This window comes from Treponema porcinum (genome assembly GCF_900167145.1).
In the GTDB taxonomy this organism is placed as follows: Bacteria; Spirochaetota; Spirochaetia; order Treponematales; family Treponemataceae; genus Treponema_D; species Treponema_D porcinum.
The window spans coordinates 179,697-223,347 of record NZ_FUWG01000003.1; the positions used below are offsets into that span (position 1 = coordinate 179,697).

General features: G+C 34.2%; 28 protein-coding genes and 1 tRNA gene (1 of these 29 running past the window's edge). 15 read left to right on the forward strand and 14 right to left on the reverse strand.

Translation table 11 applies throughout. The features are described from left to right. The 15 genes from B5D55_RS02510 to B5D55_RS02575 form a co-directional block, all read left to right on the forward strand. Positions 1-496, forward strand: partial view of a hypothetical protein gene (locus B5D55_RS02510; RefSeq protein WP_078932419.1) — the 3' portion only. Its footprint begins 200 nt before the window's first position; the window shows 496 of its 696 coding nt (coding positions 201-696); its start codon lies beyond the left edge, outside the window; its stop codon occupies positions 494-496. A 76-nt stretch (positions 497-572) separates the two neighbouring features. Continuing rightward, positions 573-5,438: a PBECR3 domain-containing polyvalent protein gene (locus B5D55_RS02515; RefSeq protein WP_078932420.1), complete on the forward strand. Its 4,866-nt coding sequence runs from the start codon at positions 573-575 to the stop codon at positions 5,436-5,438. Between the two features lie 21 nt (positions 5,439-5,459). Beyond that, positions 5,460-13,694, forward strand: coding sequence for a JAB domain-containing protein (locus B5D55_RS02520; protein WP_078932421.1), 8,235 nt, complete (start codon positions 5,460-5,462; stop codon positions 13,692-13,694). 13 nt (positions 13,695-13,707) lie between these two features. Continuing rightward, positions 13,708-14,340: a hypothetical protein gene (locus B5D55_RS02525; protein WP_078932422.1), complete on the forward strand. Its 633-nt coding sequence runs from the start codon at positions 13,708-13,710 to the stop codon at positions 14,338-14,340. Positions 14,341-14,354: 14 nt separating this feature from the next. After that, positions 14,355-19,880 (forward strand): LPD25 domain-containing protein, encoded by a 5,526-nt coding sequence (locus B5D55_RS02530; protein WP_078932423.1) that lies wholly within the window; start codon positions 14,355-14,357, stop codon positions 19,878-19,880. A 488-nt stretch (positions 19,881-20,368) separates the two neighbouring features. After that, positions 20,369-20,761 (forward strand): hypothetical protein, encoded by a 393-nt coding sequence (locus B5D55_RS11555; protein ID WP_159446135.1) that lies wholly within the window; start codon positions 20,369-20,371, stop codon positions 20,759-20,761. After that, positions 20,686-28,365 (forward strand): SNF2-related protein, encoded by a 7,680-nt coding sequence (locus B5D55_RS02535; protein WP_159446136.1) that lies wholly within the window; start codon positions 20,686-20,688, stop codon positions 28,363-28,365. The genes B5D55_RS11555 and B5D55_RS02535 overlap by 76 nt, the downstream gene beginning before the upstream one ends. A gap of 14 nt (positions 28,366-28,379) precedes the next feature. Then, positions 28,380-29,453, forward strand: a complete 1,074-nt coding sequence (locus B5D55_RS02540; protein ID WP_078932425.1) for a hypothetical protein — start codon at positions 28,380-28,382, stop codon at positions 29,451-29,453. 2 nt (positions 29,454-29,455) lie between these two features. After that, a complete protein-coding gene (locus B5D55_RS02545; RefSeq protein ID WP_078932426.1) occupies positions 29,456-30,274 on the forward strand; it encodes a hypothetical protein in 819 nt (272 codons plus the stop codon). Between the two features lies 1 nt (position 30,275). Further along, positions 30,276-31,346, forward strand: a complete 1,071-nt coding sequence (locus tag B5D55_RS02550; RefSeq protein ID WP_078932427.1) for a JAB domain-containing protein — start codon at positions 30,276-30,278, stop codon at positions 31,344-31,346. A gap of 11 nt (positions 31,347-31,357) precedes the next feature. Continuing rightward, positions 31,358-33,499, forward strand: coding sequence for a hypothetical protein (locus B5D55_RS02555; RefSeq protein ID WP_078932428.1), 2,142 nt, complete (start codon positions 31,358-31,360; stop codon positions 33,497-33,499). 177 nt (positions 33,500-33,676) lie between these two features. Then, complete coding sequence (locus B5D55_RS02560) at positions 33,677-34,069, forward strand: hypothetical protein (RefSeq protein WP_078932429.1); 393 nt, start codon at positions 33,677-33,679, stop codon at positions 34,067-34,069. 362 nt (positions 34,070-34,431) lie between these two features. Then, positions 34,432-34,770, forward strand: a complete 339-nt coding sequence (locus B5D55_RS02565; RefSeq protein WP_078932430.1) for a helix-turn-helix domain-containing protein — start codon at positions 34,432-34,434, stop codon at positions 34,768-34,770. 161 nt (positions 34,771-34,931) lie between these two features. Next, positions 34,932-35,126: a plasmid mobilization protein gene (locus B5D55_RS02570; RefSeq protein ID WP_078932431.1), complete on the forward strand. Its 195-nt coding sequence runs from the start codon at positions 34,932-34,934 to the stop codon at positions 35,124-35,126. Between the two features lie 59 nt (positions 35,127-35,185). Then, positions 35,186-35,752, forward strand: coding sequence for a hypothetical protein (locus B5D55_RS02575; RefSeq protein WP_078932432.1), 567 nt, complete (start codon positions 35,186-35,188; stop codon positions 35,750-35,752). Positions 35,753-35,906: 154 nt separating this feature from the next. Here B5D55_RS02575 and B5D55_RS02580 read toward each other — a convergent pair whose 3' ends face one another. The 14 genes from B5D55_RS02580 to B5D55_RS11560 form a co-directional block, all read right to left on the reverse strand. Further along, positions 35,907-36,224 (reverse strand): hypothetical protein, encoded by a 318-nt coding sequence (locus tag B5D55_RS02580; RefSeq protein WP_078932433.1) that lies wholly within the window; start codon positions 36,222-36,224, stop codon positions 35,907-35,909. Next, positions 36,224-36,604 carry a hypothetical protein gene (locus B5D55_RS02585; RefSeq protein ID WP_078932434.1) on the reverse strand — a complete coding sequence of 127 codons (381 nt, stop codon included), beginning with the start codon at positions 36,602-36,604 and terminating at the stop codon, positions 36,224-36,226. The genes B5D55_RS02580 and B5D55_RS02585 overlap by 1 nt, the downstream gene beginning before the upstream one ends. Before the next feature lie 74 nt (positions 36,605-36,678). Continuing rightward, the gene (locus B5D55_RS02590; protein WP_078932435.1) at positions 36,679-36,900 is read right to left on the reverse strand and encodes a hypothetical protein; all 222 of its coding nucleotides are present in this window, start codon (positions 36,898-36,900) and stop codon (positions 36,679-36,681) included. After that, positions 36,900-37,355 (reverse strand): single-stranded DNA-binding protein, encoded by a 456-nt coding sequence (locus tag B5D55_RS02595; RefSeq protein WP_078932436.1) that lies wholly within the window; start codon positions 37,353-37,355, stop codon positions 36,900-36,902. Before B5D55_RS02595 ends, B5D55_RS02590 begins: the two co-directional genes overlap by 1 nt. A gap of 40 nt (positions 37,356-37,395) precedes the next feature. Continuing rightward, entirely contained in the window at positions 37,396-38,532 is a 1,137-nt protein-coding gene (locus B5D55_RS02600; protein WP_078932437.1) for a helix-turn-helix domain-containing protein, read from the reverse strand. Positions 38,533-38,673: 141 nt separating this feature from the next. Then, positions 38,674-38,988 carry a hypothetical protein gene (locus B5D55_RS02605; RefSeq protein ID WP_078932438.1) on the reverse strand — a complete coding sequence of 105 codons (315 nt, stop codon included), beginning with the start codon at positions 38,986-38,988 and terminating at the stop codon, positions 38,674-38,676. Further along, positions 38,979-39,497 (reverse strand): hypothetical protein, encoded by a 519-nt coding sequence (locus B5D55_RS02610; RefSeq protein WP_078932439.1) that lies wholly within the window; start codon positions 39,495-39,497, stop codon positions 38,979-38,981. The genes B5D55_RS02605 and B5D55_RS02610 overlap by 10 nt, the downstream gene beginning before the upstream one ends. Positions 39,498-39,549: 52 nt before the next feature. Next, a complete protein-coding gene (locus B5D55_RS02615; RefSeq protein WP_078932440.1) occupies positions 39,550-39,741 on the reverse strand; it encodes a hypothetical protein in 192 nt (63 codons plus the stop codon). Between the two features lie 9 nt (positions 39,742-39,750). Next, positions 39,751-40,278 (reverse strand): hypothetical protein, encoded by a 528-nt coding sequence (locus B5D55_RS02620; RefSeq protein ID WP_143593154.1) that lies wholly within the window; start codon positions 40,276-40,278, stop codon positions 39,751-39,753. Next, positions 40,275-40,694 (reverse strand): hypothetical protein, encoded by a 420-nt coding sequence (locus B5D55_RS02625; RefSeq protein ID WP_078932442.1) that lies wholly within the window; start codon positions 40,692-40,694, stop codon positions 40,275-40,277. Before B5D55_RS02625 ends, B5D55_RS02620 begins: the two co-directional genes overlap by 4 nt. Positions 40,695-40,846: 152 nt before the next feature. Continuing rightward, complete coding sequence (locus B5D55_RS02630; RefSeq protein ID WP_078932443.1) at positions 40,847-41,266, reverse strand: hypothetical protein; 420 nt, start codon at positions 41,264-41,266, stop codon at positions 40,847-40,849. 9 nt (positions 41,267-41,275) lie between these two features. Then, entirely contained in the window at positions 41,276-42,226 is a 951-nt protein-coding gene (locus B5D55_RS02635; protein WP_078932444.1) for a ParB/RepB/Spo0J family partition protein, read from the reverse strand. A gap of 30 nt (positions 42,227-42,256) precedes the next feature. Next, positions 42,257-43,111 (reverse strand): ParA family protein, encoded by an 855-nt coding sequence (locus B5D55_RS02640; protein WP_078932445.1) that lies wholly within the window; start codon positions 43,109-43,111, stop codon positions 42,257-42,259. A gap of 50 nt (positions 43,112-43,161) precedes the next feature. After that, positions 43,162-43,261 (reverse strand) — tRNA-OTHER (locus tag B5D55_RS11560). Positions 43,262-43,651: the final 390 nt, after the last annotated feature.

Genomic DNA, 43,651 nt, shown 5'->3' on the forward strand with positions numbered 1-43,651 from the left:
TGCGGCAAATTCTGGAGGTCAGCTTTTTATGTCGGAGTATGACTTGGAGCAGACATTTACTAAATACGGCATTGATTTTTCTCACCACGACAAAGACAAGCTCTGGGGCGACTGTCTTTTTGAGTATATGAACAGAAAAGAACTTTTCCCTGAATTAGCACCAGAACGGCTTTCTGGCTATGAAGCAAATGTTGATGTATTTTTGAACAAAGACCAGTATCAACATGTAAATCTTGGTCTGATTGTTGATAAACAGAACAAGCGTTTTGCACTTGGAGTAGGAGACGCTTTTCCTTTAGTAACTGGTAAGAAAGTTTCTAAAGGTCAGATTATTCAGCTTGCTTCAATGCTTAAAGAAATGGGAATTAAGGAAGTTGAAATTGAAAGTGAATATGCTAGAACTTCTTTAGCACGTGTTACAGGTCAGGACAAAAAAAAGAAACCGTCTGTAAATCACAGGAAAAGCGTAGATGATGTAGATAGTCCATCTATGTAATTTTTAATCGTTGGGTTGTAATTAGATTTATATACCGTAAACAACAAATAATTGTATATTGCAGGAGAAAAATAAAATGGCTGATGAGAATAGAACAGAAGAAAGTGCTAAATATCTTGAAATTGTAATGCTTCGAAAAATGGGCATTGATGTAGTTCTTGATAGAGATGAATTCACCCGTGTCTTAAAAGCAAATGAAAAGTTGCAGAAAATGGAGCTTGAACTTAGTGAGCTTTCAAAATTAAAGAATGAACTTAATTCATTGAATGAAGAAAAAAAGACTGTTGATGAAAACAATCAGAGACTCAAAGAAGACAGCGTTGAACGAGGCAAAAGGAATTTCACAGAATTTATTGAAGCCGCAAAAGCCATGAAAGAGTTTATTCCTGCTACTAAAGAAATTCAGTCTTATCATACATCTTGGTACGATATAAACAAAATCAAAGTTCAAGTAGATAATTCTGCTTCGGACAATGCTTCTTTTTATGATATTACAGAGGGTAAATTCATATATGTATCAAAAAGAGATGATGACAGTATTGTATGTACAATTAAAAACAATACAAATGAAGCTATTGTTTATTATGATGAAAATAATAACTTTATCGACGAAAAAAAGAAGCCTTGGTACTTGTACGAAAATTTTGCAAACTCAAATCACATCAGCGAACTAAAAACCGCCATTAAAGAAGACCTTGAAAAGCGTATTGGAACAACAAAAAAGCAGCTCGATAAGGCACATAAGGAACTTCATGAGGCAGAAAAAGCTGTAAAGAATAAAAATCTTCTTTCTGAGAATCAGAGTACAGAACCTGCTGAACCTAAAAAATTTGATAACAGCGTAAGTATTTCAAGCGATGAGTTCCTTGAACTTTCAAGAAGTATTGACTCAAAAGATTTTGAAAAGTTTGCAGACAGAATACAGGCTGGAAGTGCCGAATACTGGACATACTTGGCTTGTGTTCAGATTGAGGAATACAACACTAATCAGCTTAGATGGATTTTGGAAAACAGGGAAGTCCGCTTTGATGAAATCAAAAGAAACGATGTGCTTACTGAGAAGGTAAGAGAAGAGACAAATCTTTCAATGAGTCTTCCACAGTGGGCGGCAGTTTCTGATGACCCCGCAATAATTGATGCAGTCTTTTCTAAGATGACGGAAAAAGATTTTGCATGGGCAAAAGAAAACGGTGTCTTTAATAAAGCGGAAGAATTTTATAATGAAAAGTTTGTTGAGAATCCAGAAGAAAGAAACAGCTCTGTTTCATTTGACTCTCTTAAAAACTGGGTAAAACAATACAGTCCGGAATCTTTCAGCGAGAATAAGCCGGTACACTATTATGCCCGACAAGTTCCGCCCGAAGAACAGTATTACGACATTGACGAAGAACTTTCAGAACTTGAAGTTTCTATAATTGAAACTTATACAGGAAGCAGATATTCAGAAATCATTAACAATGATATTCCTAACGGCAGTATGAGCCAGTTTGCAGACACAATGAATGAAATCTCAGACGATTTTGATACATTCTTCCAAAACGGCGGAAAACCAAGTGAACAGGACCTTGAAGACGGCATAGCGCAGTATGCAAGCCTTGAAGAAGCTGTAAATACAGAACTCCCTAAAAAAGACGGCTCAAAATACACAGAAGAAGAAATGAAAGAATGGCGTAATGTCTTTGAACGCTATTCAAAAGCTGGTGACATGGGAAGTCACTGGTCTAGTACAAATGCAACGCATGAAGTTCTTACACAGGTTATGGAATTGCAGACAGGAGAGCCTTTTGTTCTTGCAAGCCTTAAAGGTTCTTCTCAGGGCGAAGATGTTACTGCCGTTATTCCAGAAAAACTTTACACAAAAGAGTTTGTAGAAGACATTGAGGCTAAATACTGGAATGAGGGTGTTGAATATCTTGTTTTTGAAGATGATTCGGGAAAAGTTCGTAATCTTGAAGACCTTCAGGAACATGATGTTTTTGAAAACAATTCTGTAAGTTTTTATCTTCCTTCATACAAATCAGTAGAAAGATTAGCTGTTGCTTTAGGTGCAAAAAAGGGCGAACTTACAGTCTATGATTTTGAAGGATATAAAAAAACTCCAAAATACGAAAAAGTTCAATACATGAAAACTCTTACAAATCCGCTTGATGACCTGCGTACAGTTCTTAAAGCATACGACAAAGGATTTGACAGTGAATATAAACTTGATGATTACGATGAAAACAGAGTAACAAAAGGTAAGTGGAGCATTGCGACAGGCGGCTATGATCAGGCATGGGAACTTTATTATGAAAATACTCCTGTTGCCTCTTGTGATACTGATAATATACTCAATGGTTACGGACACGATTTTAATGATTTTACGGAAGCCGATGTGCTTCGTGTCGTAACTCAGGAATATAAAAATGTAAAATGCCCAGAAATTAAACTTCCGTCCCTTGATGATTATGAAGAATACCTCAATGATTATTTCCATGACGGTTCTTTTACACTTGAACCTGAAAATGCTTTTGATGAATATCCGTTTGAAAGATTATTAAATCAGAGTTACAACCGTCATTTTCATTATGAAAAAGATTCTGTCGGCGGAGTAGTGCTTTCTTATGATTATTCAAACCATACAGAATATTTACAGCCGGGTGATGATGCAAATGTATTCCTTGAAGAAGTCGAAAAAATCGAAAACGGTGTAATTCAGGTTAATGCAGAAGAGCAGCTGGATAATCTTATTAACAATTATTTTCCTGATTTCTTCCCTGATGATTTCCGTGATGAAGATACAAAAAACTTTATTACACAGCAGGAAATTATTGAGGCTGTAAACAACTATGAATGTGGTAAACTTTACAGAGAATATGATCCAGAAGGTTTTGAAAAAGACGCACAGGAATGGATTGAAGACCATTCTCCAGCATTTACAAATGTTTCTGAATTGCCACAATTTATGAAAGCAATTCCTTTTGCAAAATGTGAATTAAAGAAAATTGAAAATTGGCAGGTTGAAGAGGCTAAAGAATGTGGATTAAATCTTGAGGGATATAAACACGAAATTACTACTGATTTTATTGCTCATGTTGTAAAGAATCACGGTAACGTTATTACTGAAGCACAAAGGGGAAATGTTGCAGTAACGGAAAAAGACCTAGCTTCTTTAAACGATGTTATTACTTCTCCAGACCGTGTTGTATATGGTGTAACAAACAAAGTTTTTGTAGCAGGACAGATTATAGAACGACCTTCTATAATTTATGCAAAAAATATGCCTGATGGAACAAGTTTATACTTTGAAGAAGTTCTCGATGGTAATAAAAACAATTCTATGAGAGGAAAAACTTTCTGGAAAAAAGCAAACCGAATATCAGATGAATCTCTATTGAATATTATTGGAAGTAACAAGTCTGTAACAAATATCGACAATGCAAAAATTAAGGTTCACGAGGATGGAGACCAAATCCATCATTCATCGTCAACAGAAACTGTTGATGCAGAGGTCAATTCTGCCGCACGTGAACCTAATGAAAATATAACACAATTTGTAAAAAAATCAATAGCTGATTACACAGCTGCTAAAACAAATGCAGAAGGTCAAATCTCAAACGGTCAAGTTTTAGGTTTTGTAAAAGATAATAAAATCTTCATCAACATTGATTCTTTCAATGCAGAAACTCCAATTCATGAGTACACTCATCTTTGGGATAAAACTGTTCAGAAGAAAAATCCTGAACTCTGGAAACAGGGCGTAGAGCTTTTAAAGAAAACAGACACTTGGAAAGAGATTGAACGTAATCCAGCCTATGCAGATATTGCAGGTGATGAAGATTTGCTTGCATCAGAAGTTCATGCTCGCCTTGCCGGAAAAGAAGGTGCTGAATTATTCAGAAATATTTCAGAAGAAGTAAGAAAAAATGTCGGCACTGTACTTTATGACCTTAGAAAAGAACTTGCAGAAGAATTCTGTTCTGACAGAATAAATGATGTACAGCCGTTTAGAGATGATTTGAAAAGAATCCATGACACAAACTTTGCCGGTATCAATTTTGAAGTTTCTGCAAAAGAATGGACTCCTATCCGTATTCAGCAGCAATGTGAAGAAATCTGCAACAAGCTCGGTCTTGAATACATGGATGCCACAAGTAATTTCCCACGAGAAGACGGAACTGTGCTTTCAAATGATACATACTTTGTAAATCTTTCTGTCAGCGGATTCAGGAATCTTCCTTTACAGCATGTCATTACTTCTGATGAAATTAAACTTGCAGCTTACAAATGGAATGAAGATTCTTGGAATTATATCCGGGATAATTTTACAGAATGGAAAGAAGGAAACTTAAAATCTGTAAAAGAACTTTCTGTAAATGATTTTGTAAATATCACCATTAAAGACTTTGTAGACGGTAAAAATCCTGTTCCTCATATTACAGAAAATATTAGACAGGAAAATATACAGATGCAGTATGAGCGTAAAACTCACAATGAGTATACCCTAATATCAAATTATGGTTATGGCTGGGAAGAAGAGACTGCTTGGGATAACTACAAAGATGCAAAACAAGGCTTAAAAGAATATCGTGAAAATGGTGGTGGAAGCTATTATCTTAAACATCATACACGAGTACCAAATGGTTTTACTGTAGATGACGGACATTATGTACCTGAAGAAGATATTACTCCTAAGAACTTTAAGGATTACTTCAAATCTTCTCTAAAACTGAGGCAGATTGCCGGTAATCCGCAGAAAGCAGCAGCATATTGTTTTAAGCACGCAAATAGTCCGTCAGTAATACAAGAATGGCTTGAAAAACAGGGATGTACCAGCAAGGAAAAAACAGACAAACTCTTTGAGAGTTGGGTAAAAGAAACTGTAAAACCAGAACAGTCTAAAGCTAATGCAAAGGTGAAGAACAAATCAAAAGAAGATGAAAGCTGGTCCATTTCAGACTAATCAGGTGTGGTGAGGTAAAAAATGTCAGAAAATAATCTTTTAACAATTTTTGAAGGCTCAAAAATCCGCTTGAATTATGATGGTAAAAATATTCAGGGAAAAATCATGCTTTCAGATGGGGATTCTGTTGAAATTGAACCTTTTGAAATCTCTGAATCTGAGCTGAATGATTGCTGGTATGGATTTAAATATAAGGGCAAAGATTTCGATATGAATGTCTGCCTGAATGATGCAGAAAATGAAGGAACTCCTGTCTGTATTTATCCTGTAATCAACGGCACTACAGTAACAACATCAGATTTTGCTGCCATTAAAAAAGACTCTGTTTTTTTTGAAAAACAGAAAGAAATCATAAACAATAATCAAATGGAGAATAAACTTATGGAATTTGAAAAATTATCATGGGAAGAAAGTGTAAATGCACTTAAAGAATATTTTTTAAATAAAGAATATATCGTTTTATCGGACAAACTTGCTGATGAAATATACAGCAGGTATCTTGAAAATGGGCTTGAGCTAAAACTAAAAAAAGATAGTTCTGGTTTTTGTGCAGTTGATACAGAATCTGGGAAAGAAAGTCCTCTTCCACTGGAATCACAGGAAATGATTGAAAATATTATTAACTGGAATGACAAGGAACTTTCTCTCTGGTATGAACAGGCCGCAGATGATGATATTATTGAAAGTATAAAAGGAATTGTCTCTGAACTTGAAGAAATTCATTCACAACATTTTAAGGATATAAGGGTTAATCAGGCTTTCCCTGAAATCTATACAAAAGAAGCTCTTGAAAAAGATGGTATTCCTTATTCTTCAGAATTTCTTATTTATGAAGAACCACGATGGAATTTTAAAAATAATGAAGATATTTTGAATATCATTAAAGATTCAGAACCTGACCTTTATATTAAGATAAGGGATTATGTAAAGGAACAGGGCCTTTCTTCTGTAAACCAGCTTCATTTGGATTTGGGAAAATCCCTTCGTTATGATGATTTATATATCTGGAAAGGCGATTTTTCAAAAGAAACTCTTGAAGAAAAACTTGATGACAAATTTACTGTGCGCTATTCGTGGGATAATGATGAGGGAAATCTTGAAAACGGTGGCGATGAAATCATTATTAAGGACAAAGCTTTTGTTGAAAAACTTAATTCAATGATTAAGGATGCAGTAAAACTTCATATAGAAGAATATGAAAAATTCAAAAACTTCCGAAATGATTTCATGATTAAAAATTGGAATGAAAAGGGACAGGGAAACAATTCCAGTTTTAAAAAAGTTGGTTCTCTTGAATCTATCGACAGCAATAACAGAGAACAAATTATTGCAGTTGAAAAATCATTTGAGCATGAAACTGGCGGCACTCTTGGTGATGACAGGGCAGAACTTGTATTGAAAATGGCAAACTACGATGAAAGTTCATTTAAGTTTCTTTTCGATAGAGAAAACGGAAATTTTGTTGAATATAAAAACAATGAAATTGTTGATGTAGAAACACCTATGGGAATGCTTAATTATCTGCATGATGAAATACAGTTTCAGCTCGAATCACCTCTTGCTAAAAGGGCAGATTATTTTGATGAAGGTCTTTTTGAGTCTATGCAGGATTTGTACAATAAATCTAATTCATTTTATACATGGGATGATTTATATATACTTGCAGAAAAAGAAACCTATCTGCCTGCAAAAGATGCTGCAAGAGAACAGATTGGAAAAGCTGCAAAAAAGTTCGGCATTGATATTGAAGCTTCTGAGATTCCAGAAGATGCCATTGCTGATTTTCTTGAAAAACATCCAGAATTAAACCGTTTTAATGAATCCGGCCAGATGCTCGCTGAAATCGATTCAGAAAATGAAATTTTGAATAAACCGTTTATTCCTTCAGAATATGTTTTAAGCAAACTTCAGGAAAAAGGCATTGAAGTTGTAACTGACAAGAAAGAATTTGAGAGAATTCTTGAAAGCCAGGCTGTTTTACAGAAAATGGCGACAAGTCTTTCTGATTTGAAAAAACTCAGTGCTTCTGTAAAAAAACAGGAAGAAGCAATTTCAAATGAACAGAAAAAAAGTAAGGAGCTTGCAGAAAAAGAATCTGCGATAAATAACCATTCTTTCTCATCGTTTGTTCTTGAAATGCAAAAATATCAGGATATATTTCCTAATAATGAACCAGTAAAAATTACAGACCTTAATTATTCAGAAATTCCATATTATGATTTTGAATTATTTATTGAAAAAGATAAAAATGACCAATTAAGATTACTTTGCAATTATAAGAATAGAAACAATGTGGGTTCTGTTAATAATAATTCTTTTTACAATTTAACCAATGACTCTTTTGATATAATAGACCCTCTTTCTCAGTTCGGCTTTGATATGTTAAAAGAAGTTCTTGAAGTATCGAAAGCTGAATTATCCCGGAAAGATTATATTCCTGAAATTCAAGAAAAGCTTAAAGACATACTGGAATCTCATCAGATTAAAGAAAAAGCTATTCTTGCCAATTTAATAGAAAAAAACAATGAAAGAAAGAACTTTGTTGAAAGCAGAATTGACCAGATAAGTCGGGAAGAAAAAAGAAATGCAGAAAAGACTCTTGAATCCTGGCTCAATCTTGCTGATGAAATGGAAGATTCGCTATGGAACAAAGACCAGTTACAGGTTAAAAAAATATTTACGGAAAACGGAACTGAAGAAAGAAAACCGATAGCGGTCATTTCAGAAAGTGACATGCAAATATTTAAAGGCGTAAAAGACCGTAATCTTTATGCTGATAAATCCTATATTGCAGACCATTATATCAACAGACATCACAATGCAAGGACTTTTTTAAACATTCAGAATGTCCTGGATAATTATGACAATATCTATTTTGATAAAGACCAGAATTCAACCGGATTTACAAAAAGATACGGAAAAATGATTGACTGTGTTTTTATGCGTGTAAATGAAGGCAAGATTATTCTTTTTGGAACGACCTTTGAACAGCCGGAATATAAAATAGAAAACGGAATAAAAAGGGGACGCTTTGAAAAAATAACTCCTGCCAGAAAGCAGGAGCAAAATATGTCATTAGAGGGCAGCACTCCTCTGTCGCATAATTCCATTGACAACAATGAAAAAGCCGCAGTGGCTATCTCTGACGTAAATGACAATTCAAATATATCACAACCAGCAGAAAAATCAAGTAACACGCTTGAAGACGGCTCAATGTTTATAACTCAGATGAAAACTGAAGAAATAAAAGCAAACATTTCAGTACGTACTCCAAGTGATATTGTGCCTTATCTAAACGATTTTTCTAATTCTGAAGTAGAGAACTTTGGTGTCGTACTTCTTGATGCAAGCTATAAAGTAAAAGAAATAAGAGCCGTAACAGTCGGAACAATAAATCGTTCTATTGTTCATGCAAGGGAAGTATTTAAAGAAGCCGTAAGAAATTCTGCTGCTTCTGTTTTGATTTTTCATAATCATCCTTCCGGTAATTTTGAACCAAGTTATGAAGATATAAATACAACTCAAAAGCTAATGGAAGCATCTGACATAATCGGCATACCTGTTTTAGACCATATCATTGTTTCCAAAGAAGGTTATTTCTCATTTGAAGAACACGATATGCTTAATGCACGTACACAGAATTTTATTCATGACGGCACAACCTACGGCTTTGCACATAATGGTAAAATCTACCTTAATTCTGATGTGCTTTCGGCTGAAGCTGCTATGCACGAATATACTCATCTTTGGGATAACCTTACACGCAAAGAAAATCCAATGCTTTGGAATAAAGGCCTTGAGATTTTCAAAGGAACTTCAATCTGGAATGAAGTCATTAACGATGAACATTACCAGGACATAAAGGATGACGAAAACCTTGTTTTGTCGGAATGTCATGCACGAATTACTGGAAAAGTTACAGAAACAGTATTGAACCGCATCGCCGAACTTGACGGAAACGAAAAGCAGGCTGAAATGATTGAATGGGACAAAGAAACTGTTGAATTCATTTTTGAAAATTACCGAGATATTTTTGAAAAAAATTCTTTCAGTTCAGTTGCAGAATTTACAACAGCTACGATGAAAGATTTGTTCAGTCCTGTTGAACAGCAGAAACAAGATATTGCCATCGACTCTTCGGCTTTTGAGCGAATGGAAAAATTCTTTGAAGGAAAAACCTCGTCTTTAGGAAATGGTGATTATCAGAATTTCAAGGAACTTTATGATTGGGTGCAGGAAGAATTTCCTTCAAAAGATAGCGAACATGTGCTTCTTGAAACTGTATCTCGCATGATATATTCAAACATAAACTTCGGAGACCTTGAACCTGCAAGTTATGACGATGTCTATGGTTTTGGTGATGGAGCTGAACAGCGGTTTGATGTTTCTGATGACATCGCAAAAAGGCTCATAAACAATGAAATTACTCCTGACTGGATGACTATTCAGAATGAAGTTAATGATTTTGCCCGTCGAAAATTTATGGATTTAAAGGAAAACAACCCTGACATGCTTCTTACGGACAGCATCAACGAAGCGTTTGAAATTTCAAAAAAATACAATCCGCTTGCAGAAAAAAAAATAAATGATTACACAAAATCTGAAAAAACTCAAAATATTAAGAAAGCCCTTGAGAATATTGAAAAAACTTATACCGAAGATTCTCACGATATAAGAATAGACTATGGAACAGGAATTTTTGGTGCTGATTTGGAAGCTTTAATAAAGGGAAATGATGCCGCAATTTACGGAGAAAAATCTCTTTCTTTTGTCCGCCCAGACAGAGCATCTTTGGAACTTGGAATAGAAGACAAAATTCCTTTCAAAGACCTTATCCGTGGTTATGGTGATAATTTTGTTTCTAACAGTGAAGGTGTAAAAGTTCCTCGTCATATTGAACGCTGGGATTACATGGAAGTTTTTAATTCTGATTATGATGCAGCTCAGCAATGGAAACTTGAAACCGGAGGAAAGCTTCTTGAAAATGGAAAAGACATCTGGATTTCTGACGAAAACCTTGAATATTTTAATTTTCCAGATACACCTGAAAATCGTGAAGCACTCAAAGAATACATTTTGCCTCAGCCGCTTGAATTCAACTGGGATAATTTTACGGAAGAACAGTTCAATGCAGTAAAAGAAGAAATTACGAGCGGAAATATTAAGGAAGATTACAAAGGTCAAGTTTATGTCGGTTCAGTTTGTGTAGAATTCACAATTACAGATAAGGAAAGTTGCTGGGTGGACTACAACAATTACATTCTTGGTGAAAAAGGCGAGGGCGAAATAAGCGGAATCCCATATTCATATCATAATGGTGAACAGGTTGTAATGAACACATTTACAGAAAATACTTATGAAAATTTCAAAACTGTAATTGAAAAGGTTCTTATAGAAGACCTGGGAAAAGACAGCCATCTGAAACAGGAAGCAATGCGTAAAACAATAAACTGGGCAACCATCAACGAAAAGAATAAAGAATCAGCCCTGAAATTATGGAAGGAAAAAGAAGGTGGGAATATGGAAAATACTTTTGAAAACTTATCTAATGAAGAAACCATAAAATACCTGAAAGATTATTTCAATGAAAAAAATGTTTCTATCTCTGACGACCTAGCAGAAGAACTGTTTTATAAACATCTTGATAACGGTCTTGAACTGAAAAAAACAAAGAAAGACCTTTACTTTTATACTGTTGATGAAGAAACAGGAAAAACTGAATATGTTTCTACTCATAAAATTGTTGATAATGTTCTTAGTTGGAACGAAAAAGAACTTTCAGAACTTCATTCAGGAACTGCTGATGACAAAGATATAGAATCCCTAAAAGGTTTTATATCTCAGCTTGAAATAATTAAAACACATTTTCACAGAATTTTTGAAACATTTCCACCTGTAGATTTCAAAATTTCTGATTTTACAGGAAATGAAAAACAAATTTCTTTCATTGATGATGAAGAAAAAATGAAAGATTTTCCAAAACTTTCTAAAGAGGAGTTCCTGTCATCATATTCCTATTTATCAGAAGAAGAATACGATGCTACGGTAAAAGATTACAATGAATTGAATCAAAGTGCTGTACCAAGCCGTTTTTCTGATACTGTAAAAACTGTAGAAGATATAAACAAGGTATATGACAGGAATCTTGATTTTATCGAACAGAATATTTCATTCAAATACAGCAATCCTGAATTCAACGAAATTGATGAAATTGAAAAATGGAAAAACGGTGAACTTTTTATTCATCTTGAAGACCGTAATGGGAATTATACAACTGATATGGGGGCAAACACTCTTGAGGAATATAATTCCTATGCCAACAAAAACTTTAAAACTTATTCCGAAGTCATTAAATATCAGGCAGAACTAAAAGCAAAATTACTTGACAGTGCAATCGAAAACAGCATTACTGAATATCTTAGAAGAGAATATGCCGAAACATCTCCAAATAGTGCAAGGTTTGAAGTTACAGTTGAAAATCAGTCATATCCGATTGATAAGGAAGGGCTTGATTACATTGCAAACACAAATGAATGGGGAAGTGCAGATGACCGTCTTAACGAAGTAATTGACAGAAGGTTTGAAGAAGAAATTGAACAGAAAGAAATTGACATTGTTTCCGATGTACTTGAATACATATCGCAGGAAACAAACGGAAACATTGTATTAAAAAACAATGAAATTAGCAATGTTCTTTTCTCTGATGAACTTGTTCAAATCTATGCACCAAAAGAGGAATTCCTTGCAATCCAGCCGGAAGAAACAAAAGCAGCTTTAATTGAAGCAGGTATTGCAAAGGAAGACCTTTACAAAAATGTTGAAACAATGACTGTTTCCGAAAAAGCAAGAGATGAAATGCTTTCTGCAAGTTTTGCCGGACAGGGCGGACTTACTCAGAAAGCCTTTGCAGATAACGGAATTGAAATCGACCTTGAAACTGCAAATGCTCTTGAAAATTGTTTTTCACATATTGAAGCTATAACAAAATATACCGCTGACGGACATGACATTTTTAGTAAAGGCAACGGCATTGATACAATCAGCGAACATTCGATTGAATATTCTGAAGAAACAAAATCTTGGTTTATTCATGAAAAGAACTGGATAGCTCTTTCTGCAATTAAAGGAGATAAAGCTGGTCCTGATGACTACATGGAAAAAGCAGACAGAGTAGGTGACAGAAACTGGTCTATTGGTTGTGAATTACTTGTCAAATATGTTTATCAGGAAATTAAAGAAGACGGTGAAATGGAAAAAGAATTTCCTGACACATTCAAAAAACTGGAAAAACTTAAAGATTATACAGAGTCTTTAACCGAAGCAAAACAGCTTATTTCTGATTTCTGTTTTGATGAATATATGTCTACACCGACTTTTGATAACTTAAAAGATGTAGGACTTGCTTATACAACATTTGAAGACCCTTATACTCACGAAGAATATGAGGTTCAGACAAGTACAGACCTTGTAAACTGCAAGATTACTACAAAAGTCAATGACAAAATTGCAGATGTATCAGAATATGACAACTTGAAAGATATGGTTGTAAATAGCTTGAATAGCCTTGATTTTGATAGCCTGATTTACATACCAGCTTCAAAAGTTGATGAACTTCTCAAAGAAGAAAGGGAAGATGTTGAAAAAAATCTTCTTGAAAAAGCGAATCAGATTATTGCAGAAACTTTTGATGAACCTTCACTTGCAAAAAGAGCAAAACTTTACGTTCCGTCAAATTACGGATATGAAGAAGACAACAAGATTCATATTCTCGTAGAATTTGACAACGAAGCAGAGCGTGAAGACAACCTTTTCAATGCACTTGCAGAACGTCATCTGGTACTGGCAAACGGTATGGAAGTTGATTTTAATCCGATTAAACCTGAAAAGTCCGGAACGATTGAGCAGTATCTTGAATCTCTTGAAAGAATCAAAGAAAACCGTTATCAGCGCAGAAAAGAGGATAATCTTGCAAATATAATTGTAACTACAGATAACTTCCGTGAAGTTTTTAATAAAATTTCTAAACTTCCAAAGTTCAAAGATAAACCTCTGGAAGCAGCCGGATGGTGTATTGCAAGAGTACCTAAAGAAAAAAGGGAAGAAGTAGGTAAATGGCTTTCAAGTCTAAATGGTCCAAAAAAGAAAGATGTAAATAATCTTTTTGACAAATGGAACAAGGAAAACAATCCTAAACCTGCTGTTAATAAATCAAAAAATAAATCTAATGAAGTAGACGACTGGTCTATTTCTGACTAAAGGAAGGTATAGTATGGAGAATCAGAAGGCTTTTATTGCTACAACAAATTATATCAGAAAAGTAAAGCTGCCGTTTGGAGTAGGTGTAATTACTTCTTTTTCAGAAGAAGATGCAATGAACCTTACTATCCGAAGACGGCATCTTGAAACTCGAAACGAATGGTTTGATATTGAAATTCCTGACCGCAGCACTTTCTTAAACTTAGACAGTCTACTTGAAGAAAATCCGCAGGAATGCCTAGACTCACTTTTTTCTACAAAAGCCCTGTCTTTCTTATTTTATGATGAAGGACAAAAACTTTTTAAGCAGCTGCCACAGATTATTGAAAGTAAAACATCTGTAGAGGAAGAAAAAAATACTCTTGCACAGGAAGAATTGAAAAAGTTTTACGATTCAAAAGCTTATGAACTGAAAAAACTTATGAGTACTTACTCATTGATTCAGTTTATCACAGAAAAAGCCAAAAGAAACGATATGGCAATTACTTCAAGTTTTCTTTCTATGATTGGCATAAACGGCGTTATCTACAGCGAGGACAATAACGAAAGAGCCTTAATTTTTGACGCAAAGAATAAAATCCTTTTGAAAGGTGTTAATTCTCAAATACTGGAAAACTCAAAATTTACAGAGGAATCAATTAAATAGAGGAGAATAAAACAATGGAAGCTAACATAACAAAAGTTCAGATAACGGAAGATGAAGGGAAAAAATACAACTTCTTTGTAAAATCAACGGCTGAATTTGATGCCTTTGCTGATTTTGAACCGATTACAAATCTTACGGCAAAAGAAGCTGTGTCTAAATTTGAAGAATTAAGAAATAAAGGGCTAAATGCTGGAATTGGCATAAATATTCCAAATGACATTGTTTTTGATGACCCAGAAGGAAATGGCATTACAATCCTTGTAACTGATGAAAAGAAATTAGCCAATTTTAATATTTTTGGTGAGAATTTTATTTCTGATTTAAATATTAAATCAGAAAAAGACAGAAGTCTTTTAAAAAATCGTATAGCGGCTTATGAAGCGTTATATAATGAATTAGTAGAACAGAGTATTCCTGCGATAGAACCTGAATTTGTTTATAATAAAAAATTTTCTATGGAACTTTCCAATATAGAAAATGAACCTGTTTCTGAACAAAGGATAAACAGCAATGTTTCTATCGAGATAAAACCTGTTACACTTGAAGAAATTCTTGGTGTCATGGAAATGCGGACGGAAGTAACTCCAGAAGGTAAAATCAAAGTCTTTGACCTTCAGCGTCAGGAATACATTGACAACCGTTCCGATTTACCTGCTTTTGATGAAGACAACTGGACTTTCAATAATGCCGGCGAAGTTTTTGAAAGGCTGGATGTTTACATCAACGATTATTATGTCCACGACATGCAGGAACAGCTTGAAGATTCTGGAATTAAAATTACAGGAGACGAAACTTTTTCAGATTTATGCAGCCTTTATAAAACCGAACTTGAAAACGGAAATGACAAACTTTCCCTTGGTGAACTGAATCTTGCTATGGGAATTGTTAATCCAGATACGGTAATCGTGCCTGTAATTTCAAAAGAAAAATCTCTTGATGATGAGAAAATTGTAATGGAGCAGAAACAGACAATTGAAAAAAAAATCTCTGTTTCAGATGATAATGCTTTCTCAGTAAACTTTACGATTTTCAGGCTCAGTAATGAACAGTTTAATGAATTAAAAGAACACCTCAGCTTAAACGGCTATAAGGTTGAATGGGAACCTGTGGAAGATTCAAAGTTTACAAATTATGACATCGACCATGCAGTTTTCAAAGTTGATTATGACTCAGCCTCTTATGTAAGGACAATTCTTGAAGACCGAAATATTTATTATCATTCTAAAATGGGACTTACATCTTTAGGCTTTGACGGCAAATGGGTTGATAACCCTCTTAATGTTGAAATTGTTTCTGAAGAAGAGTTTAAACATATTCAGGAAGAAAAAGAAAAGAGATTTATTGAAAATAAGATTCCTTATATCAAAATTGGTGAACACAATGAAAGTTCTTACGACAATTATATTGAAGGCGGAACAGTTCTTTCTTTACAGGAAGCAGATGCTATTCTTCCAGAATTAAATGAAAAATGGGGTGGTGGTCATTATAAGACTGATTTTGAAATGTTCTTCCCTGAAGAAGATATTTCTTATGCTCCTTATCGTTATGAACTTGGTGATGAGAGACCTCTTGGTTCCCTTTCAGATAATCTTCACATGCTCTGCTCTCATCCTGAAGTTCTTGAAACTTTTGAATCAAACTGGAAGAAAGTTTATGCTCCTTCAGTAACAGAAGAGCAGGAAAAAGCTCTGAAAGAAATCATTAAACCTGTACAGGAACTTTTGGAAACTTCTTATAAACAAAGATTTACAGAACTTGAAAAAGCAATGGAAGAAAATAAAAAGCTTAATACTTCTTTTATTGTTGAACATGGTAAAGTTGTAAAGTCAGAAGAAGAAGTTAAATCTGTACAAACTCACATTAAGAATATTTTCAACTCCAGTATTGAAATGGCAGCTAAAAATACAACTGATTATATTGAAAAGCTTTATGACCAGCTTGAAGACAGTCAGTATGAAGATTTGAACCGTTATTCTTTTCATCTCATTGCAAATATGATAGAAGACGTTGAATATGGCGAATCTCGAATGGCTGGTGCTGATTATAAAAAAATGAATTCTTTTAATTGGGATGCCTGGAGAAAATCTCTTGAAGAACTTGATGATAATTCTGAGCTTATACATAAAGCAGAAGTAATTTCTGTAAAGTATCGAGAAGACCTTGAACTTGTAAGAAAAGCAGAATCTATGGAACAGTCTGCTGAAGAAAAGGTTGAACTTTCAGCTGAACAGTGGCGAGCTTGTGATGTACTTGCAGAAAAAGCAAAAATGGACTGGTGGTTTGAAGATTACGGTTATGACGGTGAGATTCACAGTCCTGTTTTAAAATCCGACCTTGATAACCTTTCAACTGCCTTTGATGGTGTTCTTCGTATTTCAAAAGACAATGAGGTGATTGTAAGAAAACTCTTCAATGATAATAACATTAAGTTTAATGAAATTCCTTTGCTTTCATCTCAGGAAGCTAATGCAAAGGCTGAAAATCTGTACGGTTTTTATTTTGAATATAATGATGATGAAAAATGTTCAGATATATACAGTTCAAAAGACGGAGATTTTGTCGGAAGTTATTCTGACGGCGGTTTTGGCTATGCAGATGGAATGGGAATAGATGTTCCGAAAATCCCTGATGAAGTTTTCCAGGATGTTATTGCACTTTCCAGACAGTTTTATATTGAATCAGAAAAAGAAATCGAAAACCTTCATTCTCTTTCAGAAGCAAAAAATCAAGAAGTTCTTGAAATACAAACTGGAGCAGCAAAAAAAGTTCAATCTGAAAGCCTTTCTGATTTACCGGTAGAAGAACTCAGGGAAGGTTTGAAATATGCCTTGAATGAAGTTGCTCAACCGCTTCCTGAAATTGACTTTACCCGCGAAAATTACAACAAGTTGTTTCCTCGTGACCGCTTAAAAACTCCGATTGAAACTGTAAAAATCGGTGCGCATCAGTTTGAAAAACTTGAAGTAAAGGACAGAAAAAATCTTTTGCAGGCAGTTCATGATGTCCTTTCAACTCCAGATGTGATTATCAATGAAGAAAAGGAATCAATTTTTGGTGATATGGAGAATTCTCATGTTTACGCAAAATCCTATGTGATAAACGAAAAGACAAAGGCAGTTCAGTCCGTTGTCGTAAATATCGAAGATGAATACATTTCAATCAGTACTCATAAGCGGGATATTTCAAATGTTGTGAATAAAATAAAAAAGCCTGACCAGCTTTTATTTGCAGCTGCAAAGGTCAGGCTTCTGGCTGAGCAGCATACGAAAGAAAAACTCTCGCAGTCGGTGGTCAGCCCGAACAGAGAGAATGAATACGTCATTCCTCCACAAACCAATATACCACAACCACAGGAAAAATCAAGTGATGAAATCTCACAAAATTCGTTTACAATTAAAGGTGAAAAATACTCATTCTCGGATGCGGAAGCGTTATTAAAAGAAGACATTGCAGCAATCTTTGAGGAACTTGATTCTTCTGAAATAGAACAAAACCTTACGCTTAACGGCGTGAAGATTTACGGAAACCCGGAAAAGGACGGAAAAATTAAGCTTCTTGTAGAGTTTGATTCAAAAAATCCTGAGAATAGGTGGGGTGAAGCTTCTCTTTTCAATGCCATTGGCGATGAAAACATTACTTTCAATGGCATGGAAGTTGATGTAAACCCGATTACTCCAGAAAAATCCGGAACTATCGAAGAATATCTTTCCCACCTTGAACGTCTTGATGCTGTAAGTGAAGCAGAAGTTATTGAAAAACAGGCAGAACTTATTGCTTCCAGAGAGGAAATCAAAGAGGATAATCAAATTGATGATGTTCTTGAACAGTGCAATAAAATACTTGATAAATACAGCAATACACATTTTACTGAACTGGAACAGCGGTATATAAATGAATGTGAAACAAAAAATGATGCCAGACATCAGGTCTTAATGTCGCTTTGTAATATGAAATATGTTCATGTTACAACAAAAGACAAGGAGGGGTATTGGGAAATTAAAAAAGGAAAGGAAATATCTGCAAATGAAGCTAGAAAACTTATGTCTTATGATGATTTTGCAAGCGGGTTAGACAGGGCAAGTTTTCATCTCACTGCTGGAAGAAATGCAAATGACGGAAGTTTCGTTTATTTTAATGACAGTGAAAGAAAACGTGATATTCAGCCTTATGAACTGACCAAAGAAGATTATTTACTTCTTTCCAAATATGAAAAAGCTGGAGGTTCGACAGAAATTATTCCAGAAGCTATTTTGCAGCAGCTTTTACAATATAATATAAATGCAAATATTGAAAACCCAAAAATTCTTTCTTGGCAGGAAATTGAAGATTATTTTTCTGCAAGAAATGTAAGGGAAACAAAAAATGAAGTTCTTGAAAGTTTTACTGAATCTCAGGAAAAACCTGCTGAAAAAGAATTAAAAGAAGAATGTGTTGCAAGGCTTTTGGAGAATCAGATTGATTTCTACGGATTTGATACAAACAAAACCGATGATAAACTTAATTCAGAAATATCGGTTGCAAAATGGGATGTGTTGGAAAAAATTGCAGAAAAGACTGTTTCAAAAGAACTGGATTTAAAACCTTATGCCATTATTCAGGAAGAAGCGGACAAGCTTTTGATGGAAAATCCTGTTTTTCAGGAGTGTATTAAAAACGGAATAATTTCTGAACCTGATTTTCTTTTAAAAACTGAAAATAAAAAAGATATTGAACTTACTGCCGAGGATATTAAAAATGCAAAAGCCCTGTTACCAAAAGAACAATATCAGCTTATTTTAGGTTATACACAGGGAGAAGAAGGAGAACATTTCAAAGGCATAATCAAAGAAATCTCTTCTAAAGCTGAGGCAATTAAAGGCAAAAGAGAAATCCTTACCGAAGATGAAAAACATCCTCTTGCTTTTAAGTATATAATGGGAGCTTCCTCATTCTATTTCTCTGAATGGGACGGTGGAGATGAACTTTATGGATATGTAGTTTTAAATGGTAATACGCAGGATTCTGAATGGGGCTACACAAGCCTTGAAGAACTTAAAAACTCAAGCAGTAAGGACAGAAACGGTTTCCCTGTAATACCGGAGATGATTTTTTACGGACTTGAAGACACAATCGAGAAACAGATTTCCGTTGATTATCCAGAGCCTACTGAACAAATGGGAATTAAACCTAAATTAAATCATAATGAAGAACTTATATCAGAGTTTGGAAAAGAAATCTTTGAAACACTTCAGAGCCGCAAACTTGAACAGAGTGCCTACAATATCTGCTGTGCAGCTCAGTTTGTAATCCGTACAATGGACTCTTCTGAACAGAAAGAAATCTTTTCAATAATGAAAAAGTGCGGCTGCGAAGGTAAAAACGGCAAAGCAAATACAGAAGATTTTCTTACAGAAGTTGTAAGGGCAGAAAACAACACTGCTTCATCTGCCTATGACAGGAAAAGACTTTATGAGAAGATAAACAAAGCCTGTCCTCCTAAAAAGGCAGAGGCAGGTAAAGGTATTCATAATCAAGAAAACGATTATGAAATGGAAATATAAACATTTACAAAAAGTTGTAAATAGGTATAATATATATAAATAATGAGGTAGTACTATGAACACAAATACAATTTTTGAAAACGAAAATATCACCATAAGACGGAACGTTGAAAAGCATGGCATTGAAGTCATGTTTCCTTCTCGTCCAAGTGAATTTGAGCGTCAGCTTCTTAAAGACTCTGGTTTCAGGTGGTCAAGTCCTCAAAAATTGTGGTGGGCTAGGGAAAGCAGCGTTACCGAAAAATATATTGAAAATGAAATTGAACGGCAGAACGGACTTAAAAAGATAAAAGACTGGGAAGAATTTACCGCTGAAACAAAAGAAAACATTGAAATTCAGCAGGCTGACATATTCTCTCCTGAATCTTTCCTTGCAGGATTCAATCAGGACGTTCAGAAACTATTTGACAACAATCAATTTGTCAATTATGATGTAAATAGTAATAGTACAACTAATTTACTACTCAATGTAAAGGAGGAACTTACAAATGAAAGCAATGAAACCAATAGCAATCAGAGCAGTAAAAGTAAAAAGCCTGATGGGAATGTCGGACGAAGAAGTTCAGAAAGCGATGCTGAACAACTCTATGACAGGAACAGTTCCGAAGTGGGAAGAAATTCTGGAAGCAGATACAGCAGAACTGGATACGGAGACAATATTCGAGAGCAAGAGACCGGACGGGATAATGCTGCACCTTCATCAGACAACAGTTCCGTTTCCGATGGACAAGTTTCCCGAACTTCTGAATCAGATGTCAGCAAAACAGGCGATGGATTACGCATACAAAATCTGCATGAGGGAGAAGTGGGCAGTGAGTTATCCGAACATCATGGCAGTAATGAACAATCTGGATATGGAAATGAGCGGCGAGATGGATTAAGTTCAGAAGAGTATAAAAAACAACTTATAATAAAATTCAGAAAGCTTGTTAATCATTTAGCTTATACAGATTCAGATGAACGTTTCGATTTTCTTTCTGATAGACGAAAACCTGGTGAACCTACTGTAGCAGACCATTTTGCTTATTATATCGACAAGTTTATAAATGGAGAAAGACTTGTTAAACTTGATACTCTTGGAAATAATGAAGATGTAAACATCAGAAATTTATTTTCTCATTTTGATGATATTAAAAATATTCTCGAAATCGATGTTCGTTACGGTTCAGTAGCAGGATTTTTGGAAGATAGAGAATTACCTCTTGAAAGTTTTGAAAATGAAGATGATTATTATGCCCAGCCGATAGCAGCAGACATCATAGCAGATGTTCTTAAAGATTTTGAAAAAGAATGTCATATTCAAAATAATCTTGAATGGCAGGTAAATGTACGTCATTGCGATATTGAACCTACGGAAAGAATTCTTAGAAAACTTTATGAGAAATTCCCTTCAGATGAAGCTTTTGAACGTTCTAAACTTCTTTCTATTGCTTTTGGTTCTACTTCTTATGAAAAAGGAACTTTACCAAATCTTGAAGAAAGACAGTCAAAAGGAGAACTTGGGTTTAATAAAGTTGACGGAAAAAATCCAGGTGTCCAGTGGAAAGTCACGGAAGAAGAGCTTAATTCTGTCTTTGGACTTTTTGATGAAAATATAAATTACCATACTGTTTTAGACAGAGATTGGGCAGCATTAAATGGCCTGTCTAAAGAAGAAGTTTCTAATATTCTGGAATGGGATTATAACTCTACACATAATCATAAACTTGTTTCTGAAAATAATTACAAAGAAAAACATTCAAAGACTCTTAGTAAGTCTGAATCTCGTGATGTAAGGAAAGAAGTAAAAGAACTTTTAGCAACCCATTCCGATGAAGAGATTAAAACAAATCCAGAATGGCTTAATTTGCTTACTATGTATGAAGGTGGCGGTGGATTAAAAGAGCAGGATTCCACAAGTGCAGAGGCCTTAAACGCATTTTATACTCCAAGAAATGTTGTTGATGCAGTCTGGAAACTTGCAGATACTTATGCTCCAAATGCAAAAACTGTGCTTGAACCTTCAAGTGGTATTGGCCGCTTTGCTGAAAACAGACCTAATAATCAGTTTACTTTACGAGAACTTGATGAAACATCAGCAAGAATTGCAAAACTTCTTCACCCGGAAGCAAATGTAATTCAGGGCGCTTTTCAGGCACAGTTCTATGACAGTGAAGGAGTTGTAAGGAACAAGAATTATGAAATGCCTAAATATGACCTTGTAATTGGTAATCCGCCTTATGGTGAATATACAGGCGAATGGAAGGGTAAAGGTGAGGGTAAGGAATTCAACCGCTATGAAGAATATTTTATTGCCAAAGGTCTTGATTCCCTGAAAGATAAAAACTCTCTGATGGCATTTGTCGTTCCTAGCGGATTTTTAAATTCAAGTAACGATAAAATAAAAAAACTCATTGCAGAAAAAGGCGAACTTATTGATGCTTACCGTCTGCCAGAAGGAACTTTCCCTACAACTAAAGTTGGAACAGACATTATTTTAATGCGTAATTGGGAACAAAGAAAAATAGATATTGAAGAACTCAATAAAACTGCTCCAGAGCCTTTTAAGAAAAATCCGGAAGAAGAACTTACAAAAGCAAAAGAAAATATGGCTAGAGTTCTTTCTAACAATGATTATTTTGAATTCCATACAGATAAAGTTCTTGGTGAAATAAAAACTCGTACAAATCGTTTCGGAAAAGAAGAACAATATGTAGCCGTTCACGAGGGACTTACTGTACAAGATGAACTTAATAAGTTGAATAAACTTAATGGCTTTATGTTAAACGAAAAGGTCTTGTCTAATTTAAATGAAAATGTTGCGGAAATAAATAAGCCTGCTCAGGAACAAAAAGACATTCAGCCAAAAGAAAAATCTTTCATAGAAAAAGCTCTTGAAAAATACATGAATCCAGAAAAAGACATTTCCACAGATGCAAATGTGAGAAACTTTCTGGATATTAAAGGCGATTTTGAAGTAAAAGATTTTACTACATGGAATGACAGAACTTGGAGAGCAACATCAGGCAAATGGGACTGGCAACCTCACTTTGATGTTGATACAAAGCAGGTCCTCATTACAACAGAAGTTGAAAACGAAAAAACTGATGAGCGAGATACAAAACTCTATGCTGTTCTTTATCCAGATGGAAGCGTAAAGAAACTTTACAATGAATATTCTGATGAATATGCCGCATTAAAACTTTCAAAAGCAAAACAACAGAGATTAGACGATATTATCGACCATTTTAAAATCAACTGGCAGCCTGTTATGGACGGCTATCTTGGAATGAAAGACAACAAGGCTTATTTTGCAACCTTACAGAAAAATGTCTCATTAGAAATCTCTGAAGCAAGATATTCAAGCTGGCGTGATAATCTTAAAGTTTTTAGTTCTAAAGAACTAAAAGAAATAAAAACTAGAAATCCTTTTAATGTCATTCTTGCAGATAACAACTACAGTGAAAGTGATTATGATACGTCAAACAGACGAGAAGAAGACTATTCTGAAATTCCTATATTTGCTAAGTTACAGACTTTGTTCCCAGAGAACGGAATTGTAAACCTTTCTAACATTGATGATGATAATGCTCTTGCACATCTTGCAGGAGATGAAGTGGAAATTCCAGAAGAAAAGAATTTTTCTAAAGATTTTGGTGGCTGGGGCGGAACTGATTCTGATGAAAGATGGGAAAAATATCTTGAATACGGAAGAAAACGTGATGAAAAAATCAAAGAACGCTGGGACGTTGCTCTAAACGAAGTTGTAAAGGCAAGCGGCTGTACAACAAAAGAAGAATATTTTGCGAAGGCAAAAAACATAATAGAAGAACGCCATAATAATAAAATGGCAATGCTTGAAGAGAAAACAAAAATCAAACAACAGGAAGAAGATGCAGACATCATTCTTAATGAAGTTTTAAAAAATCCTCTTGTTCCAGGAACTAAAGAATACTCTGTCGCAGGTTATGCAATCCTTTATTCACAGAATAAAGATGACCATGAAGCTGTTGATGTTCTAATTGATGGAAACAAATGTCTGACACTAAATAAAAACGCAAATCTTGTTACAACATATAACAATTACTTTGTAACTTCTAATTTCATAAAAAATGTTTCTGACTTATGGGAGAATATTCCTTCTGTAAGAAATGTTGAAGTTGAAGATGTAAAATTATCATTAAACAAATTGCTTGAAGGAAAACATTTCTCTCAAAAATCAATAGAAGAGGGAAGTGCCGTTAGTAATGCTGTCCTGCACATGGAAAAAGACCTAAATGAGACAGTGTTAAAAACAGCCCAAGCCTCGTATTCCATAAAAAAGAGTGGAACTATACAGAAAGTTTTTGCAGAAAAATCAAATTATCCGCTTTTTGAATTTGACAACAAAACAAACATCCTTAAATTTTATCAGAACAGCTATGAGAAAGGCTTCGGTTTTATAAGCGGTGCTGAGGATGTTTTCAAAAAGAGTTTTGAAAGACTTTCTGTAATAAAAGACATAACTATAAACGGAAGCCGCTATATTGATGTTGATGGCAATACAATAGAAGCCCCCGCAAAGTCTGAGCGTTATACACCTGTAAAAGAAAAAATTATGGATAACGCAGAATTTGCAAATACATACGGCAAAAACTGGAACAAAGAAGAGAGAGCTTTCTGGGCTGCCACAGATTATAAAGGCTATGTGGACCTTTCAAAACTGACACAAGAAGAAAGAAAAATACTTGAAACAAGTCCCAATTATTGTATAGACCCTTACATTGCAGCTGATGGAACTCTTGTCGGTGGAAACAAGTATATTCACAAAGAACTTTATGCTTCCGGCAATATCTATAAAAAATTAGATCTCATTGAAAAACTTCATAATAAGTCTGATATGGCTGAAAGGGTCTATCAGAAAAATAAGGCAATCCTGGAGGCTGCTCTTCCTGTTCCATTGAAATTGGATGAACTTGAACTTTCTGTCAATTCTCCTTTTATCAGAAATTTTAAGCTCAGCGGAGAGGCAATTACAGAACGATTTATCAAGTGGGCAACAGGTTATGATTTAGAAGACAGCCAGAATAACAGGGAGCAGATTTCCGATTTTTCATCGGCAGGTATCAGCAGGGAAGATATACCGCCTACAATTACTTGGGAAGATGTTACAAATTATATTGACGGAATTGCTCTCCCGGCAATCCGAGACGACAGTCTTGATGAGAAAGAAAAGTCTCAGATACGAAACAGAAAGATAAATGACCGTCAGGAAACAGCAGAAAAACTTTTTACTCGTTATATTAAGACTGTCTTAACGGAGGAAGAAGGCAAGTCCCTTTCGGATGCCTATAACAGACAGTTCAATGGCTCTCGTGAACCTGACTATGCTAAACTGCCACTTTTTATTGATGGAATGAATTTATATAGAAAAGGAAGTCATTTCCGTCTTTATGAACAGCAGATAAAAGGAATTTCTTTTCTATGTAATAAAGGAAATGGAATTCTTGCCTACGATGTGGGGGTAGGAAAAACAGCAGCAGGAATAGTTGCAACAGTTCAGCAGATTCAAAGCGGCAGGAGTAAAAGACCTTTGGTAATTGTTCCAAAGTCAGTGATAGGAAAGTGGGAAAGTGACATACACGAACTTTTTCCTAATATTCCGGTCAATAATTTAGAAAATTTTTCCCGGAGTTCAACAGGAGCATTTTACAATAAGGCAAATCATGGTTTAAATATTCCGGCAGGTTCAATAACTTTGACCACAAAAGAGGCGCTGAACAACATTCACTGGAATAAAACGACCGTTGATAAGTATCTTTTTAATGATTATGCAGATTTACTTGGTCTTACAGAAAAACTTCATTCAGATAATCCAAAAGTAAGGGCTGAAGCCAGGGAAAAAATTTATGAAGAAGTCTCTGGAAATGTGCGTGATGAGGATTATGTTGAATGGATAAATACAGGGTTTGACCATGTTACAGTTGATGAAGCCCATGCTTACAAAAAACTTGAAAGAAAACCACGGGCCAGCAAGGACAAAGATGGTAAAGAAAGAATCAGCGAATTCAATAGAATTGTTGGTTCTGGTGAACCTTCTGGAATTGCAAAGGAAATGTTCAATATAACTCAGATTATTCAGCAGCAGAATGAAAACCGTAATGTCTTTATGCTAACGGCGACACCATTTACAAACTCTCCATTGGAAGTTTATTCAATGCTCGTTTATGTTGCAAGAAAAGAAATGGAAACCTGCGGCATAAAAAATCTTAATGATTTCTGTTCCCAATATGCAAAAACCCGTTTTGAGCGTGTCGTTAAGCCTAACGGCAGTGTAGAAATGGCGACTGTAATGAAAGAGTGGGGCGACCTTCACGGTTTGCAGAACATTCTTAAACAGTACATAGATAAAGTTGATGGTGAGGAAGCTGGAATAATCCGTCCTGAGAAAAAAACTCATAAAGTCAATCTTGAAGCAACTGAATTACAGAAGCAGATTTTTGATTTTGCCATTCAAGAAGTAATGACATATAGACCAGATAAAAATTCCGGTGAAAAAGGTGCACCTGTGCTAGAAGCAATGAATATGATGAGAACAGCATGTCTTTCTCCTGCTTTACTGAAACAGGAAAAACTGGTTAATCCAACTACAAAAGAACCTTTGGATATTAAATTACCGCCTATTGAACAGATTGTTGACTGTTCGCCAAAACTCAAACTTGTCTGTGATACAGTTGTTTCCAATTGGAAAAAACATCAGGATTGCGGACAGATTATCTATATGCCGGTGGGAACAGATGCTTATCCTTATGTAATTGATTATATGGTAAAACAGGGTGTTCCTCGTGAGGTATTTGCATCTATAGACGGTCAGGCTGCAAAAATAGGTGGGAAAAATGTAAAAATTGGAAAGGAAGATGAAACAGATGATATTCGTGCAAAAGTTGCTGATGCTTTCAATGATAAAAAAAATCCATGCAAAATTCTTATCGGTTCTTCTGCAATAAGTGAAGGAATGGATTTAAATGGGAATTCTGTTGCACTTTATAACACAATGGTGGGTTGGAATCCTTCTGAATGTATTCAAGTTGAAGGAAGAATCTGGCGGCAGGGAAATCAACAGGGACACGTTCATATTGTCTATCCACTTATTTATGATTCAATAGATTCTCTTCTTTTCCAGAAACATGATGAAAAGGAAAGTAGAATTGACCAGTTGTTTAAATACAAAGGAAACACATTAAATGTAGCAGACCTTGACCCTGAAAAACTTAAATATGAACTCATCAAAGACCCTACTGTAAGGGCTAAAATGAAGCTTGACGATGTTGCGGCAGTCATAAAAAATGAGCTTTTAATGCTTGATTCTCGTCTTGCAGATTATGACAGCCTTGTAGAGTCAAAAATTAAGTTTACGGAAAAACTTGCGGAAAAAGAAGCTTCAAGAAAAAGTTATGTTGATAATCATGCTAAATCTATTGCAGACGGAAATCCGAACCGCAGTGAAGAAGAGCAGAAAGCTGGACTTGAACGCTTTGATAAGTCCATAAATGATGTAAAAAAACAACTTGAAAACATCCGCAAAAAATATGCAGAAATGGGCATTGAAAACGATTCAGACAGGGCAGAATATATAAACAAAATCAATGCAGAAAAGCACAGCAAGCAGGAAGAGTTAAACAAACTTTATGGAGAAGAAAATTTTCAAAAAGTTGTAAATAGTATTAAAAAGGAAATCACTGATGAAAAAACTCTTGAATTTGAAAATGCTCTTTTAAATCCTCTTGATAAGACAATTCAAGAAGATATGCTTCCGTTCCATGTCATAGAAAGGCAGGTAAAGGAATCTCGTTATAAGGAAGCAATGAAGAAAGCTGAAAATAACGAAATTGAACAGAATGTTTTGACGGAACAGTTCAAGGAATATCTTTCTGAATACGAAAAAAAGTGGGGTAGTGGAGTAAGAGAAGAACTTAAAGTTCAACAAGAAGTTCACACACCTCAGACTGTTGTTCCAAAGACGGAGGCAGAAGCAGAGCTAGAACCAGTTATACAAAAAACAGAACAAAAAACAGTTTCTACAGACAGTGAAAACATAGTTTGTGTAATCAACCATGAAATTGAAGTCTATGAAGATAAGAGACTTGAAGAAGCACAGAATCAGGGAATACTTTTTGCTGCTGATGAACCTGAAAGTGTTACAAGAGTCCTCAATAACTCACACGTAGACTGGAAAAATCCAACCTGCGAGAACTTCTCTGAAAACCTTTATGAAGCATTCAAGTTTAACAAAAAAAACATTTCTCAGGAAGCTGTAGTAAAAACCGCTGGAAAACTCATTGCCGGTATGTCAAAAGATGAAAAAGAAAAGTTTATAAAACTTACTTCACAGATGAACATAAAAGGCAAAGAAAAAACCGGTGAATTTTTAATGAAGATTGCAAAAGGCGAGCTTAAATTAGAGCCAAACAAGAAACCGCCTGTAGTTCAGAAAAATCAGGAAGAACCTGAATACGATATTTTCTAAAAAGGAGTTATGAAATGCTAACATTAGATATAAATAAAAACAATTATTCAATTAAAGGGTCAGCAGACGGAGCAAAAAAATTAAAAGCTGCCTTAATGGAAATGAACGAAACTCTTTTGGAATTGTACGAGAAAAATGAAAAAAGAGAAAAAATGGGATTAAAGCCGCTTCCTATGTCTTTTTCAATAAAAGATGAATTCGGAGTTGATTTAATTAAAGTCGGTGAAACTGCATCTTTAGATGAAATAAGAAAGGAAAAATTAAAATGGCAGGAAAATGTTCCGTATTCAATCAAAGAAAATGAGACTTTACAAGCATTAAACGAGATTGGAAACTCTACAAAAACTCAATATGAGTTTAATGAAGAATTAAGGGCAAAACTTAACAAAAACATTTTTGTCAAAGATGCAAATCTTACTCCCGGCGAAACTGCAATTCTGGATTATTTTGGAAACTCAAAAGGTCTTGTTTGCTCTATAAATTTTAAGGACGACATTTCCAGAAATCTGATTAAGCAGCTTATTGATAATGAAAGCCCTGAAACCAATGAGCCGCCAAAATCATTTCCGCACCTGTTTGATAACATTTTGAACGTAAACAAAGTATTCAAGAATAATCCTAATCGTAAGGAATACATTGAACAGGCAAGAACTTATATCAACATAAGCTATAAGCATTTAATTCCTAAAAAATATCTTGGCATTTTCTCTGAACGCTATGGTCTTGAAAAACTTATTCAGGCAGCAGAAATCAAAAATGAATTCAAACAGCCTGAGACAAATCAGAAAGAGTTCTTAAACAAAGTATCTTTTACTATGAATGAAGAAATTAAGAATCTCAACATGGGAATGAATGATTCTGCCGTTTTAATCGCTACAAAAAATATGATGAAAAAACTTAATCAGGAACAAAGAGAAAAGTTTATAAACATCATAAAGGAAAAGAACGTTGCTTCTATTGATAAAGGTCTTTCGTTCCTTTCTAAACTGGCTGAAGGACAAAACAAGGAAGATAAATCTAAATCAACAAAACCAAGTGTAAAAAAGTCAGGAAACATTGAAAAAGACGATGACAGATTGGAGGTATAATAATGAATGCAATAGAAGAATTTTCATATTACAAGTGGCTTGAAGACTTAATAAGAAATAGAAAGAAATCAGAGCTTTATTTAACGCACATAAATAAAGATGAAAAAGATATTGAAATCATGCTTTTAGCAGAGCAAATTATAAAGAAAAATCCAAAAGTTCTTGATGACATTATTGCAGGGACTGTAGACGCAACTCAAAACAGAAATATAAGCCAGAAAGATGTGCTTGATTTTCTCAGTAAAACAGAAAAGGGAACAATCGTTACTTGGAAAGACAAAGACGGAAACGAATACCTTTTTGTAAATGCAGGTAAAGGTTCTTTCAATAAAAAAAGGATTCTTATTCTGGGAGAAGATTTTAAGGTTGATGACCTTAATACTCTTAAAAAGGCACTCGCAAGGCAGGTTCTTCTTAAAGACATAAAGAAAGTCTATGAAGATATAGCAAGAAAGCACCAGACCGAAAAAAGAAACAAAACATACCTTAAAGATATGTTCACATACCTTAAAGATATGTTCTCTGAAAAAAACAAGATTAAAAACACAGCTTCAAACTTCAAAAAAAACTTTAAGAAGATTGTAAAGGAATATAACGGTATTTCTTCTATGGCAACAGTAGGTCTTATGGTAAAGACAATGAGCAGTACTGAAAAGAAAAAACTCACTGAATCTTTTACTGCTATGGGAATTAAAGGCAAAAACGCTCTTGAAACAACTTTTAACGCATGGAGAAACGAAGCCATAAATGAAATGCAGAATAAGTCTAAGAAGCCAAAGATAAGACATTCTATGTCTCAAGAACACGAAATGGGAATGTAATATGAACGAATTATATTTGAATGGCATTCCAAATGTAAAACAAGATAGTCTCTGGACTCCTTTTGAAAGTTATGTTCCAAGAAACATTTTTGATGTTGTAGGAAAAAAAAGCGAACTTGCCGTAAATCAAACACCAGCAAACTGGATAAACACCTCTAAACTTATCAGTATTTATAATGATCCACGTTTTGAAACTGCAAGGTATTTTATTATTAAAGACAATAAAATTACTGCACATATTTCCATTACAAACGAAATACCAAACTCAACAAGCGTTTATCCTCATACATGGATGCTGAACAGACTGCGACTACAGCTTGAAAAAGATAATTCATATTTGCTTTTTCAGCATAATCATCCGTCCGGCTATCCTTATCCGAGCGAAAACGATATAAATGTAACAAAATATCTGAACGGTTACTTCATTGACAATCACGAAAAACAGCGGTTCTTAGGACATATCATAACAGGAAATAACTGCTCATCTTTTTATGACGGAAAAAATCATAACTGGAAAGGAATCCAGAACGATAGTATTTGCAGATTAGATGAATTGCAGATAAGAACAGTCTATTCAAATCTTCCAAATGTACAGGGAAACCTTGCGCAGCTTAAATTAAATGAATATGCCAAACAAATTTGCAATAATAAAATTGATACAGATAATTATTCTGTAGGATTTTATGTAAATGCAGCTGGATTTATTACAGGAATAAGCACTTTAAATAACAGTAACTTCTGGAATAATCAACAAAAGATTATAGAAGAAATAAATGAAAACTCAAAAAAAGCCGGAGCTTCTTCTATATACATGGTTATTCCCAAAAACAATATACATCTTTTTGAACAGGTTGAAGATTTTTGTACGAGAACAAAAAAAATAGCAAATGTTTTAATGCCATCTGATGAAAGAATAATTCAGCTTGCAGAAAATAAATGCAGCAGCTCTATTTTTCATTCGGGCGAAAGCGTACCTCTAAAGGTCTTAGACAGCAGGGAAATGAGTTCGCAAATCAGAAAATTACAACAACAGAAAAAGAATAATCAGTTTGATTATGAAATTGACAGATAGGAAATTTTAAAATGAAAGAATTGAATCAGGAACAGCACATTCAGCTTTTACAGTTTATGAGCCTTATGCAGACTTGTAAGACAGAAGAAGAACTACAGGCATTAAAAGAACAATACTTCAATATTCCTCGTTATGAATTTTTGCAGGATTATATATCAGAAAAAAGTGAAAATCAGAGTTTATCTTCCTATAAAACAAGTCTTATTTATGAAATGGATAAATACCAGCATGATTATAAAATTGTTTATGGAGAAAACTTCCCTGCATACAAAAAAGAGACTATGCCTAACAATAAGGCTGATTATACCGTTATTCATCTTTTAAACGAAATAAGTGAATGTGATGATATTGAAGCGTACCAAAAACTTATGGAAGAGAAAAACAGATTCCCTAGAGTAAAGATTGAAGCTCTTTCTCATGAGTTTACAGGTATTTATTTTTCAAATGAAAATGAACTTCCTACCAATATAATTTTGAATTCTCCTGAATCCAATTTCAACGCACGAAGACAGCTCGTAGAAGCCGGTTATTCACCGTTTACACTTCCTTCTGTAGAAGATGTAAGGGAAAACGGCTTTGAATGGCTACATGAAGAAATCTCTCATTTTAAGGAAACTCTAAATCCAAACTTTATTGAACAGGAAACACAGAGGAATCAAGAACCAGAATTCAATGAACAAGAATACGAAGAAGAGTATGACGATTTTATTGAACCGATGGATGAAAATGATGGAATGAGTGCAATGGCAGCAGAAGCAGATTACAATGGTTCTCTTATTGAAAATGAAGATATTGATGAAGTGCAGCATCAGATTGATATAGATAACGGACTTATTGACGAAAACGAAAACGAGATTATGTACGATGGTTCTGAAAGTGAACAAGAGGAGAATTTTGAAGAGTATATTCATTCAGAAAAATTCATTTCAAAAATTCTTGATACTCCAACAAATTCAATGAAAGTTAATAAATCTCTCAATACTGAGTTTAGTAATAATGATATTCCTGTAGAAAATAATGAAGTTGAACAAGAGCCTAAACCGGAAAATGAATCTCAAAATTATGAAAATAATAATTCCAATGTCTCTGCTCCAAAACCAAAAAATAAACAAGAACTACATCAGTTCTTCATAAATAATCCTTATACTTCAGGAACTCCAGTACCTACTATTGCAATGAGAAATGAACAGACCGGTCATTCTACTTTTATAGAAGGTTATGAATTTGCCCGCCTTGAAGATATAGGAAAACCAAATCCAGCGTTTAGGGATGAAAATGGAAAACAAATAAAACCTGATGGTCAGACTGTAGTTCTAACAAAACCGGCTTTTAAGGAAGTAATAGACGAAGAAACTGGAGAAAAGAAACTTGTTCCAGATGATAAAAATAGAAAGTTTATAAGAATTTCTCGTGACCTTTATGAACAGGCAATAAAGAACTCTGAAATAATTGCGAAAAGAAATCCAAAAACTGAACAGGAAAAACAAAAAATGTTAGATGATTATCTTGAAGCTGCTCATCTTGATGAAAAAAAACAACTTGCAAATACAGCATCTAACTTTTGGCATAATTATAAGGCAGGAGTAATGACTATTGCAAATAATAAACAAGAAGCTATGGCTTTTGCAAAAAGACTTGTAATTGAAATGATTCCATCAGAAAGAGAAAAGTTTGCAGCTATGGTTAGAAAGTATGAAAAACTTAGAGGAACAGACGGTAAGCACCTTTCTTATGATCAGCGAATTATTGATTTTTATGATAACATGGGACTTAAAATTACAAACAATTCAATTTGGAGAGACCATGTTGATGAAAAATACAATACTCTTGATGCAATCAAACAGAATACAGAAGTCTTTGATAAAGAAGGTCAGCCTTTAGATAAGTCCTGCCGCATGAAAATTGGTGATACAATAAAAATGTCTGTAACAGTAGACAGTGCATTGAGCAACAAAAAAATCAAGCTTCCAATACAGGAATACCGCCTTGTTGCACACTCAAAAGATAACAATTCTGTTGCATTGATTTCAGCAGACGGAAAGCAAAAAATCATAAAGAACAGAGAAGATTTTATTAAAGAAGTCCAGAAAGTTGAAAAGAAACTGATGAAAAAACAGCAAAGAGAAGACAGATATGAATCAATTTCCATGTAACTTCTAGGTTGTATTTAGGTTTATATAATGTAGTTTACATTTTATATTGTATATGTTAGTATTATATAAACAAAGGCTTACCCACAAGTTTACCACAGCTTACGGCTTTTCCGAATCTCTCTATGGGTTCTCCAAAGCCTACTGTGGAAAACTTATGGATAACGAAAGGAGTTATTTATGAAAAAAATATTTAACGTGCTGTTGTTGGTTTTTGTTTCAATTCTTTTCTATTCTTGTCAAACTTCTCCTGAAAACAAAGGAAAAATTGTCGTTACGAATCAGGCAGAAAATGAAACCGATGTAATCATTGCCGTATATGCTAAACCTGAGGGGCTAGATTCATATTCATTGTACTGGAGCAGTGCAGACGGTGCCGGCTATATGCAGGATGCTTATTTTTACATAGAAAGTGGAAATTATGATGTGCGGGTATATGTAAGAAAACAAACCGCCTTTTTTCCATATTATACAGAAACTTATTTTGAAACCGGCTATAAAAATCCTGTAAAAGTTGAAGAAGATGAATACAGTTTTATTTATTATGACGGTAAAGGCATTTATCAGAAGTAAGAAAGCGGTTAAAAACTTATTCCGAAATTCCTTGAGAACCTGTCGATAATTGCCATCAGGTAAAACTGTTATTTCCGTAGATTCAGCAAAATCCTGCACGTCTAAAAAGATTTTCTTCTACGTCCATCCGGAAAATTCTGTACGCCCAAAAAGATTTTACTGAGCGTACAAAGGCCTTTTTCAGCGCGCTTCTTTATATGATAAAATTTATCAGATTTTATTATACTTTTTGTTAATTTTTATTGACTTCAAATCAATGTATTGTTATATTACAGATACAGGACTTAAAACTGCTCCAGTCCTAAAAAAAATGACCGTTATAAAACGGTTCTAATTTCAGCCTAAAAAAAGGAAGGCTTACTATGGCAGAAGAAAAGGAAAACATTTTTGCAAGGAGGGTTAAGGATTTAATGAAAGAAAACCGCTATTCACAGAAGAAGCTCTGCGAAATCTGCGGTATTACAGAAGCTGCATTCAGCCGCTACATGACCAGCGGACGGATGCCCAGAACGGATGTGCTTGCAAACATTGCAAACACACTTCACACAACAAGTGACTATCTTTTGGGTAACGATGCCCACTATGGTTACGACCAGCTTAAGATTCTGCTTGCAGGCAGCAAGGATGACTTAAGCAAAAATCAGAAAATCAGCTTGATGAAAATTCTCATGGACGAATACAGCCGCCCAGAGGATGAATAAAAGGTCCTCTTATGCCGTCATCTCGCTCAAAATCTGGCGTTTGATTGGTTCGGCGGTAAAGTAATTTTTACTTCTGATAAATTAGAAGAAATGAAAACTGATAACGCAATCAGAAAAATTTATTTTAATTTCGATAATACGAAAATTAAGAGAGTAAAATAATGGCAGAAGAAAAAAAATATTCAGGCTACGGTTACCACGGCGGCGGTCGCAAAGCTAAAGGAGGTGAACCTAGAACTTGCACAATGTCTATCGTTTGTACTAGGTCTGAGAAAGAAAAAATTAAACAAGACGCAAACGAGTACAACTTAAGTGTTTCAGAATATTGCACAAAGAAATTGCTAGACAAACTTTAATTTTTTTCATAATTCAGGTTTTTAAAAGAAAACTTAATAATTATAAGGAAGGTTAAAAAATGATTACATTAAATAAAAAGGATTTTGATATAAGAATCTATTTAATTCCACTCATAGTAGGAATTGCTATATCTTTATCAATTACTATTATGAAGATAATTGAATCCAAGAATACAGTTCAATCCGTCGGAGGTGATGGTTATTATTGGTTACAAGCTCCAAAAGGCTCGTACGAGCTAAAACTTAATGAAGAAGTTAAAATTCCAATAAAAATTTGTACCCCAAATGAATTTCTTTTAGAAGAAATAAAAAAAGAAATGTCTAATAAAATTTTTGATAAAAATATCATTGAATTATCAAATACTGAAAAAAAGGAACTAGATGAAGCATTTTCAACATTTCTGACTGTTAAAAAATCTCTAAATTATCAAACACATGATATTAGGATTAAGATAGAACAAGAAGAAAAAAATTTGGAAATCATCAATGAATTTTTTATTGATGAAAACACAAAAACATATTCAATAAAAGCATTAAAAAATGGTAATGCAGTTATTTGGTTCTACATAGGAGATGATATATCAACTTGTGTATTTATTTCTGTTGAGGAGGAAGATGCAGACTGAATATCATAGGCTTAGCTTAATTTTCTTGTTCTTTTCAGAAAAGCATTCTTTACATATATGCACACCGCCTAAAGTACCGTCTGCATACCAGCCGTTATCGTTAATCTTCCGCTGTCCTAATCCAATAAAATAGCATAAGTTTGACTCCTGAAGATTACTTTATCCTAATACCATTTTCCCAGTATTCTTTAGTTGTAAAACCGTCTGTATATACAGCTTCAAGTCCATCGTCCCTGTGCAATTTTCCTTCCCGCCAGTATTCAATATGCCCCTCCGTTTCTACGGCTGGTTGCACTATCAGTTTTCCATCTTTTGAAAAAGAATCACCGTCAAGCAATCCATGGCTGAAGCGTAGAATTATTTCTTTATCGTTTTTTACAGTCATTCTTGTTCCTTCGGCAAGATTTCCAGTTTCGTCATAAGACCTGATGACTGTTTCTGAATCCACATAAAATAATGATTTTGTTTCCATTAGCTGTTTTCCTTTTTCTCAAGTTCTGTCTTTAACGAACTTCTAGCTCTTATAAGAATGAGTTCTCCTTCGTTCCACCATTCTTCCCAGTCTCCCCAGTCTGAAATTACAGCAGGTCCATTTACTCTGTGAAGAAAGCCGTTTTCAAAATATTCTGTGTGTCCTGTTTCTGTCTCATAAGCTGGAATATCAAGACCATCAGGAGCCTTACCGCCATGAAGCAAACCGTTTCTAAATCTAACAATAGTATCAGACACCATATACTGACCGTCACAAGGCTTCTGAGAAACATCGTTAAATACTGTAACTCCCTGATATTTTAAACATTCGGATTTAGAATATGACTTATCCGGGGTTTTCATTTCAATAATTTCATTCATAAAAATAATCTCCTTATTGTTTTATATAGACAGATTGCCACAAGGCTTTAAGACAATCTGCTATATATTTTTTTTCAGTCTGATAAAAGAGAAGCAGCTTCTTCTCCTGCATCAATCAGACTGTCAACTTCTACCTGCAAACGCTCACATTCACAAAGAGTAGTTTTCAATACATCCTGTAAAAAACAGGATGTTTCAGTTGTGATAGTTTTTTCTTTATTTTTTTCTGAGTTTTTGAGGTCAGTTGCTATGGATCTCAATAAATCAGATGTTACAGGTATTTTGATTTCTATCATTAGTATATTTCCTCCGTAAATTTAGGTTCTGAATACATTTCTTCTGCTGGAAGTTCACCAGAATACATCTGTGCTTCAAGAGGTTTTGTTTCGATTTCTCTTGATTCGTTCCCTTCATTTTTTGAATTTGGTCTGCTGACAAGTTGAATGTCATCAACTGCAATTTCAAGTTTTGAAAACTTCTTGCCGTCTTTTTCCCATCTTCTCTGAATTAAATGGGCTTCAATCGCTACAAGTTGACCTTGAACAAGATACGGAGCTAGAGCTTCTGCTCGTTTCCCATAAAGAGAAAAATCAAAATAATACACGGTTTCGCCCCAGGTTCCATCCTGATTTTTCTTTGACTGATTGTTTGCAATCGAAAAATGCGCTATAAACAAGCCTTCACTCGTAGTTTTTGTTTCTGCATTGCGAACCAACCGACCCATAACAAATGATTTGTTAAAATCTGACATAATTTATGCCTCCTGATTGATTATATTTTTGCGGTTATTTCTAACTCACAAGTCCATATTTAATGTTTAATTCTTTCTCCTTTTGTTCTACTAGAACATTTTTCTGCTTTCTTTGTTCTGGAGTTTCCTTAATCAAATCTATAAAAGTATTCATACTAAAATAGATGTCCTTTAATTCGTTCTGATAATCTGTCTTTTGTTGATCCGAAAGTTTCAGGTATTTTTTATGAATTATGACCTTTTCTTTATTGTCGAAGGCAGATATGTCAAAATCACATTCCGGGCATGATGAAATATAATCTGGGAGAAATTTGTTTCCACAACAAGGACAGACTATTTTCCTTTCCTCGACTTTTCTTTGATTCTCTTCTTCATTTTGTTTTTTGAGAAGAATAGTCTGCTGCTGCTCTGTGAATTCCTGTGCAATATCACTTTGAAAAAACAATCTGTAAGCAAGTCCTCTTGGATTTTTTACCTGATTTATTTTTTGCTTTTCTGAAAGTTTGTTTTTGATGAAAGAAAAATACAAATCATGATTATTTATTTGATTTTTTGAGAAAAACGCTGCTGCTTTTCTTGGAAAGTCTGAATCAAAAGCGTTTTTTCCGAAATATTTTTCACAAAGTATTTCAAAATCAGTTTTTTTAACAGCAGTAGCACTATCTTTAATATTATCATTAGTATTATTGGGTAAAATTTCTTTACTACCCATGGTTAAATTTTTTGACCACCCTGGTAAAGTTTCTTTACCACCTTCGCTCTTTTTTTCTGTTTGGAGTGGTAAAATTTCTTTACTACCTTTCAACTCTTTTTTATTCTGAGGTGGTAAAATCTCTTTACCACCTTTTTCTTCTTTTTGTGGAATTTTTTGTAATTCTGATTCAATATTACGAGATTTTTTTGTATAGTATTCGCAACCTGCAACAGAATTTTTATTGTAAATTATTGACTTTACTATCATACCTTTGTCTATGAGGCTTTGAATACAAGCAATTGCGGTAGGTTTAGAAATATTCAGCCATGCCATGATATAATTTAAACTTCCCTTGAATACAGATTTTCCGTCCTGACAAAACCCATGAATAAGGGCATAGACAAGAAGTTCGTTGCCCTTTAAATCGAGTTCATTTATCATCCAGCCAGAAATTTGTATATAATTCTCGTTTTTTATGTTCATAATCTACCTGACATTTTCTTTTTTATTTAAATTGTAAAACATCATCTTCTACTTCTTTTTGAATTTGATACCTCATCTTTATGTCTTGATTTATGCAGATAAAAATGTATGCAATTTTGTTTAAGATTTTTTTAATCATTTTCATTGTTCTTCTCCCAATTGAGATGCACAAATATATGCAATACTAAATTTCTTTTTCTTACGAGTTTCTGCATGATGTTGCGCATCATATCTTAAATGGCAGGGAGCGCAATATGCTTTTAAATTATCTTTATTACAGTTCTGAGGATTATGGTCCAAATGTGCAGTTGTAAGAGTCCTTTTGTGTGTATCAAACGGTTCTCCCGGCTTCCTGCATTGCTTGCCGCATTTTTCGCAAATCCAACCGGCATTATCTTTTACGGAAAAAGCAATTTCATTCCAATTCTTTGGATATATGGCTCTGTTCATCGGCATTTATTTTCCTGTCCTTTTGTTTGTATAAATTCTTCGAGCTGTGTATAAAATCTTTCACAAGATGAAGAGATTGCATTGAGTTCATAACACCAGCTAAGAATATGATTATTGTCTTTAATTTTGAGGGATTTTCTTTCTTCTTTGTTTCTTATGAGTTCAATCGTTTTCTGAAGTCTTTCAATAACAAGTCCAAGAAGGAAGTTTTCTTTTGTTCTTTTAATCAGTTCTGTTATTTCATCCTCGGATTCACAGTCTTCCAACATTCTTACCGTTTCTATGAAAAGCTCTGCAAGTTCCGGCACGTTATGAAGGTTGTCGCTCAAACATAATAAGAACCGGCTTTCATTTTTATTAAATGATGAGCGAAATGCCGATGCAGCCTTGAAAATATTTCTGACAAAGTAGCCTTGATATTTTTCTATCAGAATGCAGCTTGCAATTGCCGATTTTAGAAAATCTTCAAATGAGTTTACCATAATTTTATTACATATATGATTTTTTGATTCCATTTTATTTTGTCTCCTCTATATTTTTTTCAGCCTGCTTTATTCTATGAACTTATCATCTTATAAATTTTCCCATAAAGAAAAGTCCGGCCATTATAGAAGCTAATCCACCCAAACAGTGAATCCCCATATACAGACATTCTATTTTTGCTGGTCTATGTTTTGAAATAGAACAAAATATTAGTGCAATTGCAGGAAATAAAATAAAATTTATTCCTAAACCAAAAAATACTATAGCTTTTTCCATAAATTGCTCCTATTCCCAGCCAGAACCTGGATCTCCATTTGACTTGTGTATTTCAAGGATTTTGTCAGCAATTTCTTTAGTACAAACAAAATAAAAGAAAGTATCATCTTCTACATCAAGTAGAATACGGTCAGGACTTATTGTATAGTCAGAACAAAAAACACATTTTCCATCTGTAGGTCGTCTATAGAGATAATAAACATGTCTATAAAACTCTTCAGGTACATCTTCAATTGAATTAACTTCATAAGGACCGCTATGATAAGCATCTGCTTTTTTCTTTATCAATATATTTTTATTATCATTATTATTCTGTTCAACTTGAGAAATGTTTTTTTCAGAATGTTTAAATATCAAGTTCCTATCTTGGCAGGTACGTATAAGTCCTACAATTCCAAAAGTTATTACAATTAAAGTTGCAACATGCATTGGTTTCTTTTTATTAAGTAATGTAGAGATTACAAACAACTCAATTAAACAAAAACCAAGACCAATAAAAAAATAGTTTATTTCCATTATTATTTTATTGTCCATCATTTTTCTCCTCGTATATTTTCTCTTAAAACTTTTTTCATCATGAAATTATCTGTCGTTATTTCATATCCGTCTTCTGTAACAAATGTAACTACAGTTTTTCTGTTATTTTGATTTGGTATGTATGCAAAGCCACTTTTACCGCCTATGTTAATAAAACTAAATGAATCAAGTGGAAGAGGACTGTCGAATTTCAGTTTTTGTTTTAGTGGGTCTACATAATATTCAGTATCATCTATTTTGAAGTAATATACGTAGTCATTCTTAGAATAGGCAAGCTCCGAACCGGATTTTCTCAATAGATACCATATACCAAACAGAGTTAAAACTATAAAAATACTTGAGACAATCATAATTACACATTCCAATGGTGTATTTTCCAAATCTTTTGTTTTTGTAACTTCGTCTTTTGTTTTCATTTTATTCCTCCTGACCTTTTATTTAAGAAAATCTACCTGCTTTTCAAGCAGATAATGTATTCTTTTATCTAAAGAAATCTTTTTCAGCAAATAATCATCAAAAAACTGAAATAGAAGTTTTTTTGTTTTTCTGTCAAAATGATTCCTCCTCCTTAATAATTACTTGCTCCTTTGAACTCTGGATTTCGATTTCTGAGCCTTTCATAACGTTTATTGATTTTTTTAGTAAGTTTTTCAATTCTTCTCTCGGACTCTTTGATACTCTGCTGCACGTCTTTCTTATTGACGAGGCAAATGAGCCGTTCATGCTCGTCAAGTGTCGTATTGGCAAGATCCTCGTCCATATAGGACATTTGCGTCTCAGAATAGGTTTTAATCATTTTTTCAATTCTCAGGTCTCTCTCGAGACTATTGATTTCTGTTATTATTGTTTTGTTGGTTGTTATTCTTGGACATATGGTTGTTATTCCTGGACATATTAAGCCCAGAAAGAAACAACTGACTGATATGACTGATAATAATAAGATTAAGATAAGGATTTTTTTGTTCATAAGTTTTTCCTCTTTATTCATATATAGCTATCAATAATCTATTTCAAATTTCTCATAGATTATTTCTTTGGAAAAATCAGAGAGTTTTTCATCGTCTCGGATTTCATCTGCTGATTTACCTTCATCTATTAGACTGAGGATGTAGACATAGATTTCGTAGGCAAGGTCGCTGCCTTTTTTCAGTCCTATTTCGTAGGCGTTTTTGCGTTCATTGGTCCTGGCAACATCTTCTTCTGGCGTCAATTTATGTACATCTTCCCTTGGATGCTCGGTTATGAAACTTAATGCACCTGGATTTCCTTCGTTGTCTTCCAGCGCATCAGAAATATCATCAAAATCATCAGATGCAGAATTATCAGAATCAAGATTTTCATCCGACTTTTTCTTTGATTTACGGACTTTTTGATATGCCTGATTGATTGACAGCTCGTTGTTTTTGATTTTCTCTTTTGTTTCTTCATCTGCCCGATTTTCAACGGTTCTCGCATGTTCGATTGTAGATGCAGAAATACCCAGTTCTTCTGCAAGACGTTCTGTCGCACGACCTTCACCATTTCTGTCTTCCATATTTATAGAATCAAGATTGTTTGCATAATTATAAATTTCTGCCTGAGAAAGATTTCTGCGGTGAAACTGCCTGTCTTTGGCATATTGAATTGCATCTTCAAGACTGCCAAATGTCTTATATACAACAGGAACTTCATCCAAGCCAATCTTTTTTGCAACCATAAGCCTTGTATTTCCGTCTGCAACTCCTAAGATAGTTCCGTTAGGAAGTTTTGCAATTACAATCGGTTCTTCGTTTTGAAAACCGTTTTTATTCATTGACTTTTCTATATCTTCTACAACTTTGTCCTGTTTTGTAAAAATTTCAGAAAGTTCTGGAATGGTTTTTATTTCGGATACTGGAACAAGTTTTGCAAGTACATTCATTCCTGTTCCCATAAGTGCTGTGTTTGTATTTGTTACTAATTTTGCCATTTTCTAATTCTCCCTGTTATTTTTATTTCCTTAAAATACTTCCGGTCTGTTAAGTGTTTCTTCATCAATAAAACATTCCGCAAGATTACAGACTGCATCATAAAGAGCCGGATTATTTACTGCATTTGGAAAATTTTTATTTGATAGAAGTTTTTTCCTGTCATTGATTTCATTTACATCTTGAGTCCATGGAAGCCAGCAGGAACGAGGTGTAATATGTCCTGCAAAAGTCTGTTCATAACGGTCAATGTATTCTTTTTGTTTTCCACCATAAGATTCTTCCCAGCGTTTGTTGTAACCATTTATTGTGATAAACCATGTAGGTATTTTGTCTTCAATCTCACTTATCAAATGTCCGAGTAAATCATTTGCAGAATCAAAACTATCATTATCTTGCAGGCACGGTGTGATATTAAAATCTGCTGCACGGATAGCATTGATCTTAAAATTATCATAAGCAGGCGCACAGTCAATTATAAGGAAATCAAATCCTGTAGTATGATTTACGATTTTTTCAAGCCGGGAATATTCCACTGTTCTTTGAGAAGAAAGATTTCTTGAAAAAGGAATAAGAAAGAGATTTTCAAAATCGGTAGGAAGTGCATAATCATAAAGATTATTTGCTTCATCAAAGATTGCTAAAGCCGTATTATGTGTCTTGCGAGCTTTATTATAAGAATCTTCATCTGTTTTAAGCAAAAAGTTTGTTGAAGAATGTGTCGATGAGTCAAAATCAAAAACACACACCTTGTAACCTGCGGCTGCAAGACATTTTGAAAGAAGGATTGAAAGGCGGGATTTTCCTACACCACCTTTGTCAGCATTGATTGATAATACAGTTGGTTTTTTGCTTGCGGAATCCGAAGCGTTGTGATTTTCATTCATAGTAGTTCCTCTTTACTATAAAAGTTTAGTATTCGTTCTATACAGAACTATGCACAGTGCAGGAATCGAACCTGCCGGACGGACGGTTAGGAACTTACAGAAACCTGTAAAAGTCCGTCCATCCGTCTGCCCCGCCAGCAAAAACTGTGCAAAAAAAGCTACTGGTTGAAAAAATAAAACTTATCTTTTCAACCTTAACCGTTGTAGCCGTAACGTGTAGTTTATTCATGAAAGTGAATACATAAAATTAAAGTTATAAACTACAAATAAAAACACCAGCAAAAAACATCCCGCAAAGTCCTCTACTGGTGTTGTGAAAGCCAAAGTTACAAGAATGTGCGGTTCATTCTAGTTAAGTTGCAAATCCCTCCCGAAATATTCTCACAAGGGGTAAGATTTTCATTTGCAAATTAACTAGGGTAAGATTATCACGAGGACACGATAGTGTCAAGTCTTTTTGAAAATATTACCCTCTCTTTTTGTAAATTCTTTATGTTTGTATTTTTTACTTTAAATTGCTTTTTTGTATGGTGCTCGATA

Excerpts from the sequence above, each read along its gene's own strand:
- B5D55_RS02525 (WP_078932422.1), top strand. The coding sequence starts at position 13,708 with ATGGAGAATCAGAAGGCTTTTATTGCTACAACAAATTATATCAGAAAA.
- B5D55_RS02575 (WP_078932432.1), top strand. The coding sequence starts at position 35,186 with ATGATTACATTAAATAAAAAGGATTTTGATATAAGAATCTATTTAATT.
- B5D55_RS02550 (WP_078932427.1), top strand. The coding sequence starts at position 30,276 with ATGAACGAATTATATTTGAATGGCATTCCAAATGTAAAACAAGATAGT.
- B5D55_RS02540 (WP_078932425.1), top strand. The coding sequence starts at position 28,380 with ATGCTAACATTAGATATAAATAAAAACAATTATTCAATTAAAGGGTCA.
- B5D55_RS02630 (WP_078932443.1), bottom strand. The coding sequence starts at position 41,266 with ATGAATAAAGAGGAAAAACTTATGAACAAAAAAATCCTTATCTTAATC.
- B5D55_RS02595 (WP_078932436.1), bottom strand. The coding sequence starts at position 37,355 with ATGTCAGATTTTAACAAATCATTTGTTATGGGTCGGTTGGTTCGCAAT.
- B5D55_RS02620 (WP_143593154.1), bottom strand. The coding sequence starts at position 40,278 with ATGATGGACAATAAAATAATAATGGAAATAAACTATTTTTTTATTGGT.
- B5D55_RS11555 (WP_159446135.1), top strand. The coding sequence starts at position 20,369 with ATGAAAGCAATGAAACCAATAGCAATCAGAGCAGTAAAAGTAAAAAGC.
- B5D55_RS02565 (WP_078932430.1), top strand. The coding sequence starts at position 34,432 with ATGGCAGAAGAAAAGGAAAACATTTTTGCAAGGAGGGTTAAGGATTTA.
- B5D55_RS02570 (WP_078932431.1), top strand. The coding sequence starts at position 34,932 with ATGGCAGAAGAAAAAAAATATTCAGGCTACGGTTACCACGGCGGCGGT.
- B5D55_RS02515 (WP_078932420.1), top strand. The coding sequence starts at position 573 with ATGGCTGATGAGAATAGAACAGAAGAAAGTGCTAAATATCTTGAAATT.
- B5D55_RS02580 (WP_078932433.1), bottom strand. The coding sequence starts at position 36,224 with ATGGAAACAAAATCATTATTTTATGTGGATTCAGAAACAGTCATCAGG.
- B5D55_RS02605 (WP_078932438.1), bottom strand. The coding sequence starts at position 38,988 with ATGCCGATGAACAGAGCCATATATCCAAAGAATTGGAATGAAATTGCT.
- B5D55_RS02520 (WP_078932421.1), top strand. The coding sequence starts at position 5,460 with ATGTCAGAAAATAATCTTTTAACAATTTTTGAAGGCTCAAAAATCCGC.
- B5D55_RS02545 (WP_078932426.1), top strand. The coding sequence starts at position 29,456 with ATGAATGCAATAGAAGAATTTTCATATTACAAGTGGCTTGAAGACTTA.
- B5D55_RS02560 (WP_078932429.1), top strand. The coding sequence starts at position 33,677 with ATGAAAAAAATATTTAACGTGCTGTTGTTGGTTTTTGTTTCAATTCTT.
- B5D55_RS02640 (WP_078932445.1), bottom strand. The coding sequence starts at position 43,111 with ATGAATGAAAATCACAACGCTTCGGATTCCGCAAGCAAAAAACCAACT.
- B5D55_RS02555 (WP_078932428.1), top strand. The coding sequence starts at position 31,358 with ATGAAAGAATTGAATCAGGAACAGCACATTCAGCTTTTACAGTTTATG.
- B5D55_RS02585 (WP_078932434.1), bottom strand. The coding sequence starts at position 36,604 with ATGAATGAAATTATTGAAATGAAAACCCCGGATAAGTCATATTCTAAA.
- B5D55_RS02625 (WP_078932442.1), bottom strand. The coding sequence starts at position 40,694 with ATGAAAACAAAAGACGAAGTTACAAAAACAAAAGATTTGGAAAATACA.
- B5D55_RS02615 (WP_078932440.1), bottom strand. The coding sequence starts at position 39,741 with ATGGAAAAAGCTATAGTATTTTTTGGTTTAGGAATAAATTTTATTTTA.
- B5D55_RS02610 (WP_078932439.1), bottom strand. The coding sequence starts at position 39,497 with ATGGAATCAAAAAATCATATATGTAATAAAATTATGGTAAACTCATTT.
- B5D55_RS02530 (WP_078932423.1), top strand. The coding sequence starts at position 14,355 with ATGGAAGCTAACATAACAAAAGTTCAGATAACGGAAGATGAAGGGAAA.
- B5D55_RS02600 (WP_078932437.1), bottom strand. The coding sequence starts at position 38,532 with ATGAACATAAAAAACGAGAATTATATACAAATTTCTGGCTGGATGATA.
- B5D55_RS02635 (WP_078932444.1), bottom strand. The coding sequence starts at position 42,226 with ATGGCAAAATTAGTAACAAATACAAACACAGCACTTATGGGAACAGGA.
- B5D55_RS02590 (WP_078932435.1), bottom strand. The coding sequence starts at position 36,900 with ATGATAGAAATCAAAATACCTGTAACATCTGATTTATTGAGATCCATA.